The organism is Pseudomonas sp. A39, from assembly GCF_058145955.1.
In genome coordinates this window covers 1-56,719 of the sequence record NZ_JBYVMD010000037.1, presented here as the reverse complement: position 1 = coordinate 56,719, position 56,719 = coordinate 1, and the positions used below count along the sequence as shown (strand labels likewise).

Here is a 56,719-nt window from a genome sequence, read left to right as displayed (position 1 = left end):
GTGATGGAACGCGAAGTCAGCGCCGCTCGCGTCGGCTACTCCGGCATCCTCGCGCGCCTGGCCGATGTGGTGGCCGCGATGATCGTGCGCGGCTGGGTGGAATGCGCCTGCGGCAGTGCGTCGGGGCTGGTGGCGGCGCTGCGCGACGCACGGTTGGCCGGTGCCCTGCTCGCCCTGCACCAGCAACCCGGCCGCGCTTGGAGCGTGGCCGAGCTGGCCGCGCACTGTCACACCTCCCGTTCGGTGTTCGCCGAGCGCTTCCAGGCCACCCTGGGTATCCCGCCCTTGCGCTACGTGACGGAACTGCGCATGCGCCTGGCCAGCCAATGGCTGACCCTGGAGCGGTTGCCCATCGAAGACGTCGCACTGCGCCTGGGCTACACCTCCCAGGCGGCGTTCAGCCGTGCATTCAAGCGCATCACCGGCCAGCCACCGGGGGCCAGCCGCCACACCCTGCGGAGCCCGGCATGAACGCTCGCCTCGACGACATCCTGGCCGACCGCCTGGACGTGGTGTTCTGCGGCATCAACCCCGGCAAGGGCTCCGCCGCCCTGGGCCTGCACTTTGCCAATCGCAGCAATCGCTTCTGGCGCACCTTGCACCGGGCGGGCTTCACGCCCCAAGAAATCCGCCCGGAGGACGGCCGTACGTTACTGGACTATCACTGCGGCTTGACCACCGTGGTCGAGCGCCCTACCGCGAGCGCGGGCGAGCTGGCACGGCATGAATTCACCGACGCGGCGGCAGCGTTTGAACAGAAAATCCACCGCCACGCACCGCGTTTCTTGGCATTTCTCGGCAAGGCCGGCTACAGCGCGCTGTCCGGTCAACGCGAGATCGGCTGGGGGTTGCAGCCGCATCGGCTGGGCGGTGCGTCGGTGTGGGTGTTGCCTAATCCGAGCGGACGCAACCTGGCGTTCAGCCTGGAGCAATTGGTGGAGGCGTATCAGTCCCTGCGCGAGGCCATTGCGCCCGTCGACCCCGCGCCCTTAATCTCTTGAGCCCATCACCTTGTGAGCAATGGAGGCTTCATGAAACTGATCGGTATGCTGGACTCGCCCTACGTACGCCGCGTGGCCATTTCCCTGGAGTTATACGGGGTGGATTTTGTGCATGAGCCGCTGTCGGTGTTCCGCACGTTCACCGAGTTTTCCCAGATCAACCCGGTGGTCAAGGCGCCGACGCTGGTGCTGGACGATGGCACGGTGCTGATGGACTCCAGCCTGATCCTGGACTACCTGGAAACCCTGGCCCCGGCGGATAAAAAGCTGCTCCCGTCGCAACCCGCCGCGCGTGCCCGCGACCTGCAAACACTCGGGCTGGCCCTGGCGGCCTGTGAGAAAAGCGTGCAGATCGTCTATGAACACAACCTGCGCCCGGCCGAGAAGCTGCATGCGCCCTGGCTCGACCGCGTCAGCGGGCAGTTGCTGGCCGCTTATTCGTTATTGGAAAAACAGCTGAGCGACAGTGAAGCACTGAGCCAGGCCTCGATTACCGCGGCAGTGGCCTGGTCGTTCAGCCAATTCACCGTGGCGTCGGTGGTCAAGGCGGATGCGTTTCCCAACCTCAAGCACCATGCCGAGCGCCTCGAACAGCACCCGGCTTTCAAGAAGTACCCGATCGAATAACCCCACCTATCCAATGTGGGAGGGGGCTTGCCCTAATGCCAGTCAGTTAAGGGTGAGCACCGTACCTGTGGCGAGGGAGCTTGCTCCCGCTGGGTCGCGAAGCGGCCCCAGCTCTTTGTTTCAAAAGACTGGGACTGCTGCGCAGTCCAGCGGGAGCAAGCTCCCTCGCCACGGGGTACTTTTCGCTCTTGCTGCTTCTTAACTGACTGGCATTAGGGCAGGCCCCCTCCCACATTCGGCCTGTGCAGCCCGGCTCAGACCCAGCCGCCATCCACAATAAAGTTCTGCGCCGAACACATCGCCGAGGCGTCAGAGGCGAGAAACAGCGCCATATTGGCGATGTGCTCCGGCAGCACACTGCCCGGCAGGCACTGGCTGCGGCTGATCAGTTCCTTGGCCGCATCATCGACCCACATCGCCAGTTGTTTCTCGGTCATCACCCAACCCGGCACCAGCGTGTTCACACGGATGCGGCTCGGCCCCAGTTCCCGGGCCAGGGCGCGGGTCATGCCGTGGGCGGCGGCTTTGCTGGCGGCGTACACAGGGTAGCCGGCGGAGGCCATCATCCAGCCGACCGAGCCGAGGTTGATGATCGCCCCGCCGCCCGCGCCTTTCATCATCGGCACCACGGCCTTGGCGGCCAAGAAGGCGTGCTTGAGGTTGACGGAGATCAGCCGGTCGAACATCTCCGAGTCGACTTCTTCCAGGGTGTGGCGCACGTCATTGGCGGCGTTGTTTACCAGCACGGTGATCGGCCCCAGGGAGTGTTCGAAACGCCCGATGGCCGCCTTGTAGGCGATTTCATCGGTGATGTCGCAGTTCACGAACTCCACGGTGTGCCCGCGCGAACTGAGCAGCGCCGCCAGGCGTTCGCCCTGGCTTTGCGCGCGGTCCACAAACCCGACTTTGGCGCCTTGCGCAGCGAAGGCGCGCACCATGAATTCACCAATGCCCGAGGCGCCTCCGGAAATCAGGACGGTCTTGCCTTCAAGGTCGGGGTAAACGGCGTGTTGAGTGCTCATAGAACAGGTGCCTCGCTCAATTAGTCTTATTTTATTTTGCAAATACGGCGTTAAAGGCTATAAATTCGCTGTCTTATCGACAAAATATCGCACATTAGTAGAACTATTCCACTCAAAACAACAAAAGGAAGTTCGATCATGAAGCACCCTCGATACCTGCTCTCGGGCCTGGCCATGTCCTTGCTGATCGCCAGTGGCGGCGCCCAGGCTGCAGGGCTCACCAGCGAACACAAACCGTTTGGTAAAACCAACGACGGCACCGCCGTCGAACAGTACATCTTGCGCAACAGCCACGGCATGCAAGCCACGGTGATCACCTACGGCGGCGTGCTGCAGTCGCTGAAAGTGCCGGATAAAAACGGCAAGGTCGACGACGTGGTACTCGGCTTCGACGACGTGCAGGGCTACCAGGCTGGCACCGCGTTTTTCGGTGCGACCATCGGGCGTTTCGGCAATCGCCTCGCGGGCGGTGCCTTTGAGCTCGACGGCAAGCGCTACCAAGTGCCACTCAACGACGGCCCCAACTCGCTGCACGGCGGCGCACAAGGCTTCGACAAGCATGTCTGGAAGGCCTCCCCCGTCAAATCCAAGGACTCGGTCGGCGTTACCCTTACCTACCTGTCCAAGGACGGTGAAATGGGCTTCCCCGGCAACCTGAAAACCGAAGTCACCTACCGCCTCAACGATAAAAACGAACTGCACATCGACTACAAAGCCACCACCGACAAACCCACGGTGCTCAACCTCACCAACCACAGCTACTTCAACCTCGCCGGCGCGGGGAATGGCGACATTCTCAAGCAGGTCGCCACCTTGCATGCCAGCCATTACACCCCGGTGAACGCCACCTTGATTCCGACCGGCGAACTGGCCCCCGTCAAGGGCACGCCGATGGACTTCCTCAAACCGACGCCGATCGGCCAGCACATCAAGGAGGATCATCCGCAGCTCAAATTTGCCGAGCCGAAACAAGGCGGGTTTGACTTCAACTGGGCGCTGGACACCAAAGGCGACGTCAAGCAATTGGCCGCCGAGGTGCATGATCCTGAGTCAGGTCGGCGCTTGCAGCTGTACACCAGCGAGCCAGGGGTGCAGTTCTATACCAGTAACTTCCTCGACGGTTCGGTGAAGGGCAAGGCTGGGAAGACCTACCTGCACTGGAGTGGTTTCACCTTGGAGACCCAGCACTTTCCGGATGCGCCTAACCAACCGACATTTGCCTCCACCCGCCTGAACCCAGGGCAAACCTACACCCAGAGCACCGTCTTCAAATTCTCCGCAAACTAAACATGTGGGAGGGGCTAAGCCCCCTCCCACATTTAATCCTCACATGGCATGACTCAGCGTTGTTTCATGCGGTCGATGACCACGGCCAGCAGCAGGATCGAGCCACGGATCACGTACTGGTAGAAGGTGTCGATGTTCTTCAGGTTCATCGCATTCTCGATGATCGCCAAAATCAACACCCCGGCGATCACATGACGGATCATCCCGACCCCACCGCTCAACGACACCCCGCCCAGCACGCAGGCCGAGATCACGGTCAGTTCAAAACCCTGCCCGATCATCGGCTGGCCCGAGGTCATGCGTGACGCCAGGATCACCCCGGCCAATGCGCCGATCACACCGTGTACGGCAAAGATCAGGATCTTGGTACGGTCGACGTTCACCCCCGCGAGCAGCGCCGCTTCCGGGTTGCCGCCGATGGCCATGGTGTTGCGCCCGTAGGTGGTGTAGTTGAGCAACCAGCCGAAAAACATGAAGCACAGGATCGTGATGATGATCGGCACCGGCACGCCCAGCAGTTGGCCGTTGCCGAAGATAAAGAACTGATCCTGGGACACCCCCACCGCCTTGCCGTTGGCAAAGATGTACGCCAGGCCGCGCACGATCTGCATGGTCGCCAAGGTAGTGATCAACGCGTTGACCCGCAGCTTGGCGATCACGATGCCGTTGATCAGCCCCACGACCAGGCCCATCAGCAGCGCGGCGCCAATGCCCAGCATGACGCTGTCGGTATCGCGCATCACAATCGCCGCGACCACCCCGGCGCAGGCAATCACCGAGCCCACCGACAAGTCGAAGTGCCCCGACGCCAGGCAGAACAGCATGGTGCAGGCGGCAATGCCCACGGTGGAAATCGCCAGGCCCAGCCCGCGCATGTTCAGCGGGGAGAGGAAGTTGTCGATGAGCAAGGCGCAGAGCAAAAAGATGCTCACCGCCGCCAGCAGCATGGCCCAGTTGTCCAGCAGTGCACGCACGTCCAGGGGTTTGCGCGCGGTCGGCAGCGCATTGTTTTGGATTGTCATGATCGTCTCTCAGTTCGCCAGGCTACGCGGCAAAGCCAGCTGCAGCAGGTTGGATTCAGTGGCGTGTTCGCGGGTTTGTTCGCCGCGCATCGCGCCTTCGCACAGCACCAGGATGCGGTCGGAGATACCCATCACTTCCATCAGGTCGCTGGACACTACGATGACCGCAATGCCTTGGGCCGCGAGGTTATGGATGATCTGGTAGATCTCGGCCTTGGCGCCGATATCGATGCCACGCGTGGGTTCGTCCAGCAGCAGGACTTTCATCGGCATCGACAGCCAGCGTCCCAGGATCGCTTTCTGCTGATTGCCGCCGGACAGGTACATGATTTTCTGCGCCGCATTCGGCGTTTTGACTTTCATCGCCTGGATCTGCTGATCGGCGTTGCGTTTTTCCCAGCCGTCGCGCAACAGCCAGCCAAACGCCGAATGGGCGCCGCGCGCGCTGATATTGATGTTCTCCGCCACGCTGGACAGCGGGATGATGCCCTCCTTCTTGCGGTCTTCCGGGCACAGCAACACACCGGCGGCGATGGCATCGCGCGGTGAGCGCAGTTGCAAGGCTTGCCCGCAGAGTTCCAGTTGACCGGCGCTGGCACGTTCCAGGCCGCTGAGCAGGCGGAACAACTCGGTACGCCCGGCGCCCACCAGCCCGAACAGGCCGAGGATCTCGCCTTTGCGCACATTGAAACTGATCGGCTCACGCAGGCCTGGGCCGAGCAAACCGTCGACCTTGAGCGCCACTTCGCCCTGTTCACGCGGACGGTAGTCGTAGATGTCCTGGATATCGCGGCCGACCATGCAGGTGACCAACTGGTCGTGGGTCAGCGCACTCATGTCATCGAAGGTGCGCACGTAGCGGCCGTCCTTGAACACCGTCACGGCGTTGCAGATGCGGAACACCTCTTCCATGCGGTGGGACACGTAGAGCACCACTTTGCCCTCGTCGCGCAGGCGCGTGATGATCGCCATCAAGCGGTCGATCTCGCGCGCCGAGAGGCTGCTGGTGGGTTCGTCAAAGGCAATCACATGGGCACCACGGGACAGCGCCTTGGCGATTTCCACCAGTTGACGCTGGCCCAGGGACAGGCGGCCGAGCTTTTCCTCCGGATCAATTTCATCCGCCAACCCCTTGAGGCAGGCCAGAGCCTGCTTACGCAACAGGCTGCGATTGACCACACCGAAACGCGACGGTAAATGCCCGAGGAACAGGTTCTCGGCCACGGTCATTTCCGGCACCAGGTGCAGTTCCTGGTGAATCACCGCCACGCCGCTGGCAATGCTGTCGGCGGCGTTTTTGAAGGCCATGGTCTGCTCGCCGATCTGCAGCGTGCCACTGCTGGGGATATAGGCGCCGCCGAGGATTTTCAGCAGCGTCGACTTGCCCGCGCCGTTTTCGCCCATCAAGGCGTGCACTTGCCCTGGGTAGGCGGTGAAGCTGATGCCATCCAGCGCCTTGACCCCAGGAAAGGTTTTGCCGATGCCGTTGAAGCTCAACTGGGCAGCAGCGTTGTGTGTCTGTAATTGCGCGTGCATAACCACCTCGTCACACCAAACCGGCGGCCCCGTTGTGGGGGCCGCCATGCCAAACACTCAGTTCCACAACCCGATCTTGGTCAGTTCTTCCTTGAAGTTCTCGCGGGTGATCAGGGTCACTTCGTCCATGGCGGTGTACTTCGGTGGTTCGGTGCCTTTGGTGACCCACTCGTACATCATCAGCGCCGTGTTGTAGCCCTCGATATGTGGGCTAGGCAGCATGGAGCCGAAGAAGCCGCTGTTGGGTTTCTTCAGTTCGCCGATGGCATCGGTGCCATTGATGCCGATACCGATCACGTTGGCGGCTTTGAAGCCGGCGCTTTCGGTGGCGCGCACGCCGCCGAGTACGGTGTTGTCGTTCATGCCGCCGATGATCAGGTTTTTCGCGCCGCTGGGCAGCTTGACCAGGGCCGAGTTGGTGGCGTCCATGCTGCCCGGTACATCCAGGGTCTTGGCGGCGGTGAACAGGATGTGATCCTTGGGAATGCCGGCTTCCTCCAGGGACTTGACCGAGCCGTCGGTGCGTTTCTTGCCGGTGTCGAGTTCGTTGAAGGTGTTGATCACGGCGTAGGTGTCTTTCCAGTCCCAGCCACGTTTTTTCGCTTCAGCCGCCATGGCCGCGCCCTGCTTCTGGCCCACTTCGAAGGCGGCCATGCCCAGGTACGGCACGTCTTCCATGAAGGCGCCCTTGGCGTCGACGAAGCGGTCGTCCACGGCGATGACTTTCAGCCCATTGGCTTTGGCCTTGGCGACGATGGCCGGGCCGAGGGACACGTCCGGCGGGCAGATCACAAAACCCTTGGCGCCGTTGGCCGCCAGGCTGTCGATGGCCGAGAGGGTTTTCTCGCCATCGGGCACGGCGATCTTGATCACGGTGAAGCCATGTTCCTTGCCGGCTTTTTCGGCAAACGCCCACTCGGTCTGGAACCACGGCTCTTCAGCCTGCTTGACCAGAAAACCGATCTTCACTTCTTCAGCGGCCAGCAACAGCCCGCTCAGGCTCATGGCTGAGACCGCCACAGCGGCGCAACACAGGGAACGGATACCACGACGACGATTCATACGGGTGACTCCTTGTTGTTGTTTTTAGGTAGAACTCTAGAAGCGGGCTGGCAAGGAACCCACTCCCATTAGGGTTATCCGGCAAAGCGGTGACAGGGTTTGCCTGGCACGTCGACCTCGATGGCCAATACCGCACCATCCAGGGGGTGATCCAATGGGCTGGCAGCGCTGGTGATATACAGAGTGGTGAGGTTGGGGCCACCGAATACGCAACTGGTGGGACGGCTGACGGGCAGTTCGATGATGCGGTCCACCTCTCCTGCGGGCGTGAGGCGCAGCAGGCAACTGCCGTCCCAGCGCGCGTTCCAGAGGTAGCCTTCAACGTCCATCGCCGAGCCGTCCGGCCCGCCGCGCTCGTGTGGACCAAACCACGTTTGCGCCGGACCGAGCTGGCCGTCCGCGTGGATCGCATGCCGGTACAGCGTGCCATCCAGGCTGTCGCCGAAATGCACCTGGCAGCCGTCATCACTCCACAGCAAGGTGTTGGGAATGCCCAGCCCGCTCAGCAACGGCGTCACCTGTGCATCGGCATCGATGCGAAACAGGCCGCCGGAACGTCGGGTGATCGGCACGTCTTCACCGTGTTCGCCGATGTTGTTCTGCATGGTGCCCAGCCACAGCCGGCCCTGGGCATCGCAGCGTGCTTCATTGCCACGGTTGCCCGCGTGCGGGTCGGCCACGCACAGCAAGGTCAGGGCCTCGGTGGCCAGGTCCAGCCGGTACACGCCGCTGCTCAAGGTCACCAACGCATCGCCGCTTTCACACGGGATAAAGGCCGAGACATGCTCGGGCAACTGCCAGATCTGCAACTGCCCGTCCATCAGGCGCAGCGCCTGTTTGCCGGCAATGTTGACCCAATACAGGGCCTGGGTGGGCGCGTCCCAGAACGGGCCCTCCCCCAGTTGCGCGCGGTGCGCGGTGACGGCGGTACACGACATGACGCCTCCTGGTTTTTTACAGCGAATCGCGCGATGGCGTGCCATCCACCAGCCGCTGGATCCGCAACGGGTTAGCGTTTTTCAACGCGTCGGGCAGCAGGCTGTCCGGGTAGTTCTGGAAGCACACCGGGCGCAGGAAACGGTCGATGGCCAGGGTGCCCACCGAAGTGCCACGGGCATCCGACGTCGCCGGGTACGGCCCGCCGTGAACCATCGAGTCGCAGACTTCCACACCGGTCGGGTAACCGTTGAGCAGGATGCGCCCGACTTTCTGTTCGAGCAGTGGCGTGAGTTCGGCGAACTGCTGAAAGTCGCCCGGCTCGCCAATGATCGTGGCGGTGAGTTGGCCGTGCAGGCCGTGCAAGGCAGCGCTGAGTTGCGCCTGGTCAGCCACTTCGACAAACACGGTGGTGGGGCCGAAGACTTCTTCCTGCAGCACGTCATCGCCGTCGATCAACAAGCCCACATTCGCCTTGAACAGCTGCGGCTGCGCCTGGTTGCCTGCCTGGGCATTGCCAGCCAGGTGCTGGATACCGGGGTGCGCCAGAAGTTTTTCCAGGCCTTTGCCGTAGCTGCTCAGGGTGCCGGCATTGAGCATGGTTTGCGCCGGTTGCTCACCGATCAGTTGCGCCACCTGCTGGGTGAACGCGGTGAAGGCTGGCGAAGCAATCCCGATCACCAAGCCAGGGTTGGTGCAGAACTGGCCACAGCCTTGCACCACCGAGGCGGTGAGGTCGCGGGCAACAGTGTCGGCCCTGGCCTGCAACGCCTGGGGCAATACGATCACCGGGTTGATGCTCGACATCTCGGCAAATACCGGGATCGGTTGCGGGCGCGCCGCGGCCATATCGCACAACGCACGACCGCCCTTGAGCGAACCGGTGAAGCCGACCGCCTGGATCGCCGGGTGCTTGACCAGCGCTTCACCGACGCCACCGCCGAAGATCATATTGAATACGCCGGCCGGCATCTCGGTGGCCTCGGCGGCACGGATGATCGCATTGGCGACCTGTTCCGCCGTGGCCATGTGGCCGCTGTGAGCCTTGAACACGACCGGGCAACCCGCGGCCAGCGCTGCGGCGGTGTCGCCGCCCGCTGTAGAAAACGCCAGGGGGAAATTGCTCGCGCCAAACACCGCGACCGGGCCCAGGCCGATGCGGTATTGGCGCAGGTCCGGACGTGGCAGCGGTTGGCGATCGGGCAACGCTTTGTCGATGCGCGCGCCGTAGAAATCACCGCGACGCAACACGGTGGCAAACAGGCGCATCTGACCGCTGGTACGCCCGCGCTCGCCCTTGATACGCGCGGCCGGCAATGCGGTTTCGCGGCAGACCAATTCAATGAAGTTGTCGCTCAGGGCATCCAGTTCGTCTGCGATCGCGTCCAGAAACTGCGCGCGACGCGCCGCACTCAAGGCGCGGTACGCGGGATAGGCCTGCGCGGCGGCCTTGGCGGCGGCGTCGACTTCCTGCGGGGTGGCCTGGTAGAAGTCCTGGGGCAAGGCTTCGCCGGTGGCTGCGTCGACGCTTTGCAGCTTGACGCTGCCGTTGGCGCTGCGCTGGCCGCCGATGTAGTTGTGGCCGAGGAACTGGGTCATGGGGGTCTCCTTCAAAGGGTGATGACGTTACCGGGTTCAAAGGCCGCATCGGCACTGCCGACACGGTTGACCAGCGGCGCGCCGAACTCGGCTTGGCTGATCTCGAACACATCGCCCGGTTGAGTACGTATACCGTCGGCGAATGACAGCGTGGCGGTGCCGAAGAAATGAATATGCACATCGCCGGGCTTGAGGAACTGACGGTATTTGAAGTGGTGGTATTCGAGGTTTTCCAGGCTGTGGCACATATTGGCCTCGCCACTGAGGAATTCGTTCCGCCAGATTTCCTCGCCGTTACGCAGGATACGGCTGGTGCCGGCCAGGTGTTGGGGCAATTCGCCCACGCGCAACTCGGGACCGTAGCTGCAGCTGCGCAGTTTGGAGTGGGCCAGGTACAGGTAGTTCTTGCGCTCCATGATGTGGTCGGAGAACTCGTTGCCTACCGCAAAGCCCAGGCGATAGGGCTTGCTGTCCGGGCCGATGACGTAAAGGCCGCCAATTTCCGGCTCTTCACCGGCGTCTTCGGCAAACGGCGGCACCGGGAAGGCTTCGCCAGGGCGCACGACGATACTGCCATCGCCCTTGTAGAACCACTCCGGCTGCACACCGGCTTGGCCGGCTGCGGGCTTGCCGCCCTCGACGCCCCATTTGAAGATGCGCATGGTGTCGGTCAGTGCGGTCTCGTCACCGGCCTGGTGCATTTTGTCGCGTGCCGAGGCACTGCCCAGGTGAGTCAGGCCGGTGCCGCTGATCAGCATATGGGCCGGGTCCGGGTGATCCAGCGGCGGCAGGACTTTCAGGTCGGCCAGCAGTGTGGCGTAGTCATGGCTGTCGCCCAGGCCGAGGGTCTCGACCTGCTGCTGCAACTTGATACCGGCCTCGATGGCGGCCAGGGCCAGTTCGCGTACGCTGCGCGCCGTGTTCACTTCGCGCAATGTGCTGCCTTCCACCACGCCGACGCGGCGCTCACCGTTGTGCAATTCGAACTGAACTAAACGCATGAAACTTCTCCCAGATTAAGTACGTGTGGCGCCACGGGCGCTGGCGGCGAACTGGTCGGCAGGCAATACGTGCTTGCGCTCAAGCACACGGTAGACCACGAAGGTCAGCAGCAGCCCGAACACCATCACCCCGGACAGGAAGTACAAGCCCGAAGCCAGGTTGCCGGTGTATTCCTTGAGCGCGCCGATCACGAACGGGCCAATGTAGCCGCCGAGGTTGCCCACCGAGTTGATCAAGGCAATGCCCGCCGCCGCACTGGCGCCGGCAAAGAAGCGCCCCGGCAGGGTCCAGAACACCGCCGTGCAGGAAAACATCGCGAACGCCGCCAGGCACAGCGCCGCCATTTGCAGCACCGGCACACTCAGCCAGGCACTGAAGAACAGGCCGATGGCACCGAGCACATAGAGCACGGCGAGGTGGCCGTAGCGGTCATTCAAACGGTCGGAACTGCGCGGGATGATCAGCAGGCCGATGATGCCGAAGATATACGGCACGGCCGAGATAAAGCCGGTGGTGAGGTCGCTGCCGCCGAATTGCTTGATCAGGGTCGGCAGCCACAGGCCCAGGCCGTAGATGCTCAGGGTCACCGGCAGGTAGAACAGCGCCAACAGCAGCACGCGCTTGTCTTTGAGGGCATGCAGCGGGTTGCCGTGACGGGTCTGGCCGTAGGCTTGCAGGTCTTTAGCCAGTTCGCCGGTGAGCCAAGCCTTTTCGTCATCGCTCATCCAGTTGACCTGCTTGGGGCCGTCCGGCAAGTAGCGCAGCACCGGCCAGGTCAGCAGGATCGCCGGGGTGCCGATGACGATGAACAGCCACTGCCAGCCGTGCAGGCCAAGGATGCCGTCCATGCCCAGCAAACCGCCGGACACCGGGCCGGTGATCATCATCGCGATGGGTTGCGACAGGATGAACAGCCCGAGGATCTTGCCGCGATGACGCACCGGGAACCACTGGGTGATGTAGTACAGAACGCCCGGAAAGAACCCCGCCTCCGCCGCGCCGAGCAGAAAGCGCATCACGTAGAAGCTGTGCGGCCCTTGCACAAACGCCATGCCGATGGTGATGGCGCCCCAGGTGATCATGATCCGCGCAAACCAGCGCCGCGCGCCGAAGCGGTCGAGCATCAGGTTGCTGGGGATCTCGAACAGGAAGTAGCCAATGAAGAACAACCCCGCGCCCAAACCATAGGCGGCGTCACCGATACCCACGTCGGCGCCCATGTGCAATTTGGCGAAGCCCACGGCGGAGCGGTCCACGTAGGCGATCAGGTACAGCAGGATCAGGAAGGGAATCAGTTTCAGCGTGATGCGCCGAATAAGCCGCAGTTCCTGGCTCATGGGGGTCGATCTCCGATTGTTGTTTTTATAGAAGCTCGGGGGACGCCTCTCGCGAAAATCCGCCAGGGTCATACCTCAGTTGAGACCGACTATATAGTAGGACTATTTGCAAAACAACTCTTCCAAAGCATCGATTTTGCGCTTATGTTTAAGCACGCATAGAACATATAGTCATACAATAAGAGAATCGATCATGTCTGATAAAAAGCCCGGCCTACGCTCCGCCCAGTGGTTTGGTACCGCCGACAAAAACGGTTTCATGTACCGCAGCTGGATGAAGAACCAGGGCATTGCCGACCATCAGTTCCATGGCAAGCCGATCATCGGCATCTGCAACACCTGGTCGGAGCTGACCCCGTGCAACGCGCATTTCCGCCAGATCGCCGAGCACGTCAAGCGTGGCGTGATCGAGGCCGGCGGCTTCCCGGTGGAGTTCCCGGTGTTCTCCAACGGCGAATCCAACCTGCGGCCCACTGCGATGCTCACGCGCAACCTGGCGAGCATGGACGTGGAAGAAGCCATTCGCGGCAACCCGATTGACGGTGTGGTGCTGCTGACCGGCTGCGACAAGACCACCCCCGCCCTGCTGATGGGCGCCGCCAGTTGCGACGTGCCGGCCATCGTCGTGACCGGTGGGCCGATGCTCAACGGCAAGCACAAGGGCCAGGACATCGGCTCCGGCACCGTGGTGTGGCAATTAAGTGAACAGGTCAAGGCCGGCACCATCACCCTGGACGACTTCCTCGCGGCCGAGGGCGGCATGTCGCGTTCGGCGGGCACCTGCAACACCATGGGCACCGCGTCGACCATGGCCTGCATGGCCGAGGCATTGGGCACCTCCCTGCCCCACAACGCGGCGATCCCGGCAGTGGATGCACGGCGTTATGTGCTGGCGCATATGTCCGGCATGCGTGCGGTAGAGATGGTGCGCGAAGACTTGAAACTGTCGAAGATCCTCACCAAAGAAGCGTTTGAAAACGCGATCCGCGTGAATGCGGCCATCGGCGGCTCGACCAACGCCGTGATTCACTTGAAAGCCATCGCCGGGCGCATCGGCGTCGAACTGGACCTGGACGACTGGACCCGCATCGGCCGTGGCATGCCGACCATCGTCGACCTGCAACCGTCAGGGCGTTTCCTCATGGAAGAGTTCTACTATGCCGGCGGCCTGCCTGCCGTGCTGCGTCGCCTCGGTGAGGCCAACCTGATCCCGCACCCGAATGCCCTGACCGTCAACGGCAAATCGTTGGGTGAGAACACCAAGGACTCGCCGATCTACGGCCAGGACGAAGTGATCCGCACCCTCGACAACCCGATCCGCGCCGACGGCGGCATTTGCGTGTTGCGCGGTAACCTCGCCCCGTTGGGCGCGGTGCTCAAGCCGTCCGCCGCCAGCGCGGAGCTGATGCAGCATCGTGGCCGTGCGGTGGTGTTCGAGAATTTCGACATGTACAAGGCGCGCATCAACGACCCGGAGCTGGACGTGGACGCCAACTCGATCCTGGTGATGAAAAACTGCGGGCCGAAGGGTTACCCAGGCATGGCCGAAGTCGGCAACATGGGCTTGCCGGCCAAGCTGCTGGCCCAGGGCGTAACGGATATGGTGCGGATTTCCGATGCGCGCATGAGCGGCACCGCCTACGGCACGGTGGTGTTGCACGTGGCGCCCGAAGCCGCTGCCGGCGGGCCGTTGGCCACGGTGAAGGAAGGTGATTGGATCGAACTGGACTGTGCCAACGGCCGCCTGCACCTGGACATCCCCGACGCAGAGCTGGCGGCGCGCATGGCCGACCTGAAACCGCCACAAAACCTGATCGTCGGCGGCTATCGCCAGCTGTATATCGACCATGTGCTGCAGGCCGACCAGGGCTGTGACTTTGACTTCCTGGTAGGGTGCCGTGGGGCCGAAGTCCCCCGGCATTCCCACTAATTGGGATGCTATGATGCCGCGAATTTAAGTCAGAGCCTCCCTGTCGTTATGGATCAACAGCCGTCCAAGCCGCGCAAGAGCCAGCATGCCCAGATCGTTCAGGACTTGGGCATGCACATCGTTTCCGGTCGCTTCAAGCCTGAAGAGCGGCTGCCCATGGAGGCCACGCTCTGCGAGGAGTACAAGGTCAGCCGTTCGGTGCTGCGTGAAGCCACGCGGGTGCTCAGCGCCAAGGGCCTGGTGTATTCCAAGCCTCGGGTGGGCGCGGTGGTGCGGCCCCGGTTGAAATGGCACCTGCTCGACCCGGACGTGTTGTCCTGGTTGATGCAGTCCACGCCCCACAGTGAGTTCTTCAATACCTTGGCGGGTGTGCGGCGCATCCTCGAACCGGAAATCGCCGCCATGGCCGCGACTACCGCCACCGATGAAGACATCGCCACCATCGAACAGGCCTACCGGGGCATGGAAACCGCGAAGACCCACGAAGACCTGTTGCAGGCCGACCTGGATTTTCACCGCGCGATTGCCGATGCCACCCGCAACGACCTGCTCGCTTATATGTGCAACATGCTGTCGTTGCCGTTGCGCGAGTCGATCAACATCACCAACCGCCGCCCGGATATCCAGGGCCTGAGCCTGCCCCGGCACAAGGCAATCCTCACCGCGATCCAGAACCGTGACGCCCTCGGGGCGCGGCATGCGTCGCTGGTGCAGTTGGATGACACGCGAGTGGCGTTGGATACGGTGATGAATGTGCTCACGCCGCTCTGACTCCAAGGCATACCCAGGACCCCATGTGGGAGGGGGCTTGCTCCCGATGGCAGTAGACCGGTCAATGTTGCGTTGACTGATCCACCGCTATCGGGAGCAAGCCCCCTCCCACATTGAAGCGGTGTACGCCGTTATAGCGTGTAGGCGATTCCGACCTGCACGGTGCGCGGCTCGCCTGGGTAGGCGTAGACGTTGCCGAACGCGCCTTCTTCATACTCGCGGTTGAACAGGTTCTTCACGTCGAGGTTCAGGCGCACTTTGTCGTTGACCTTGTAGTAGCTGAGCAAGTCCACCACGGTGTAGGCATCCATCGAGAACGCGGTGTTGGACGTCTGCCCGGCGCGCTCATCCACGTATTTGCCGCCCGCCCCCAGGCCCAGGCCTTTGAGGGCGCCGTCCTGGAATTCGTAGACGTTAAGCAAGCTGAAGCTGTTGCGCGGGATGTTCAGCAAACGGGTGCCGGTGCGCAGGGTGTTGTCCTTGGTGACTTCGGCGTCCACATAGGCATAGCCGCCGATCACGCGCCACTCGGGGGTGATATTGCCCGTCACATTCAGGTCGAAACCTCGGCTGCGCACTTGGCCGGCGGCGACGCTGAAGGTCGAGTCCTGGGGGTCGGTGGTGAGCACGTTTTTCTTCTCGATCTGGTAGATCGCAGCGTCGACGCTCAACTGGCGATCCAGGGCTTCCCACTTGACGCCCATCTCGTAGGATTTGCCTTTTTCCGGCGCAAAACCGCCGCCCTGGCGGCTGGCGCCGGTGTTGGGCTTGAACGAGCGCGCGGCGTCGGCGTACACCGCGACGGTATCGGTGAGGTCGTAGATCACACCGACGCGTGGGGTGACGGCGTTATCAGCGGCTTGCCAGCTTTTAGTGCCTGGCACGTAACTCTCGTAATCGTGCTCAAACCGTTCGAAACGCGCACCGGCCAACACTTTCAAACGCTCGGTCAGTGCCACTTGGTCTTGGACAAACGCCGCGTAGGTTTTGAGGTTTTCCTTGTCATGTGTCGGCGTGCGGGTCAGCGGTGGACGCGCCTGGCCGTAGACCGGGTCGAAGATATCAATCGGGTAAGTACCCACGGCAGCGCTGGAACGTTGGATGATCGACTTGTAGTCGTAGTCCTCGTACTCGATACCGGTCAGCAACGTGTGATCAAAACCGCCGGTAGAGAAGTGCCCGGTCAAGTTGAGCTGGTAGTCCTTGTCGGTCCATTCCAGCTTACGGTAATTGAAGTTGCGTTGCAGCGTGCGGCCGTCAGCGTTGAGGCTGGTCGTACCATTGGCCTCAATCGCGTTGCCTTGCAGCGTGCCATCCAACCATTGCATACCGCCGCCCAGGGTCCAGTTGTCGTTGAGCATATGTTCGAAACGCAACTGAGCCATGTTGTTGTCGTTGTGCAATTTACCGACATCTTTATCCCCCCAGAAAGTGTCGCGCGAAGGCGTACCTTTTTGGTTCGGGTACCGCGTCAAGCCACGGTCCAACGGGTGGTTGTTACGCATGAAGTCGCCTTCGAAGATCACCTTGGTGTCGTCGGTGGCTTGCCAGGTGATGACCGGGGTCACGCCGTAGCGCTCGGTCTCGACATGATCACGGAAGGTATCGCCGCCCTCGCCCACCACGTTCAGGCGATAGGCCAGGCGACCTTGCTCGTCCAGTGGGCCCGATGCGTCAAGCGTGGCGCGCTGCATGCCCTGGTCATCCAACTGGCTGCCTAGGGTGACGGTGGGTTCGGCCAGCGGTTGCTTGGACACCACGTTGAAGGTGCCGCCGGGATCACCACGGCCGTAGAGCATGGTCGCCGGGCCGCGCAGCACTTCCAGGCGCTCGATGGTGTTGGCGTCCGGCATGTTCGGGTAACCGCGGTTGATCGGGAAACCGTTGCGGTAGAACTCGCCGGTGGTAAAGCCGCGCACGGTGAACGTGGTCAGCCCCTGGCCGCCAAAGTTGTTCGCACGCCCGACACCGCCGGCGTAATCCAGCGCGTCCTGCAGGCGAGTGGCGCCGATGTCGTCGACCACGGCCTTGGACACCACGGTGATGGACTGCGGGGTTTCATGAATGGAGGTGTCGGTGCGCGTCGCACTGGCTGAACGTGTCGCGTGGTAGCCCTTGACCGGCCCTTGAGCCGTCTCGTAGTCCGCCTCGCCCGTGACATTGGTGGCTTGCAGCTCAAGACTGGCTTTGTCGGCAGGGACAACCTCAGCCCAAGTAAAAGGCGAAAATGCCTGAAGCACACAGAGGGAAATCAAGGTACGACGCATGGATGTTGAACCTAGTGAATGAGCCAGAAGGGGCGGCAAACCTGCCAAAAATTCGCGGGGATGGTATACCAATCCATTCGCGTTTGACATCTATTCTCATTCACTATTTTTCAGGTAACAGCTTTGTATCGATAAGCAGCAAGTTTGATGCGAACTCAATGTGGAAGGGGGCTTGCGCCCGATAGCAGTGTGCCAGACACCGATGTTGTGACTGCCACACTGCTATCGGGAGCAAGCCCCCTCCCACAGTTGGATTGCTATACGACGTCAGGATCCGATCAGCGATAGCGCTCCAGCCAATGGGCGTAAGGCGCAGGCAAGGTCCAGGAGGATTTCTCCACGCCCAGTTCCTTGGCCGCAAAGTACGCCCAATGCGGGTCAGCCAGGTGCGCACGACCGACCGAGACCAGGTCCAGATGCCCGGCCTGCAATGCGCCTTCTGCCAGTTGCGGTGTGCCAAAGCCCCAGGCCGACGTCACCGGAATACCGGCTTCACGACGTACACGTTCAGCGATCGGGCCCATGAAAGCCGGGCCCCACGGGATATTGGTGTCGGGAATGGTAAAACCGACGCTGACGCTCAGCAGGTCCAGGCCACCGGCTTTGAAGTTGCGGGCCAGTTCGATGGATTCGGTGAGGGTCTGCTCGTCACGGCCGTCGTATTCGATCACGCCAAAACGCGCGGTCAGCGGCAGGTTCTCCGGCCAGACTTCGCGCACGGCGGCCAGGGTTTCCAGGAGGAAACGGCTGCGGTTGTCGAAGCTGCCACCGTAGCCGTCGGTGCGCTGGTTGGAATGCTCGGAGAAGAAGCTCTGGCCCAGGTAACCGTGGGCGAAGTGCAGTTCGATCCACTCAAAGCCGGCGTCACGGGCACGGCGGGCAGCATCGACGAAGTCCTGGCGCACACGGGCGATGTCGTCCAGGGTCATGGCGCGTGGCACTTGCGGCAGGTTGGCACCAAAGGCGATGGCCGACGGTGCGATGGTTTCCCAGCTGCGAGCATCGGAGGCAGGCATATGGTCGTCCCCTTCCCACGGGCGGTTGGCGCTGGCCTTGCGACCGGCATGGCCGATCTGGATGCCTGGCACCGAGCCGGCGGCCTTGATGGCCTTGACCATGGGCACGAAGGCCTCGGCGTGGGCGTCGCTCCAGAGACCGGCGCAACCGGGGGTGATACGCCCCTCGGGCGCTACAGCGGTGGCTTCAACCACCAGCAAACCGGCGCCGCCACGCGCCATACTGGCCAGGTGCACGAGGTGCCAGTCGTTGACGATGCCGTCATCCGCCATGTATTGGCACATTGGCGGTATGGCGATGCGATTGCGCAGGGTGACGTCTTTGAGTTTGAACGGTTCGAACAAAGCGGACATTGAGAACTCCGGGAGCGAGTGGATGATTCGATAGTTCGATGGTAATCGAACTATGGTATTCGATGATACCCCCCTGTTATGATTCGTTTCATGCGAGCCTTTAAACATCCCCCTTTGGAAGACCTGACCCTCGAGCGCCTGCTATATGCGCTGAGTGACCCGGTGCGCCTGGAAATCGTGCGTTGCCTGGCCGGTGTGCCCGAAGCCACCTGCGGCGAACTGGATGGCGGGCGGCCCAAGTCGAGCATGTCCCATCACTTTCGCGTGTTGCGCGACGCCGGGTTGGTGCACACCCGCAGCGTGGGGACCACTCATCTGAATTCGTTGCGCGGTGATGTGCTGGAGGAACGGTTCCCGGGGTTACTGCACTGCATTCTTGCCCAGCGGTAAACCCTGTCAGTCCAGCAGCGCGATAAGGCTCGGCTCGATCGACGTCTCCAGCACCTCCAGCACCACCAACGTCACCGGCAACTTGAAGCGCCGCCGCCCTGCACTGCCGGGGTTCACATACAGCGTTGCGCCGCGCCATTCGATCAGGGGCTTGTGCGAATGGCCGGTGATCACCAGCCGAGTAGACGTGTCGAGTAAGGCGGGTACGTCGGCGATGTCATGCACCACCAACGTCCGCCATCCGTCCACATCCAGCAGCAGATGGTCAGGCACCTGCTCTGCCCACGGCGCGTCCTGGTCATTGTTGCCGCGCACTACGTGCAGGGGCGCGATCTGCGCCAATTGCTGAAGAATCTCAGGGCTGCCGATATCGCCGGCATGAATGATCTGCTCACATCCCTGCAAAGCCACCACGGCTTCAGGTCGCAGCAGGCCATGGGTATCGGAAATCACGCCAACTTTCATAGGGCCTCCGGGGTGGAAATCGAACCGTGAGACACCCGCGCGCCATCTAGGTACACGCGGTCCTTGCCGTTGCCCTTGGCGGTGTAGAGGTTGCGGTCGGCACGCTTGAGAACCGCCGACATATCGGCCCCGAGCGTAAAATGCGTCATGCCCGCACTGCAGGTGTAGTCATGGGGCGGCGCGACACTGCTGCGGATCGCTTGCAGCAGGCGCAGCGCGTAATCGGTGGCGAGACCAGGGTCATCGCCCACCAGCAACACTCCGAATTCTTCGCCGCCAATCCTGCCGAAACTGTGGCTGCCTGGGGTGGATTTAAGGCACGCGGCCATGGCGCAGAGAATCCTGTCGCCGACGTCATGACCGAACTGGTCATTCTTTAATTTGAAACTGTCGATATCCAGCATCATGAAGTAGCCGGTATCACCGGCCGCAATCAGTTTGGAAAAGCTCTCCATAAAGGCCCGCCGGTTCAGGATGGAGGTCAAGTAATCGGTCTCGGCCAACTCCCTAAACTCACTCTCCACCATTAACACCGAACGCAGGTTCTTCAGGTAGTAGACATTCAAGATAAAGCCGATCGCCACCGACGCGGCACAAAAGATAAACACGTAGATATCGACGCCTTCGTAAAGGCTCATCTGAATGCTGGGCCACGTCAGTAACCAGACCAAGGCGGCGCAGACCAGAAAATCCTGAACCACGATAAACAGGATTGCACTGCTCAGCACCAAGGTCACGGCCAGCGGCAAGGCAAACACCTGCAGCGCGGGATGGACGTGAACCACATAGGCAAAACCCGCAGACAGCAGCACCATGTAGGCCACACCCAGCGCCCGCCACAGCACATAATGAGTCACCACTCGGTGAACCCCATACACCCCGCACAGCCCGATCGTGACCAGCGCGACCGGCCAGCCAAACATCGCCCAGCGGTCCACCAGCAACACCGCCAGCCAGGCGAAAATCCCGATCAGTTCAGCCTTGGCGATCGCGGGCGACAACAGTCTTTGCATCCGTGGCCTGAGCTTCACATTAGCCGGCATCCCGTCACTCCCTGTGAATGAGTGGCCGGTGTGCTATCGGCATGACTCAGTTGAAGACTGTGGAGGCCGGTCGCAAACGAGTAAGCCATAAACCGCCTGACCAAAACCATAAAAGGTGGCAGGACTTCAAGCAATGTCTTGGAATGAATCTTGAAATAGCCCCGGTCGGCCCCCTCTTGAACCAGACGAATAACGTGGGTCTTGGATACCGAGAGTTGCTCAGCGATGGAAAGGTAGGACGAAGACCTGAAACTTGCCCCTTGATTATCGAGCGCACACGCATCGTTATAGATCGCCAGCATCAACATATGCCCGGCATCGCGTTTTACCAGCCAATAACAATCAGGCATCAACAGGTCGATGGTCACGTTATGGGAGAGAAGGACCGAAAATCCTTTGAAATAACGTGCCAGATAGGCGCGATCATCCAACCCGCCCATTGACCCGCACACCGCCGTTCCCGAGCACATCACACCCAGCGGCTCGACCACGGAGGTGAGCATCCGCCGGATCTCCTCGCAGGCTTGGGATGACGGGCTGAATACCCGCAAACGGCTGTCATCCGGATGCCTGGACACTGTCATGAACCCCAGCGCCCTGAACAGCAGGAAGATCGACTCCAGGCTGTTTCTGGAACAGAACCCGCGCGCCACACAAAACGCTTTCACCTCGGACAGTAAGGGAACGGGCTTGGAGAAATACGTGCTCAATAAGGTAAAGGACACCATCAAGCGACTGAACTTGAGTGCGGTCTTATAGAAAAACGGTCTTTTTGAATAGCACTCCAACAAAATCGAATAATGGGAACGAATACACGCTTCAAAATCCACATGACGCTCAAGCGCCCGCGCCGACTGTTCTATCGCCAACTTCAACGAACCACTGCACATGAGAAAGAGCCCTGATCAAACAACTTGGATTCACTGATCTCAATTGCAGCACCGATAATGGCGTTTTGCCTTGAGCGCAATCTATCGTGATTAGCGTAGAGGACACCGTCGCTACCAAAATTGTTCCAAAAAGACCTCGATGGCTTAACCGTTTCAGTCGCCGCAGCGAACCTTCCCCGCAAGCCGACGTCCGAGCTAAGGCACTGTTGCTTACTGCTCGCCGCGAGGGCCTCGTTTGAAAGCCGCCATCATCAAAAAATACCGTTTGATCATCAAGACCATGGGCTACGTGGGCTGGGCGCTGTTCTGGCTGTTGCTGTGGGACGTCGCCGTCACCGTGGACTTCATGCTGTTTCTCACCGCCAAGATCAATCTGCCGCTGATGCCGCTCACCCTGCTGGGTTCGGCGCTGGTGGTGCTGATCAGTTTCCGTAACAGCAGCGCCTATAACCGCTGGTGGGAAGCCCGTACCCTGTGGGGTGCGATGGTCAACAACTCGCGCAGCTTTGCCCGCCAGGTACTGACCCTGCTGGACGACCCCGACGGCGAAGTGAACCCAGTCAAGGCCACCCTGCTGCGCCGCCATGTGGCCTACGTGAATTGCCTGGCCGCCCACCTTAAAGGCGAGCCATGCCCCGAAGAAGTGCGGGCGTTTATCCCGGCCGAGGAATTTGCGCGCAACGGTGCCACCAATAACTTTGCCAATGACATACTCACCGGGTCGGCGGCGTTGCTGGCCAAGGAATACAAGGCCGGGCACCTGGACAGCATCCGCCTGGCGCGGCTGGAGTCGACCCTGGTGGATCTGTCCAACGCCCAGGGCGGCATGGAGCGCATCGCCAACACGCCACTGCCCTACCCTTACGTGTACTTCCCACGGCTGTTTATCTCGCTGTTCTGCCTGATCGTGCCGGTGGGCCTGGTGGAATCCCTGGGTTGGTTTACCCCGCTGGCGTCGACGGTGGTCGGTTTTATGCTGCTCGCCATCGAACGCATCGGCACCGACCTGCAAAGCCCGTTCAACTCCAGCGAACACCAGATCCAGATGGAAACCATCTGCGAAACCATCGAGAAAAACCTGCAGTCGATGCAGCGTGACGCTCTCGGTGGCGAGCGCATCGGTTAAACCTGCCCTCGGTCCTCAAGTGCTTGCCCCCGCGGTCGATATACAGGGGGTACGCATGGGCCATATCCCCCTCACAACAACACATGCGACGCTCGACACTACTGTTTTCTCCTTGCCAAAAATATAAATACCCGCGGGTGAAGTCATGAATATCAAGCAAAAGCTGACCTGGGCGTTTGCCGCCATCGCGTGCGTCCCGGTTATTTTGGTCGCTGTGTTAGTTGTACTGAATGTGCGCGAGGGGGCCGTGGCCAATTTCCTCGACAGCAGCGGCCGCGAAATCCGTCAGATCGACAATGGCATGAAACAGTTCTTCGACGGCATCAGCCAGAACGTCGACTTCGTCGCCAAGGACCCGCGCGTTGTCGCGGCCAAGGACCTCAAGAGTTACGCCGGCGCCGACGCCGCGCAAATCCCCCTGACCCAGACCAACAAAGACCTGCTGGCGATTTTCGACCAGTTCGCCAAAAGCCACCCGAGCACCGCCTACTTGTCTTTGGGCCTCGCCGACGGCGGTTATGCCAGCTGGCCTGATGACACCAAACTGAACAACTACGACCCGCGCGTACGCCCCTGGTATCAGGCGGCCATCGCCGCGCCGGGTAAAACCGTGCGCACCGGCGCCTACTATTGGGCGCCGGACGATGTGACGCTGATCGGCACCGTACACACCGTCGCCGACGGCAGCGGGAATATCCTCGGCGTGGTTGGCCTGGACGTGTCGCTCAAGCAGCTCACCGAGCTGGTGCGCAACATCAAGCTGGGCGACAGCGGCTACCTGATGCTGGTGGAAGGCAACGGCAACGTGCTGGTCGACCCCAGGGATGCCAAGCACAACTTCAAGCCCCTGGCCGACCTGGGCCCCAACTACGCCGAACTGGCCAAGCGCGGCGACGGCGTGAGCCAGATCGACATTGATGGCGTGGCCTACATGGCCAACATGGTCAGTTCCAAGGACCTCGGCTGGCGGTTTATCGGCCTGATCAAGCGCGACGAAGTGATGGCCGGCGCTACCCGCCTGACCTGGTTGATCGCGGCCATCGCAGCAGTATTGGCGTTGGTGTTCGCGATTGTCGGCGCCAGTTTTGCCAGCGTCATCGTGCGCCCGATTCGCGGCGTGGCCGACGGCCTGCAAGAGATCGCCGAAGGCGAAGGCGACCTGACGCGCCAACTCAAGGTGCAAGGCAAGGACGAAACCGCCAGCCTGGCCGGCTGGTTCAACCAGTTCCTGAGCATGATCGCGCAGCTGGTGCAGCGCATCGGCAACGCCTCTTCCGACCTGCAAACCGCCGCCGCCGACACCAGCGAAGTCGCCCACAACATGAACCAGGCCGCCGGCCGCCAGCGTGAAGCGGTGGAGCTGGTCAGCACCGCGTTCAACGAAATGGTGGCCACCGCCAACGAAGTCGCCCGTTCCTGCAGCGCCGCCGCCACCAGTGCCGACGAAGGCTACCGCGACGTGCACGACGGCCAGCAGCACATCGGCGAAGCCACCGGCAGCGTGCTCAAGCTCAGCGAGGACCTGCAGAAGTCGACCCAGACCATGCAACTGCTGGAGCAGGACAGCAAAAACATCAACACCATCCTCGACACCATCCGTTCGATTGCCGAACAGACCAACCTGCTGGCGCTCAACGCCGCGATTGAAGCCGCGCGCGCCGGTGACCAGGGCCGAGGCTTCGCCGTGGTCGCCGACGAAGTCCGCGCCCTGGCGCGCCGCACCGCCGACTCCACCGGTGAAATCGACAGCCTGCTCGGCAACCTCGCCCGCCGCACCCAGGAAGTCACGCAGCAGATGCAAGGCAGCCTGCAGGTGTCCCACACCAGCGTGGAACGCATCCAGCAGGCCCGCGACAGCTTCGACAAGATCCGTGGCTCGGTGGACTCGATCCGCGACCAGAATACCCAGATCGCCACGGCCGCCGAGGAACAACACCAAGTGGCCGAAGAGATCAACCGGCACATCGCGCAGATCCATGCCGATGCGCAATTGGTTGAAGAATTCGCCCACTCGGCGCAGACCGGGTCAGGTCGGTTGACGGATATTTCGGGTCAGCTCAAGGGCTTGGTGGGGCGGTTCAAGTTCTAACCGCCGTCACACCGGGGTCGCTTGCGGGGGCGTGTATTGGCTACTATAGCCACGCACTCCCCCGCACCTTACCTTTGGAGCCTTAATGCCCACCCCCAAGGACACGGCCGCCGACAGCAGCACCCCGATGATCCCCGAGCAGCGTCGCGAACAAATCCTGCGGCAGTTGCGCAAGCATCAGGTGATGAGCGTGCACCAGTTGATGGAGATGTTCGACTGCTCGCACATGACCGTGCGCCGTGATATTGCACTGCTGGAGCAGGAAGGCCGGGCGTACTCCGTCACCGGAGGGGTCAGGATCGCCAGCCAGCTGCACAGCGAGCCCAGCCATCAATCCAAAGCCGTGGTGGAATTGCCGCAAAAGCAGGCGATGGCACGACTGGCCGCGCGGTTGCTGCACGCGGACATGACGGTGTACCTGGATGCAGGCACCAGCACCTTGGAGATCGTCCCTTACATCAAGGCGCTGTCGGGGATGACGGTGGTCACCAACGACTTCGGGATCGTACAGGCCTTGATGGATGCGACGCAGGTCACGGTGATCCACACCGGCGGCCAACTGGACCATGACAACCATTCTTCGGTCGGCGGGCTGGCGGTGGCGACCTTGCGCCAGATAGTCACGGACATCGCCTTTGTGTCCACCAGCTCCTGGGACTTGCACCGAGGCATCACCACGCCCTCGGCGCTGAAAGTCGAGGTCAAGCAAGTGGCAATGCAATCGGCGTCCCAGGTCGTACTGGTGGCGAGCAGTTCCAAGTACGGCACCTTCAGCATGTACCGCATCGCCGGGCTGGAACCGTTCGACGTGATCATCAGCGACGATGGCCTGGCGCCGGCGGCGGCGGATGGCATCCGCAAGCGCGGGATTGAATTGATGCTACCGGGCGATCCATTGCCGGCGTGATCGCCTTCCTTTGTGGGAGAGGTCGAGCGTTAGCGAGGCTTCGATGGCGGTGCCAGGGTTGGCAGGTGTGTTGGCTGACACACAGCTATCGGGGGCAAGCCCCCTCCCACATTTGAGTTCGGTTGGCAGGTGGAAAGTTGGTCACCGCTGGTCCCCTGTGGGAGAGGTCGAGCTTTAACGAGGCTTCGATGGCGGTGCCAGGGTTGGCAGGTGTGTTGGCTGACACACAGCTATCGGGGGCAAGCCCCCTCCCACATTTGAGTTCGGTTGGCAGGTGGAAAGTTGGTCACCGCTGGTCCCCTGTGGGAGAGGTCGAGCTTTAACGAGGCTTCGATGGCGGTGCCAGGGTTGGCAGGTGTGTTGGCTGACACACAGCTATCGGGGGCAAGCCCCCTCCCACATTTGAGTTCGGTTGGCAGGTGGGAAGTGGGTCACCGCTGGTCCCCTGTGGGAGATGTCGAGCGTTAGCGAGGCTTCGATGGCGGCGGCATTGCGGGTAGAGGTGTCGGCTGACACACCGCTATCAGGGGCAAGTCGAATCGTCGCACCGCCCCTTCCCCTTTGAACCAAAGCGACGCACAGGCTCGTCGACTATCGAGCCCCTTTCCAGTCCCGCAACCATTGCAGGCCCGCCGAGGTGTCGCCCTTTGGCCGGTACTCGCAGCCGACCCAGCCGTCATAGCCCAACTGGTCCATCAGTTCGAACAGGTACGCGTAGTTCAGCTCGCCCAGGTCAGGCTCGTGACGGTCCGGTACCCCGGCGATCTGGATATGACCAATGCCGTCGAAGTCGCGGCGCAGCTTGGTGGCCAAGTCGCCTTCGACGATCTGGCAGTGGTAGCAGTCAAACTGCACCTTGAGGTTGCGCGCGCCGACTTCACGGCAGATGGCGTGGGCCTGGTCCTGGCGGTTGAGGAAAAAGCCCGGCATGTCGCGGGTGTTGATCGGCTCCAGCAACACGGTGACGCCGACCTCAGCCGCCGCCGCACTGGCGTAGGCGAGGTTTTCCAGGTACACGGCCTGATGGCGCTGGCGCAGGTTTTCCGAGGGCAGCAAACCGGCCATGACGTGCACGCGGTCATTGCCGAGCACGGCGGCGTATTCCAACGCGCGGTCGAAGCCGCTGCGAAACTCGGCCTCACGCCCCGGCAGGCTCGCGATGCCCCGCTCCCCTGCAGCCCAGTCACCGGGCGGTGCGTTGAACAACGCCTGCACCAGGCCGTTATCACTCAGGCGCTGCTTGAGCACCTGCGCGTCGTACTCGTAAGGAAACAGGTACTCCACCGCGTCAAACCCATCGGCCTTCGCGGCACTGAAGCGCTCGAGAAAGTCATATTGCGGGTAAAGCATGCTCAGGTTGGCAGCAAAACGAGGCATAGGAACTCCTGGAAATCAGACAAAAGGCCAGATCAGCAATGTAATCACGAAACCCAAGGTGCCGAGCAAGGTGGTGATCACCGTCCACGTGCGCAGACCATCGGCCACGTTGAGCCCGGCAAGCTTGGTGAAGATCCAGTAGCCGGCATCGTTGATATGCGACATGGCCAGCCCGCCACCGCCCATGGCCAGGCACAGCAGCGCCAGGTGGTTGGGCGTCAGGTTGAGGGTGGCGATCAGCGGGCTGATGATACCGGCGGTGGTCACCAGCGCCACTGTGGTGGAACCCTGCACCGCCCGCAACAGCATGGTCAGCAAGAAGCCCAGGGCCAGCACCGGCAGGCCGGTGGTGCGCAGCATGTCGGAGACCACCGCGCCGATCCCGGTGTCCACCAGCACTTTACCGAACACCCCACCGGCACCGGCAATCAGGATCACCATGGCCACGCCCGGCAACGCCGAGCCGATCACGTCGGAGACCTGGCTGCGGCTCCAGCCACGGCGCGAGCCGAGCAGCCAGGCGCACAGCAAGGTGTCGATCAGCAGCGCCACCAACGGCGCGCCCAGCACGGTCATCACCCCACGCAACGTCGATTCGATCGGCAGCAGCGAGGTGGCCAGGGTACCCAGCAGAATCAAGACAATCGGCAGCAGGATCAGGCCGACGATCAGCCCGAACCCCGGCGCAGGCGCCGCCGGCAACTTGGCGGCGATGGCGCTGGTGGACTCTTCCAGGCCCATAGGGGACTCGGCCACAGCGCTCGGTTGCACCGCCTGGTGGTTGCCGTTGGTCCAGGCCCGCAGGTCTTCATTGGTCACGTGGGGGCCATAGACTTCGGCACGGATGTCATCGGTCATCGGATAGAAGCGCCGCGTCATGCGCCCCGCCACGCGGTAGCCGACGTAGCACAGCAACGCGGTGATCGGCAGGCCGAACATCAGCACCCGGCCCAGGTCGGCACCCAGTTGGCTGGCGGCGGCCACGGCGCCCGGATGCGGCGGCAGAAACGCATGCACCGTGAGCAGCGCCGCACACATCGGCAACGCGAACATCAGCAGCGGCTTGCGGGCCCGGCGTGCCACGCCGTAGGCCAACGGCATGAGGATAATCACCCCGACTTCAAAGAACACCGGCACGCCGATGATGAACCCGGCGATGGTCAGCGCCAGCGGCGTACGGCTGTTGCCAAACCGCTCGATCAGCGACTTGGCCAAGGCTTCGGCACCGCCGGACAGCTCGATGATCCGCCCGATCATCGCCCCCAGGGCAATGATGATTGCGATGTGGCCAAGGGTCTTGCCCATGCCGCCTTCGATCGTCGCCACCAGGTCAGCCGGTTTCACCCCGGCCACCAGCGCCACCACGATACTCACCAGCATCAGCGCGACAAACGGCTGGAATTTGTACTTGAGGACCAGAAACAGTAGCAGCGCGATACCCGCGCCGGCGGTCAACATCAAAATCAGTGGGCTCATTCGAGAATGTCCTGTTGTTATTGTTTTTTGGCGCAAGCCGCTCCCGTCACGCTCCGCAGGCGGGTCTCGCGGGGGGCTTGCAGTGTCGGTCTACGGCATTACCAATGCGCGCCGAACGTCTCGCGCAGTTCATCCAAGGCGGCCTGGCTCAGCGGCTCGGGCCGGGGGTTGCTCATCAGCCAGAGCCGGGCGGTTTCTTCCAACTCTTCCAGGGCGTAGCTGGCCTTGGCCACCGAGCTTTCCCAGACCACCGGCCCCAGGCGCTCGAGCATCACCCCTCGCACGCTGTTGGCCAGTTGCGCCACTTGCTCGGCGACGTCGGGCGAGCCCGGACGCTGGTAACCGATCAGGGGGATGTGCCCGACCTTCATCACCTGATAGGGCGTGAGCGGCGGCAGAATATCGTCCGCCCGCCACACCCCGGCCAGGGTCAACGCCACCAGGTGGGTGGAATGGGTGTGCACCACCCCGCCCACCGTAGGGTTGCGGTCATACACCTGACGGTGCAGGGCCAGGGTCTTCGAGGGTTTGTCGCCGGACACCCACTCGCCTTTCAGGTTGACCTTGGCAATCGCCCCAGGCGCCAGGCGACCCAGGCAGACATCGGTGGGCGTAATCAACCAGCCATCGTCCAGGCGCGCACTGATATTGCCGGCGCTGCCGACGGTGTAGCCACGTTGATACAGGCTGTGGCCGACGTCGCAGATTTCTTCGCGCAGGGCCTGTTCGTCAATGCCGCTCATTGGGCACCTCCGGCCAGGTGCGCAAGGGCCTTGGCAAAGAACTCGCGCCCCCCGAAGTTGCCCGATTTCAGCGCCAGTGCCAGCGGCTCGGTGGAACTGCTGACCGTGGCCGGCACGCCGGGGTCGATCTGTGCACCAATCTGCAACAGGTTGACGCCGAGGGCCTTGACCACCGCGCCGGAGGTCTCCCCGCCCGCCACCACAAAGCGCCGCACACCCTGCTCGCGCAAGCCGGCAGCGATCTCGCCCAAGGCGTTCTCCACCAGGGCGCCGGCGCGTTCGACACCCAGCTGTTGCTGCACCGCCTTGACCTCGGCCGGGGTGCTGGTGGCGTAGATCAATACGGTGTGTGCACTGTCGCGGGCAAAGGCCAGCGCCTGCGCCACCACCGGCTCACCGGCGGCCAGGGCGATGGGATCGATGCGCAACGCCGGGCGGCCCGCCTCGCACCAGGCCGCGACCTGGCCGAGGGTCGCCACCGACGCACTGCCGGCCAGCACCACTTCGCCACCGCTGACCGTGGGCAACGTGTTCACATCGAAGTCGCGCAATTTACCCGCGCGGCGGAAATTGCCCGGCAGCCCCAGGGCCAGGCCCGAGCCACCGGTGAGCAGCGGCAAGTCGGCGCAGGCGCTGCCCAGGGTGTAGAGGTCCTGGTCCGACAGCGCGTCGGCGATGGCAATGCCCACGCCTTGCGCGCGCAGTTCGGCGATCTTCGTGCGGGTCGCGTCCACCCCCGCGGCAACCGCGTCGTAACGCAGCAGCCCGACCGGCAATGCAGTCTGACGTTGCAGCACGCGCACCAAGTTGGCGTCGCCCATCGGCGTCAGTGGGTGATGCTGCATGCCCGACTCATTGAGCAACTGGTCCTGCACAAACAGGTGGCCACGGAAAATCGTCCGGCCGTTTTCCGGGAACGCCGGGCAGGCCAAGGTGAAATCACTGCCCAGCGCCTTGAGCAAGGCCTCGCTGACCTGGCCGATATTGCCGGCGGCGGTGGAGTCGAATGTGGAGCAGTACTTGAAGAAAATCTGTTCGCAGCCCTGCTCGCGCAGCCAGTCCAGCGCGGCCAGGGATTCCTCGACAGCCTCTGCCACCGGCGTGGTGCGCGACTTGAGGGCGATGACGATGGCGTCTGCATCCAGCCCGTCCGCGACTTCGCGACTGGGGATGCCAATGCTCTGCACTGTACGCATGCCGCCGCGTACCAACATGTTGGCCAGGTCGGTGGCGCCGGTGAAATCGTCGGCGATGCAGCCCAGCAACGGGCGCGTGGTGGGGTTAGTCATAAAGCGTTCCTTACACCGGCTCGGGCTTGGCAGTCGGCAGGTCGATGCCGGGGAAAATCTTGATCACCGCCGAGTCGTCCTCACGGCCAAAACCGGCGCTGGAGGCCTGCATGAACATCTGGTGCGCGGTGGCGGACAACGGCAGCGGGAATTTGCTCGCACGCGCGGTATCCAGCACCAGGCCGAGGTCCTTGACGAAAATATCCACCGCCGACAGTGGCGTGTAGTCGGCCTTGAGAATGTGCGGCACGCGGTTCTCGAACATCCACGAATTACCGGCGCTGTGGGTGATCACCTCGTACAAGGCCTCGGCGTCCACCCCTTCGCGCAGGCCCAGAGCCATGGCCTCGGCGGACGCCGCGATGTGCACACCAGCGAGCAGTTGGTTGATGATCTTGACCTTGGAACCCAGGCCGTGGACGTCGCCCAGGCGATACACCTTACCGGCCATGCCTGCCAGCACCGCATCGGCCTTGGCATAGGCGGCCTGCGGGCCCGAGGTCATCATGGTCATTTCACCGGCGGCGGCCTTGGCCGCACCGCCGGAAATCGGCGCATCCAGGTACAGCAGGCCGTGGTCGGCCAAGCGCTGGCCGAGGTCGACGGCGTAGGTCGGGGCCACGGTGGCACAACCGATCACCAGGCTCGCAGGGCGCAATGCAGCCACTGCACCGCCTTCGCCGAACAATACGGTTTCGGTCTGTTCGGCGTTGACCACCACGGTGATGAGCACATCACAGGCCTCGGCCATCTGCGCCGGTGACGCGCACGCCACTCCGCCTTCGCCAGCGAACTGCTGGGTGACCGCCTCGCGTACATCACAGGCATGCACATTGAAACCTGCGCGCAACAGCGAACGGGCAATGCCTAGCCCCATCGCGCCCAAACCGATCACACCGACATTCTTATTATTCATGGGGTACTCCAGGGGAAAACGGCGGCTGACACCACACCGGCGAGCCGCGTTGGAATTGGAATCGATCATCCACCAATGAACAGATTATGTGAAGTATTTTTTCGATCTAACATTTTTTAACATCGCCAGCGAAAGAATTTCACACATCACCCTTTATCGCCTCACCCCACGCAAACTCATTTGCGACGCTTGTGCTTTGCGTATTATGGTATACCATCATACGCAAACCACTCCCCCACACCTGATGGAGCCGCTCATGAGTTTCGAAATCCGCAAGATCGTCAGTTATGTAGAAGAAACCTTTATCGAAGGCGGCAAGGCCGCAGACACCCCGGTAAAAATGGTCGGCCTCGCGGTGGTGCTGAAGAACCCATGGCTGGGTCGTGGTTTCGTCGAAGACCTCAAGCCGGAAATCCGCGCCAATTGCTCCGACCTCGGCGCGCAGATGGTCGAACGTCTGGTAGCCATCATTGGCGGCGCCGAAAACATCGAGGCGTACGGCAAGGCAGCGGTGGTCGGTGCCGATGGCGAGATCGAACACGCCAGCGCGATCATCCACACCCTGCGCTTCGGCAATCACTACCGTGAAGCGGTCAAGGCCAAGAGCTACCTGAGCTTCACCAACAAGCGCGGCGGCCCGGGCACTTCGATCCAGATCCCGATGATGCACAAGGACGACGAAGGCCTGCGTTCGCACTACATCACCCTGGAAATGCACATCGAAGATTCGCCGCGTGCCGACGAAATCGTCGTGGTCCTGGGTTGCGCCGACGGTGGCCGCCTGCACCCACGGATCGGTAACCGTTACATCGACCTGGAAGAGCTGGCGGCCGAAAAAGCCCAGTAAGCACGGCCGGCCACCACAACAAAAAACATGCAGGAGCGCTCCATGATTCGGCTCACCGCTGAACGCACCCCGGCTGGCACCAGTTATCTGGCGACCGGCCAAGGCCAGCCTGTGGTTTTGATCCACGGCGTGGGCCTGAATAAAGAAATGTGGGGCGGGCAAGTCGTTGGCCTGGCCACGAACTACCGCGTGATCAGCTATGACATGCTCGGCCATGGCGCCAGCCCGCGCCCGGCCGCCGGCACGCCGCTGCTGGGGTATGCCGACCAGTTGCTGGAGCTGCTCGACCACCTGCAACTGCCCCAGGCCACAGTGATCGGTTTTTCCATGGGTGGCCTGGTCGCCCGGGCGTTTGCCCTGCACTACCCCGAGCGCCTCACCTCCTTGGTGGTGCTCAACAGCGTGTTCAACCGCAGCCCCGAACAGCGTGCCGGCGTGATCGCACGCACCGCCCAGGCCGCCGAACACGGCCCGGATGCGAATGCCGAAGCTGCGCTGTCGCGCTGGTTCAGCCGTGAATACCAGGCCGCCAACCCGGCGCAGATCGCCGCCCTGCGTGAAACCCTGGCGGGCAACGACCCCCAGGGCTACCTGACCACCTACGAACTGTTTGCGACCCAGGACATGTACCGCGCCGACGACCTCAAGGGTTTGCGCGTCCCCACCCTGGTCGCCACCGGCGAACTCGACCCCGGTTCAACCCCGGAAATGGCCCGGCAACTGGCCGATCGTATTCCCGGCGCCACCGTTGCGGTGCTGGCCGAGCAACGGCATATGATGCCGGTAGAATCGCCACGCCTGGTCAACCAGCTGCTGCTGGGCTTCCTCGACACGGTGTACGCCCAAAACAATCCAATCAAGGGGATCGTTGCATGACACTCGCACGCTTCCAGATGTGCATCGGCGGTGAATGGGTCGATGCCCTGTCCGGCAAGACTTTCGACAGCCTCAACCCGGCCCTGGCCGAACCCTGGGCGCAACTGCCCGACGCCGATGAAGCCGATGTGGAGCGCGCTGTACAGGCCGCCCAAAGCGCCTTCGACAGCCCGGCCTGGCGTGGCCTCACCGCCACCGCACGGGGCAAATTGCTGCGCCGCCTGGGCGACCTGATCGCCGACAACAAGGAACAACTGGCCCAGCTGGAAAGCCGCGACAACGGCAAGTTGATCCGCGAAACCCGTGGCCAGGTCAGCTACCTGCCGGAGTTCTTCCACTACACCGCCGGCCTGGCCGACAAGCTCGAAGGCGGCACCCTGCCGCTGGACAAGCCGGACCTGTTCGCCTACACCGTGCACGAAGCCATGGGCGTGGTGGCGGCGATCATTCCGTGGAACAGCCCGCTGTACCTGACCGCGATCAAACTCGCGCCGGCCCTGGCGGCGGGCAATACCATCGTGATCAAGCCGTCGGAACACGCCTCGGCGACCATCCTCGAACTGGCGCGCCTGGCCCTTGAAGCCGGGATCCCGCCGGGCGTGGTCAACGTGGTCACCGGCTACGGTCCCAGCACCGGCGCCGCCCTCACCCGCCACCCGCTGGTGCGCAAGATCGCCTTTACCGGCGGCGCGGCCACGGCCCGCCATGTGGTGCGCAGCAGCGCGGAGAACTTCGCCAAGCTGTCCCTGGAGCTGGGCGGCAAATCGCCGAATATCATCTTTGCCGACGCCGACCTCGACAGCGCCATCAATGGCGCGATTGCCGGGATCTATGCGGCGTCCGGGCAGAGCTGCGTGTCCGGTTCGCGCCTGCTGGTGCAGGATGAGATCTACGACGAATTCGTCGAGCGCCTGGTGGCACGCGCCCAGCGCATCCGCATCGGTAACCCGCAGGACGACGCCAGCGAAATGGGGCCCATGGCCACCGCACAGCAACTGGCCGTGGTCGAAGGCCTGGTCGCGGATGCCATCGCCGAAGGCGCGCGCCTGCGCACCGGCGGCAAACGCCCGCAGAACCTCGGCGAGGGCTGGTTCTATGAGCCGACGCTGTTCGAATGCGACCGCAATTCGATGAAGATCATGCAGGAAGAAGTGTTCGGCCCGGTGGCCTCGGTCATCCGTTTCAAGGACGAAGCCGAAGCGCTGGCCATCGCCAACGACTCGCAATTCGGCCTCGCCGCCGGCATCTGGACCCGCGACCTCGGCCGCGCCCACCGCCTGGCGCGGGACGTGCGCTCGGGAATCATCTGGGTCAACACCTACCGTGCCGTGTCGGCAATGGCGCCCATCGGCGGCTTCAAGAACAGCGGCTACGGACGTGAAAGCGGCATCGATTCGGTACTCGCCTACACCGAGCTTAAGACAGTGTGGATCAACCTCTCCCAGGCGCCCATGCCTGATCCCTTCGTGATGCGTTAAGAGACCCCGACCATGATCGAACCCGGCATTTACAAAGACGTCATGAGCTCGTTCCCTTCGGGCGTCACGGTGGTCACCACCCTCGACCCGGACGGCGGCATCGTCGGCATTACCGCCAGTGCGTTCAGCGCGCTGTCGATCGACCCGGCGCTGGTGCTGTTCTGCCCCAACTATGCGTCGGACACCTACCCGATCCTGCGCGACAGCAAGCGCTTCGCGATCCACCTGCTGTCCGCCGACCAGACCGCCGAGGCCTATGCGTTCGCCAGCAAAGGCAAGGAAAAGGCCAAGGGCATCGAGTGGCACCTGAGCGAGCTGGGCAACCCCCTGCTGGCCAAGGCCACGGCGATCATCGAGTGCGAACTGTGGCGCGAATACGACGGCGGCGATCACGCGATCATCGTCGGCGCGGTGAAGAACCTGATCCTGCCCAAGGAACCGGTCACGCCGATGATCTACCACAAGGGCAAGCTGGGCCCGCTGCCGACCCTGGCCTGAGGCGCACCGGGGGCAGAGGGAGCGCGCCATGAGGGTTTGTCGCTTAAAGAACGCAGCATGATAAACTTGGGCACGATTTTCGGCCCTCAATCGGCCCCGGCCGGCCGAGGCCTCCAGTTAACCGCTAAATTCAGAGCAGACCCCATGAAACGCGCGCCCCTCGACGACAGCTTCAAGGTCAATCACAACCCGGTCACCCTGCGCGAAATCGTGCTGGAAAAACTGCGCAGCGCCATCATGAACTTCCAACTGCTGCCCGGTGACCGCCTGGTGGAGCGCGACCTGTGCGACCGCCTCGGGGTCAGCCGCACCTCGGTGCGCGAAGCCTTGCGTCACCTGGAGTCCGAAGGCCTGGTGGAATTCGCCGACGCCAAGGGCCCGCAGGTAGCGATCATTACCCTGGCCGACGCCGTCGACATCTATGAACTGCGTTGCGTGCTCGAAGGCTTGATCGTGCAATTGTTCACCCTGCGCGCCAAGGCGAAGGACATCAAGGCCCTGGAAAAAGCCCTCGAAGAAAACCGCAAGGCCCTCAAGGACGGCGAGCTGCAACAGGTCATCGACTCGGTGCAGGGCTTCTACGACGTGCTGCTCGAAGGTTCGGGCAACCATGTGGCGGCCACCCAGCTGCGCCAGTTGCAGGCCCGCATCAGCTACCTGCGCGCCACCTCGGTGTCCCAGGAAAACCGTCGCGGCACCAGCAACCAGGAAATGGAACGCATGGTCCAGGCGATCAAGAGCGGCGACCCGCTGGCCGCCCACCAGGCGTGCGTCGATCACGTGCGCGCCGCCGCCGCCGTGGCCCTGGACTACCTCAAGCGCAAACAGGAAGAAACCGGCAAGCTTCCGGAAATCACCCTGCCCATCGCGCTGAAAGAACCGCGCATAGGTCACTGACCTTGGCCAGCCCCAGCTTTTGCCCGACATGCGGCGGCAGTGACCTCGGTCACCAGCTGCCACCGGGCGATACCCATGAGCGCCTGATGTGCCGGGGCTGCGGCTATATCCACTACATCAACCCCAAGATCATCGCCGGCTGCATCATCGAGCAGGACGGCAAATACCTGCTGTGCCAACGCGCGATCCCGCCCCGCCCCGGCACCTGGACATTGCCTGCCGGTTTCATGGAAGGTGGCGAAACCACCGAACAGGCCGCGCTGCGTGAAGTGTGGGAAGAAAGCGGCGTACGTGCCGAGATCGTATCGCCCTACTCGATCTTCAGCGTGCCCAGGATCAGCGAGGTCTACATCATCTTCCGCGCCATCGCGCTGGAGATCACCGGCCAGTTCGGGCCGGAGACCATGGACTATAAGTTCTTCGCGCCTGAGGATATTCCCTGGGACAGCATCTACTACCCGGCGATCCGGCAGATCCTCGAGCGTTATATCGAGGAACGCCAGGCTGGGGTGTATGGCATCTATATCGGGAACGATGACAGCGGCAAGATTCATTTCATCCGCTGACCGCACGGCCAAACACGGATCAAAATGTGGGAGGGGGCTTGCTCCCGATAGCAGTGTGTCAGTCAATACATGAAGTGACTGAACTACCGCTATCGGGAGCAAGCCCCCTCCCACATTTGGCCCACATTTGGCCTGATGACCTAGGGTGCCAGCCCTTCCACAATAATAATCTGCGCCACCCCTGCCCCCTCGCGGTGTCCCTTCGCCTCCTGATACTCCCTGGATTCATAACAGGCCACCGCCTGCTCATAGCTCTCAAACTCAATCACCACATTACGCTGCCGTGACGGCCCGCCTTCCATCGCCTCGCTGCGCCCGCCCCTGGCCAGGAACCGCCCGCCAAACTTTGCAAACGCCGCCGGCGCACGCTGGGTGTACTGGGTGTACTGCTCTGCATCAGACACATCCACATGGGCAATCCAGTAGGCCTTCATCGTGACATCCTCTTGTTGAATTTTTGTGGTATACCATAATACATACAACCAACAAATCGAGCACTCTCCATGTCCTTCAACAGCATCGCAGACATCATCGAAGACTACCGCCAAGGCAAGATGGTGCTCCTGGTGGACGACGAAGACCGGGAAAACGAAGGCGACCTGCTGCTGCCTGCGGCCTGCTGCACCGCCGAGACTATCAGTTTCATGGCCCGCGAAGCCCGTGGCCTGATCTGCCTGACCCTCACCGACGAACACTGCCAGCGCCTGGGCCTGGAACAGATGGTGCCAAGCAATGGCAGCGTGTTCAGCACCGCGTTTACCGTGTCCATCGAAGCCGCCAGCGGGGTCACCACCGGCATCTCCGCCGCCGACCGCGCGCGTACCGTGGCAGCGGCCGTCGATGTCAATGCCGGGCCGGCCGACATCGTGCAGCCGGGGCATATCTTCCCGCTGCGCGCCAAGGACGGCGGCGTGTTGACCCGCGCCGGCCACACCGAGGCCGGCTGCGACCTGGCGCGCCTGGCCGGGCACACCCCGGCGTCGGTGATCGTCGAAGTGATGAACGACGACGGCACCATGGCCCGCCGCCCGGAACTGGAAATCTTCGCGCGCAAGCATGGCATCAAGATCGGCACCATCGCCGACCTGATCCACTACCGCCTCAGCACCGAACGCACCGTGGTGCGCATCGGTGAACGCGACCTGCCGACGGTGCACGGCACGTTCCGCCTGATCACCTTTGAAGACCGCATCGACGGCGGCGTCCACATGGCCATGGTCATGGGCCAGTTGCGCCGCGATACCCCTGCGCTGGTACGCGTGCACGTGATCGACCCGCTGCGCGACCTGGTCGGTGCCGACTACAGCGGCCCGTCCAACTGGACGCTGTGGGCGGCCTTGCAACGTGTCGCCGCTGAAGGCAGCGGCGTGGTGGTGGTGCTGGCTAACCATGAGTCGTCCCAGGCGCTGCTGGAACGCGTGCCGCAACTGACCCAGGCGCCGCGCCAGTTCAACCGTTCGCAGTCGCGCATCTATTCTGAAGTGGGCACCGGGGCGCAGATCTTGCAGGACCTCGGCGTCGGCAAGCTGCGTCACCTCGGCCCGCCCCTCAAATACGCCGGGCTGACCGGCTACGACTTGGAGGTGATCGAGAGCATTCCCTTCACCGAATGACGGATAACCGGTAAGGCAAAATGCTTGCACAAAGTTTGGAATACCATAATATGATATTCCATAGACCGAACGCTTCTGCCAAGTGCGCCCGCCAGGGAGAGCACCAATAAAAGCCCTTGGCACGGTCGCCTTTTGGGGTCTCGATTAGAGGCTCCCGATGGACCTACTGCTCCCGATAGGCGGGCATTACCAAGCCCGCTCAATAACAAAACAAATGAGGGCGTGAAAATGGTGTTGAACAAACGTGCAACCGCGGTGCTGTTCGCGGGTTTATTGGCTACGGCCACTCACGCGGCCCTGGCAGCCGAAAGCGTCAATTTCGTGAGCTGGGGCGGTAGCACCCAGGATGCGCAGAAGCAGGCCTGGGCCGACCCGTTCAGCAAGGCCAGCGGCATTACCGTGGTCCAGGATGGCCCCACCGACTACGGCAAACTCAAGGCCATGGTCGAAAGCGGCAACGTGCAGTGGGACGTGGTGGATGTGGAGGCCGACTTCGCCTTGCGCGCCGCCGCCGAAGGCCTGCTCGAACCCCTCGATTTCTCAGTGATCCAGCGCGACAAGATCGACCCGCGCTTCGTCTCCGACCATGGTGTGGGCTCGTTCTTCTTCTCCTTCGTGCTCGGCTACAACGAAGGCAAGCTCGGCGCCGGTAAGCCTCAGGACTGGACCGCGCTGTTCGACACCAAGACCTACCCCGGCAAACGTGCCCTCTACAAATGGCCAAGCCCCGGCGTGCTCGAACTGGCGCTGCTGGCCGACGGCGTCCCCGCCGACAAACTCTACCCCCTGGACCTGGATCGCGCCTTCAAGAAACTCGACACCATCAAGAAAGACATCGTCTGGTGGGGCGGCGGCGCGCAGTCGCAACAGTTGCTGGCCTCCGGCGAAGTCAGCATGGGCCAGTTCTGGAACGGTCGCATCCACGCCCTGCAGGAAGACGGCGCGCCCGTGGGCGTGAGCTGGAAGCAGAACCTGGTGATGGCCGACATCCTCGTCGTGCCTAAAGGTTCGAAAAACAAGGCCGCCGCGATGAAATTCCTGGCCAACGCCAGCAGCGCCAAGGGCCAGGCTGACTTCTCCAACCTGACCGCCTATGCACCGGTGAATATCGACAGCGTGCAGCGCCTGGATTCGGTGCTCGCGCCGAACCTGCCGACCGCCTACGTCAAGGACCAGATCACCCTCGATTTCGCCTACTGGGCCAAGAACGGCCCGGCCATTGCGACACGGTGGAATGAATGGCTAGTCAAATGAAAATGACGGCAACCACACCGACCGGGAGCGCCCTTGGCGCTGCCGGCGCGGTTTCGGCCAAGGCCGGGGCCCCGTCCCTGGCGCAGCGCTGGCGGGGGTCGAGCAACCTGATCCCGGCCCTGCTGTTCCTCGGCCTGTTCTTCCTGGCGCCGCTGATCGGCCTGTTGCTGCGCGGCGTGCTGGAGCCGGTGCCGGGCCTGGGCAACTATGAACAGCTGTTCGCCAACTCGGCCTATGCCCGCGTGCTGCTCAACACGTTCTCGGTGGCGGGCCTGGTGACCCTGTTCAGCCTGCTGCTGGGCTTTCCGCTGGCCTGGGCGATCACTCTGGTGCCACGCGGCTGGGGACGCTGGATCCTCAACATCGTGCTGCTGTCGATGTGGACCAGCCTGCTCGCCCGCACCTACTCCTGGCTGGTCTTGCTGCAAGCCTCCGGGGTGATCAACAAGGCGCTGATGGCCATGGGCATCATCGATGTGCCCCTGGAGATGGTGCACAACCTCACGGGCGTGGTGATCGGCATGAGCTACATCATGATCCCGTTCATCGTGCTGCCGTTGCAGGCGACCATGCAGGCCATCGACCCGATGATCCTGCAGGCCGGCTCGATCTGCGGCGCCAGCCCGTGGACCAACTTCTTCCGCGTCTTCTTGCCGCTGTGCCGGCCGGGCTTGTTTTCCGGCGGCCTGATGGTGTTCGTGATGTCCCTCGGTTACTACGTCACCCCGGCGCTGCTCGGCGGTGCACAGAACATGATGCTGCCCGAGTTCATCATCCAGCAGGTGCAATCGTTCCTTAATTGGGGCCTGGCCAGTGCCGGCGCCGCGTTGCTGATCTTCATCACGCTGGTGCTGTTCTACTTCTACCTGAAGCTCCAGCCGGAATCCCCGGTTGGCGCCAGCAACGCGAGGTAAGCCGTCATGCTCCTGACCCCCAATGCCATGAGCCGCAGGATGCGCTTGGGCCTCTACACCACCACCGGGTTGATTGGCCTTTTCCTGCTGCTGCCGATTGTGTTTATCGTGCTGCTGTCGTTCGGCTCGTCGCAATGGCTGGTGTTCCCACCGCCCGGCTGGACGCTGAAATGGTACGGCCAGTTCTTCTCCAACGCCGATTGGATGAACGCGGCCATGGCCAGCCTCAAGGTGGCCGTGTTGACCACCGTGTTCGCCGTCGCCCTGGGCCTGCCTACCGCGTTTGCCCTGGTGCGCGGGCGCTTCCCCGGCCGCGAATTGCTCTACGGCCTATTCACCCTGCCGATGATCGTGCCCTTGGTGATCATCGCCGTGGCGGTGTACGCGCTGTTCCTCAAGCTCGGCTACACCGGCACGATGTTCGCGTTTGTGGTCAGCCATGTGATCGTTGCGCTGCCGTTCACCATCATCTCGATCATCAACTCGCTGAAGCTGTTCGACCAGTCGATTGAAGACGCGGCGGTGATCTGCGGCGCCTCGCGCTTGCAGGCAGTGTTCAAGGTGACCTTCCCGGCGATTCGCCCGGGGATGGTAGCCGGCGCACTGTTCGCCTTTCTGGTCTCGTGGGACGAAGTGGTGCTCAGCGTGATGATGGCCAGCCCTACCCTGCAAACCCTTCCCGTAAAAATGTGGACCACCCTGCGCCAGGACCTGACGCCTGTGATCGCCGTCGCGTCGACGCTGCTGATCGGCCTCTCGGTGCTGGTCATGGTGATTGCCGCCGCCGTTCGCCGGCGTACCGAAACCCGCGCCTGAGCGCCGAGGAGAAGAACATGAGTGCAGTGATCAACGATGTCGCACAGAGCCACGGCCAACCCCTGGTCAGCCTGCGCAACCTGAACAAGCACTACGGTGAATTCGCTGCCGTGGACAACATCTCGCTGGACATCCAGGACGGCGAATTCCTCACCTTCCTCGGCTCCAGCGGCTCGGGCAAAAGCACCACGCTGTCGATGCTGGCCGGCTTCGAAACGCCAAGCAGCGGCGAGATCCTGGTCAGCGGTCAATCCCTGGTCAACGTGCCGCCGCACAAGCGCGACATCGGCATGGTGTTCCAGCGTTACTCGCTGTTCCCGCATTTGTCGGTACGCGACAACATCGCCTTCCCCCTGGCGATTCGCAAACTGGCCAGCGCCGAACGCGAAAAGCGCGTCGACGCCATGCTCAAGCTGGTGCAGTTGGAACAGTTCGCCCATCGCCGCCCTTCGCAATTATCTGGCGGCCAACAGCAACGGGTCGCCATCGCCCGCGCGCTGGTGTACGAGCCACGCATCCTGTTGATGGACGAACCCCTCGGCGCCCTCGACAAGAAGCTGCGTGAAGACCTGCAAGACGAACTGCGCCAGCTGCACCGGCGCTTGGGCATCACCATCGTCTACGTGACCCACGACCAGGAAGAAGCCATGCGCCTGTCCCAGCGCATCGCGATTTTCAGCCACGGCAAGATCGTCGGCCTGGGCAGCGGCTTCGACCTCTACCAGAACCCGCCGAACGCGTTTGTCGCCTCGTTCCTCGGCAACTCCAATTTCCTCAAGCTCAAGGCCCAGGGCAACGCAGTGGCGTCGTTCGAAGGCCAGGCGCTGTCGATCCGCCTGACCACCGGGCTGCACACCGAGCAGGATGTGCTGCTGATGGTACGCCCGGAAAAAGCCTTGGCGCTGAGCGTCGAACAGGCCGCCGAACAACCGCTGGCGGCGGGCTGGAATGAAGTGTCGGCGATTGTCGGTGAAGTGCTGTTCCTCGGCGAAAGCCAGACCTGCACCGTGAAAACCCTGGGCGGCACGTCGATGACGGTCAAGGCGCTGTCCGCTGCCGGCATGCCGCTCAAGGCCGGCGACCCGGTGCGTGTGCGCTGGGCGACGGCGGATGCGTGTGTGTATACGGAGTGGGCTGAAAGCGACCTGAACAAGGCCGCAGGCGCGCATTGAATCCCATGTGGGAGGGGGCTTGCCCCCGATAGCGTTGTGTCAGTTAAAGATGCATTCACTGACACTCCCTCATCGGGGGCAAGCCCCCTCCCACATTTGAAGTGCGTTTACCCGTTAAAGCTTGCGCTCGAAAATCGCCCCCTCGATCCCCAGCACCTCACGGGTATCGGCATAGATCCCCACGCCCTTCTCCCACACCTGCTTGATCGACTGATCCGCGCAGCGAATCTGGTAATTGAGTTCGAACGGCTCCTGCCGTGACAGCGCATATTGCACCTCGCGCCACACATAGTCGGCATCCTGCGCCAGGATCAGGCTGTTGTAGGTGAACTCATGGTTGTCCACCAGGCGCTCGGCGGGGTAGCCGGTGAGTTGCAGGCAGCCCGCGCTGACGAATTCCATGGTCCAGTCGCGGTTGTTGCGGCCGCGATAGATCAGGCCCGGCATGCTGTCGAGCAAGCTCATGCTGCTGCGCTGGCTGGCCTGCAAGGCGATTTCGCGGCGTTTGTGGGCCGTAACGTCACCGGCCACCAGGTAGAAGCCTTGGGGGCCGCGCTTGAGGCTGATGTCAAACCAGCGCAATTCACCGCTGGGGTGCACAAAACGCAGGCGCTGGTTGAATGAGGTGTCGGGGCGGCGGCGCAGTTCATTCAAGGCCTGGCGCCATAGCGGGCGGTCTTCCTGGTGCACGTAGTCCATCAGGTTACGCTCCGCGCCGTGCGGGCCCATCAACGCGGCCCAGGCCAGGTTGGAGTGGGCGATCTGGCCGTTGTCGCGCAGTTGCACTAAGGCGGCGGGAAAGCAATCCATCACGTCCATGGGCGGCGGCGCAAATGCTTCGGGGCTGTCCCTCATCTAGTGGCGCTCCTCGTGTTTCATCAAGGCGCCGCTGTGCACCCAGGCCGCCAGCTCCAGGCGCGAATGCAGGCCGAGTTTCTGCAACAGGCTGCGCACGTAGATTTTCACCGTGCCGTCGCTGATCCCCAGTTCGCGACCGATCTGTTTATTGCTCATGCCGGCGGCGATCAGCGCCAGGGTCTGGCCTTCGCGCTCGGTGAGGTTGCCGCTGTCGATGGGGTCGCACGACGGCGACGGCTCAGCCTGGTCGGCGAGCAAGGCAATCAGGGTCGAGTCCAGTACGATCGCGCCCTTGTGACAGTTGCGCATATACGCCAGCAACGCATCCGGCTCGGTTTCCTTGAGCACATAACCGCTGGCACCCAGGCGCAAGGCCGTGAGCAACTCGGCGCGGTCCATGGAGGCGGTGAGCACCACCACCTGGCAATCCAGGCGCAACTGGCGCAGTTCGTCCAGTACCTGCAAACCGCTGAGGCCAGGCATGTGCAAATCCAGCAGCACCTGTTGCGGCGTCAGGCTCACGGCCAGGTTGATGCCCTCGCGGCCGCTGGCCGCCTGCCCCACCACTTCGAAGTCGCCGCTGGCATCGAACAACTGCGCCAGGCCCTTGCGAAACAACGGGTGATCATCGATCAGTAATAAGGTCGTGCAGTCCATCGAGACTCCCCTGTGGCAGATCGTGGTGGCGACGCAGGCCAAGGTGCACACGCACCCCGTGCGGGCGGATCGCCTCTATGCTCAGCCGTGCACCGATGCTGGCGGCGCGCTCGCGGATAATCGCCAGGCCGAAATGGTTGTGCTCGTCGCAGGCCGGGATCAAGCCGATACCATCGTCTTCCACCGACACCGAGGCGTCGCCCTCCTGGGTCTGGCGCAGTTCGATCCGCACGTGGCGCGCGTGGGAATGCCGCACTGCGTTGGTCAGGGCCTCGCGGATGATCTGCAGGATCTGCAATTCGGTTTCCGGGCTCAGGGCGTCGTCGGCCAGGCGGTTGTCGAGTTCGAAGACAATGATGCAACGCCGCGAGAACTCCGCGACCGAATCGGCCAGGGCCTGGCGCAGCGAGCGCCCGTCCATGGTCAGGCGCGCACTGGTGATCAGCTCGCGCACCTGGCGTTGCAGTTGGCTCAGGCCGGTGCACAGGTCCTGCAGGGCCGGCTCGCCCAGTTGCGACTGCAAGCCATGGGCCTGGAACGACAGGTAGCCCAACTGCTGCGCCACCGAATCGTGCAGCTCACGGGCCAGGGCGCCGTGTCGGGAAGTCGCCTGTTTGCGCTGCTGCTCACGGTTGTGGCAGCGCAGGCGTACGGTCACGCCCACCGCCTGCGCCGCCTCTTCCAGTATCCGGCGCCAACTGGTACCGGCCCGCCGAGGGGTGTCGAGCAGCAATGCGCCCTTTTCACCCTCGGGCAAGGCGCACACCAGACGGTGCACGCCCCTTTGCCGGCAAGGTCCGCAGGCTTGGGGAGCGTCCGTCACGCTGGCGTCGCGCCAGGGGCAGCGCGCGACGGCCTGGCAACCGTCGACCGCCCCTCGCCGCGTCGGGCCCAGGTCTTCGCCGCCGAGGATCAGGTTAAGCCTGGCAGGCGGCAGCAGTGCGTCGAAACGGTCCAGGAAACCCGACAAGGCACCGTCAGCGTGCAGGGGCAACCCGGCCAACAACCTGCGCACGCTGCGCGCCTGTTCGGGGCGTACAGGCCCCAACCAGAGCGGCCAGCCTTTTGGTCGTGTCAGCACTCTTTGATAACTCCCCGTCCGGTTGCTCTGCGTGGTCAAGAAGCCCAGCAACTTCCATGCCCCGAATGGCCGGCGCACAAGGCTTATCTCCAAAGGCATAGCCCTTTTTCCAGATTGAGAAGATTTTCCCCATAGGAAAGTATCTCTCCCAACAGGAAACAAAAACGCACCGTGGAGAGCCCGCATGACGCCTACCCGCAGCCGCCCCATCGTGGTGATGCAATCCGCCGCCGCCCGCGCAGCGTTCATCAGCGAACTGCACATGCCCGTGCTGTTGAACGGCGAACACCCTGACTTTGCGCGGCGCCTGCAACACGCGTTGGCCAGCGCCACCGTGGGTTGCCGGCTTTACCTGCTGGGCGACGAAGCCTTTATCTGGCGTGTGCACGGCGAGGCCCGTGCCGCGGGCCTGGAAGACGACGAGATCGACATGACCTGCACCACGCCGGGCCTGCGCCAGGTGTATTGCGCGCACTGCGGCCTGACCCAGGCGGCCGGGCCGGCGCCGCTGTTGAACTGCATCGGCTGCCACGTCGGGCTGGAGGTCCGCACGCATTTTTCCCGGCGCCTGGGGGCGTACCTCGGCGTGTGCATCAACCCTGACCAGCCCTACGCGGGGTTCCAGCCATGAGCGCGGCCCTCAACGTCCAGGTCAGCGCAGCACGCATGCTCACGCCCGTCGTTCGCGAATTCACCCTGACGCCCGCCACGGGCAGCCTGCCCGGCTTCTCGCCCGGCAGCCATGTGCAGGTGCACCTGCCGCTGGCCGAAGGCACGGTGCGCAACGCCTATTCACTCACCAGCGACCCGGCGCACCCCCAGCACTATCGCATCGCCGTGCGCCTGCAAGACGCCTCGCGCGGTGGCTCGCAGTACCTGCACAGGCAGGTGCAGGTCGGCGACACCTTGCAGATTTCGCCGCCGGCCAATCTGTTCGCGCCCCATGGCACCGCGCGCCTGCACATCCTCATCGCCGCCGGGATCGGGATCACGCCGTTCATGGCCTATATCGCCGCAATGGAACAACAGCAGGCCGACTTCGAACTGCATTACCTGTTCCGCCGGGGCCTCAGCGACGCGTATCTGGACGAGCTGCAACACCGCCTCGGCCCGCGCCTGCACGCCTACGAACGGCGCCCGGACCTGAACCCAATCCTCGGCAACCGGCCGCTGGGCAGCCACGTCTACACCTGTGGTCCGCAGCCCTTGCTCGAGGCGGTTGAGCAACACGCCACACGCCTCGGCTGGCCGCTCAAGCGCGTGCATTCGGAAGCCTTCAAGGGCGCACAACCCGGCCAGCCGTTCGACCTGCACCTGCTGCGCAGCGGCCGACGCCTGCGGGTCGAGGCCGAGCAAAGCCTGCTCGAAGCCCTGGAACAGGCCGGCCTGCAAGTGCCCAACCTGTGCCGTGGCGGGGTCTGCGGGCAATGCATCACGCGCCACCAAGGCGGCACCATCGAACACCGTGACAGCTTCCTCAGCCCGGCCGAGCAGGCCGACTTTCTGATGCCCTGCGTCTCGCGCGGCAGCGGCCCCTGCGTTTCGCTGGACCTATAGGAGTGAGTGCCATGCCCCTGCAAACGAGCCCCGTGCTGAGCTATCGCGACGATTTCAGTTTTCGCAACAGCCCGGCAGCGATCCGCCGTTTTCCCTTTCCCTTTACCGAGGACAGCTACCTGTACTCGGTGAACATCGAACCGGCCATCTCCCGCGACCCCGGCTCGATCTATGAGCACGCCTTCGACATCGACGAGCACTACCGCTCGGAAATGGCCGAGCGCGCCCTGGTGTTGGACAAGGACCCGCGCCGCTACCTGGTGATGCCACACATGCAAGTGGCCGCCTGGGATGCACTGCAGATGATCATGGAGCACCTGGCTACCGACTACCCGCAGTGGTTCAGCCTGGTGCAAGACGGCGAGCGCTGGCAGTGGCGCAACCACCTGCTGGACATCGACCAGCCCTTCATCTTCGGCGATGCCACCAGCCTGCCCTGCGCGCCGCTGGAGTACATCGGCCGCCAGGTGCAGGGGGATTTCGCCCTGCTCGACCAGCGCGACGGCGACCTGTACATGGACGCCGGCCTGGTCACCAGCCCGGCCGACTGGTCGTTGGCGTTCGACGCCGGCATGAGTTTCAAGCAATGGCACGCACCGGTGCCCATGGCCCATCAGATGGGCGTGTTCGAGCGCGCACTGAAGTACCTGCTCAACGTGCAGGTCGGCCAGCCGGTACGGCGCTTGAACTGGACCCTGACCATCAACCCGCGCCTGGATTCGTCGCCGGAAACCTTCCATGAATGGGGCGCCGATCGCGGCCAGATCACCGCCGAGAACGTCGGGCAGCAGGTACACCTGCGGGTCGAGCTGCAAGTGATGGCGCGCCTGCCGCGCAGCCACGCGGTGATGTTCAGCATCCGTACCTACCTGATCAGCCTGGACGAGCTGGTCACGCAACCCGGCTGGGGCTGTCGCCTGCACCGCGTGCTGCGCGACCTGCCCGACCCCATCGCCGACTACAAGGGCATGACCCGCTACCGCCACACGCTGGTCGAGTGGTTGAGCCAGTTCGACCCACAGGCCTGACGCCCCCTCTTCTACGACAAGGAACCTCACATGACCCACTCATGGCGTATTTCTGCATTGGCCGAACGGCACCGCGCCCTCGGCTCGAATCTCGAAGACTGGAACGGCATGGGCACTGCCTGGACCTACAGCAGTGACCTCGCCGACCACCACCAGGCGATCCGTACCCACGCCGGGTTGATGGACGTGTCGGGGCTGAAAAAAGTCCACTACGTGGGACCCCACGCCGAGAGCCTGTTGCAGTGGGCCACCACCCGCGACATCGCCAAGCTCTACCCCGGCAAATCGGTCTACGCCTCGATGCTCGATGAGGACGGCAAGTTCGTCGATGACTGCATCGTCTATCGCACCGGTCCGAATGCGTTCATGGTGGTGCATGGCGCCGGCACCGGGCATGAAATGCTCGTGCGCTCGGCCCAGGGCCGGCAAGTGGCGGTGCTGTTCGATGACGACCTGCACGACCTGTCGCTGCAAGGGCCGTTGGCGGTGGATTTCCTCGCCGAACACGTGCCCGGCATCCGCCAACTGGCGTACTTCCATCACCTGCAAACCCGCCTGTTCGACCGCCCGGTGATGATCTCCCGCACCGGCTACACCGGCGAGCGCGGCTACGAGATTTTCTGCAAGGCCGCCGATGCGCCGTTCCTGTGGGACAGCATCCTTGAACAAGGGGCGAGCCTGGGGATCGTCCCCTGCGCCTTCACCGCCCTGGACTGGTTGCGGGTGGAAAGCTCGCTGATGTTCTTCCCCTACGACAACTCGCAGATGTACCCCTTCGCCGACCAGAAGGCCGGCGACACCCTCTGGGAAATGGGCCTGGACTTCACCGTCTCGCCCGGCAAGCACGCCTTCCGTGGCGCCGAAGAACACCTGCGCCTGCGCGGCCAGGAGCGTTTCAAGATCACCGGCGTGCTGCTTGAGGGCGTTCGCGCCGCCGAGGCTGGCGACGCCTTATGGCAAGGCAACCAGCAAGTCGGCGTGATCACCTGCGGCATGTATTCGCGCCTGAGCAAACGCTCGATGGCCATCGCGCGCATGAGCGTCGCCTGCTCAGAACCCGGTATTGCCTTGCAGGTACGCGGCAGCCTTGAGGCCAGCGCCAGCACCCACGCCCTGCCCTTCGACGACCCGCAAAAAACCAAGCGCACGGCCAAGGGCTAAGCCTTCCTTCACTGAATTCAGGAGCCTTCGATGGACGCCTCCCGCGAACATTACATCCTCAAGATCACCTGCCCGGCGGCGTCCGGGATTGTCGCCGCGATCAGCGCGTGCCTGGCCCAACAGCAGTGCTACATCAGCGAGCTGGCGCAGTTCGACGACGAGTTCACCGGGCAGTTTTTCATGCGCGCGGTGTTCCGTTTCAACACCGGCGTGAGCGGCGACATCGGTGCCCTGCGCAACGGCCTCGGCGACCTCGCCGGTGGCTTCGACATGCACTGGCAGTTGTTCAGCTCACGCCAACCGACCCGCGTGCTGCTGATGGTCAGCAAGTTCGACCACTGCCTCACCGACCTGCTCTACCGCCACCGCAAGGGCGAGATGGACATGCACATCACCGCCGTGGTCTCCAACCACCTGGACCTGCGGGCGATGGCCGAGCGCGAAGGCATTCGTTTCATCTATCTGCCGATCACCCAGGACACCAAGGCCCGCCAGGAAGCCGAGCTGATGCGCATCGTCGAAGACACCCAGACCGACCTGGTGGTGCTCGCACGCTACATGCAGATCCTGTCCGACGGCCTGTGCCAGCAACTGTCGGGCCGGGCGATCAATATCCACCACTCGTTCCTGCCCGGTTTCAAGGGCGCCAAGCCCTACCACCAGGCCTATGACCGTGGCGTCAAGCTGATCGGCGCCACCGCCCACTACGTCACCAGCGACCTGGATGAGGGCCCGATCATCGAGCAGGAAATCCAGCGCGTCGACCATACCCACTTGCCCGACTCGCTGGTTGCCATCGGCCGTGACACCGAAACCGTGGCCCTTTCCAAAGCCCTGAAATACCACCTGGAACACCGGGTGTTCATCAACCAGGACAAGACAGTGATCTTTCGCTGAACCCTTCAGGAGGCACGCTCATGACCCTACGTGTTGCAATCATCGGCGCCGGCCCGTGTGGCCTGGCGCAACTTCGCGCGTTCCAGTCGGCCCGCGACAAAGGTGCCGCCATCCCCGAACTGGTGTGCTTCGAGAAACAGCAGGACTGGGGCGGCATGTGGAACTACACCTGGCGCACCGGCCTCGACGAGAACGGCGAGCCGGTGCACGGCAGCATGTACCGCTACCTGTGGTCCAACGGCCCCAAGGAATGCCTGGAGTTCGCCGACTACACCTTCGAAGAACACTTCGGCCGGCCCATCGGTTCCTACCCGCCGCGTGAAGTGCTGTGGGACTACATCAAGGGCCGCGTGGAAAAGGCCGGCGTGCGCGACTACATCCGCTTCAACAATGTGGTGCGCCAAGTCACCTTCGACGCACAGAGCCAGCGCTTCACCCTCTATGCCCACGACTACACCAGCGACACCTTGACCAGCGAAGCATTCGACTATGTGATCAACGCCTGCGGCCACTTCTCCACGCCCAAGGTGCCGTACTTCGAAGGCTTCGAACAGTTTGCCGGGCGCATCCTGCATGCCCACGATTTTCGCGAGGCGCTGGAGTTCAAGGACAAGGACCTGCTGATTATCGGCAGCAGCTATTCGGCCGAGGACATCGGCTCGCAATGCTACAAATACGGCGCGCGCAGCATCACCAGTTGCTACCGCAGCGCGCCCATGGGCTATGCCTGGCCGGATAACTGGGAAGAAAAACCGCTGCTCCAGCGCCTGGAAAACAACCGCGCGTACTTTGTCGACGGCAGCAGCAAGCACATCGACGCGGTGATCCTGTGCACCGGCTACAAGCACCACTTCCCGTTCCTGCCCGATGAACTGAGCCTCAAGACCGACAACCGCCTGTGGCCGATGAACCTCTACAAGGGCGTGTTCTGGGAACCCAACCCCCGCCTGATCTACCTGGGCATGCAGGACCAGTGGTACTCCTTCAACATGTTCGACGCCCAGGCCTGGTATGCCCGCGATGTGATCCTCGGGCGCATACCACTACCCGGCCACGCTGACATGGTCGCCGACAGCCAAGCGTGGCACGCACGGGAACAGGCCCTGGAAACCAACCAGCAGATGTTCGAGTACCAGGGCGCCTACATTCAGCAACTGGTGGACGCCACCGACTACCCGAATTTCGACATCGCCGCCGTCAACGAAACCTTTCTGCACTGGAAGCACGACAAGGCGGAAAACATCATGGGCTATCGCGACAAGTCCTATCGCTCGCTGATGACCGGCACCCAGTCGCCGCCGCACCACACGCCGTGGTTGCAGGCCCTGGATGACTCGATGGCGGCCTACTTGGGAGAGCCCACGACCCCCATCAAGTCGGTCGGCTGATGATGAATGCACCCCGTGTTTCCCATCCCCGAGAGCCCGGGCTGTTTGCCCGCGCGCCGAACCTGGAACGCTACCGCGTGGCCGCCGGCGGTGTGACCCTGGTCGACTTGCAACCCGGCGACAGCCTGCACGTGATCGACGTCGAAGGCCGGCAAACCTGCACACTGCTGGCCCTCGACGCTGGCGGTCGCAGCGCGCTGGCAAGCTGGGGGCTGAACGCGTCAACGGCTTGCCGTGTGCCTGGGCGGATCGGCCAGGCGCTCCAGCGGCGTGGCATCGACGCACAGGCATTGCCGCTGGCCGCCTCGCTATGGGACGCCGACAGCCCGCCCGGCCACAGCCGGCAGTTTGTCGCCGAGGACGCGCTGCTGGTGATTGTCGCCGCACCCGCCGAGGCTACGGCCGTCGACCGGCAATACCGGCCCAGCGAGCTGCGCCTGATAGTGACGCGGGCCAACCCGTCGCCGCTGCTGGTGCCCGCCCTCCCCGAGCCGTTGGGCGATGTACTCGACGAATTCACCCTGCGCGCGGGCACGGCCCACAGCTACACCGTCGCCAAGGGGCAGTACATCCAGGTGCTGGACGTCGCGGGCCGCCAGTGTTCGGACTTCGTCGCCCTCGACCGGCGAGCCCTGGATCGCGGCGTGGAACTGGACCTGGACCAGACCGTCACGCGCACGCTGAACGGCAGCGCGTATCCGGCACCGGGGCTGTTCTCAAAGTTTTTCGACCGCCATATGCAACCGATGCTGGAGGTGGTGCAAGACACGGTCGGGCGCCACGATTCATTCGCCCTGGCCTGCGCGGCGCGCTACTACGAAACCCATGGCTATTTCGGGCACGACAACTGCAGCGACAACCTCAGCCGCGTCCTTGCGCCCCATGGCGTGCAGGCGCGCAACGGCTGGCCGGCGATCAATTTCTTCTTCAACACCGGCATCGATGCGCACCAGCAGATGACCCTGGATGAACCCTGGTCGCGACCCGGCGATTACGTGCTGCTGCGGGCCATGAACGACCTGCTGTGCGGCAGTACCTCGTGCCCGGATGACATTGACCCGGCCAACGGCTGGAACCCGACCGATATCCATGTCCGCATCTACAGCGAGAAGGAGCGTTTTTCCATCGCCATGAGCACTCGAACCACGGCAGATGCCGACCCGATCCTCACCCGTGAGTCCGCGTTCCACTCACGCACCCGCGCCCTCACCGGCAGCTTCACCGACTACCGCAATTGGTGGCTGCCACTGCGCTACGACGGTTACGGCGTGACTGAGGAATACCTCGGTTGCCGCGAACGGGTGGCGGTGATGGACCTGACCGCCCTGCGCAAATTCGAAATCATCGGCCCCGACGCCGAAGCCCTGTTGCAGTACTGCCTGACCCGCGACGTACGGCGCCTGGCGGTGGGCCAGGTGGTGTATTCGGCAATGTGTCACGCCCACGGCGGCATGCTCGACGACGGCACCCTGCTGCGCCTGGGCCCGGACAACTTCCGCTGGATCTGCGGCGAAGACTACGCCGGCGTGTGGTTGCGCGAGCAGGCACAGAAACTGGGCATGAAGGTGTGGGTCAAGTCGGCCAGTGAGCAGATTCACAACCTGGCGGTGCAAGGGCCGCTGAGTCGCGAGCTGCTCAAGCAGATGGTCTGGACCCCGCCCACGCAACCGAGTGTGGAAACCCTCGGCTGGTTTCGCTTCCTGGTCGGTCGGCTGGACGGTTTCGACGGCTGCCCGTTGATGATTTCGCGCACCGGCTACACCGGCGAACTGGGCTTTGAGGTGTGGTGCCAGCCCGAAGACGCCGTACAGGTCTGGGACCGCATCTGGCAACTCGGCCAACCCTTGGGCCTGGTGCCCCTGGGCCTTGAAGCCTTGGACCTGCTGCGCATCGAAGCCGGGCTGATTTTCGCCGGCTACGAGTTCAGCGACCAGACCGATCCGTTCGAGGCCGGTATCGGTTTCAGCGTGCCGCTCAAGAGCAAGACGGATGACTTTATCGGTCGCGACGCCCTGCTACGGCGCAGCGCCCACCCCAGCCACAAACTGGTCGGCCTGCACCTGAGCGGCAACGAGGTCGCCCACCACGGCGACCCGGTATACCAGGGCCGCGCCCAGGTCGGGGTGATCACCAGTGCCTGCCGCTCACCGCTGCTGGCCAGCAATATCGCGCTGTGCCGGGTCGACGTGAGCTGCGCCGAGCCCGGCACTGAACTTGAGATCGGCAAAGTCGATGGCCTGCAGAAGCGCATCAGCGCCACGGTCAGCGCCGCGATTTTCTACGACCCGGACAAAAGCCGGGTGCGCAGCTGATCGTCCCGAAACGGGAGTGCCAGCGCATTTTGACTGCCCCAACCTAACCGCTATTCAGACATGGGAATACGAAGATGGAAGCGACGACGTTCGAGGCTGTACCGCAGGCTGCCGGCTCGGTGGGCAGCCTGCACCGCAAGATCGATTGGCGCGGGGCATTCTGGGTCGCCAGTGGCGTACCCGCGCTGGTGCTGTTCTCCATCGGTGCGATTGCCGCCACGGTGGGCAAACCGGCGTGGATCGTGTGGATCGTGTCGATCCTGTTCGGGTTTATCCAGGCCTTTACCTACGCCGAGATCGCGGGGCTGTTCCCGCACAAATCCGGCGGTGCCTCGGTGTACGGCGCGGTGGCCTGGGTGCGCTACAGCAAACTGATCGCACCGGTGTCGGTGTGGTGCAACTGGCTGGCTTGGTCACCGGTGCTGTCCATCGGTTCGGGGCTGGCGGCGGGGTATATCCTCACGGCGCTGTTTCCCGCCGATGCGTTGATCAACACCTGGCAACTGACCCTGCTGGACCTGGGCTGGGTGAAAAGCGGCCTGTCGTTGCGCATCAACGCGACGTTCGCCATTGGTTTGTTGATTTTGCTCACGGTGTTTGCCGTGCAGCACGGCGGCATCCTGCGCTCGGCACGGCTGACCCTGGTGCTCGGCGTCACCTCGTTGATTCCGCTGCTGCTGGTGGGCGTGGTGCCGTTGTTCACCGGGGATGCGACCCAGGCCAACTTCCTGCCGCTGTACCCCTTGGCCCATGACGCAGCCGGGCAAGTCATCGATGGGCCATGGGATATGTCCGGCTGGTCATTGATGGCCGGCGGGCTGTTCATGGCGGCGTGGTCCACCTACGGCTTTGAAACGGCGGTGTGCTACACCCGCGAATTCAAGGACCCCAAGCGCGACACCTTCAAGGCGATCTTCTACGCCGGCCTGCTGTGCATCCTGGTGTTCACCCTGGTGCCGCTGGCGTTTCAAGGCAGCCTCGGGCTGGGGCAACTGGTGACGCCAGCGGTGCTCGATGCCAGCGGCGCAGTCGTCACGCCCGCGGTGTACAGCGGCCTGCTCTCGCCGGCGATCTACAGCGGCATGGGCGTTGGCCAGGTGATGGCCGACAGCATCGGCGGCGGCAAGGTGGTGGCCAATATCGTATTGATCATGCTGGTGCTGGCGACGTTGCTGGCGATCATGACCTCGATGTCCGGCTCGTCGCGAACGTTGTACCAGGCGTCGGTGGACGGTTGGCTGCCCAAGTACCTGGGGCGCACCAACGAACATGGCGCGCCGACGGCGGCGATGTGGACCGACCTGTCGTTCAACCTGCTGCTGTTGCTGATGTCGGACTATGTATTCGTGCTTGCGGCTTCAAACGTCAGCTACATCATTTTCAACTTCCTCAACCTCAATGCCGGCTGGATCCACCGCCTTGACCGCCCCGACTGGGTGCGCCCGTACAAAGCCCCCACCGTACTGCTGGCGGCCGGCGGCGTGCTGAGTTTCGTCAACCTGGCCTGTATGGGCCTGGGCGCGGACATCTGGGGCGCGGGCACGCTGGTCACCGGTTTGTTGCTGGCGCTGCTGATCCTGCCGGTGTTCTGCTACCGCCACTATGTGCAGGATAAGGGCCACTTCCCCGCCGCCATGCTCACTGACCTGTATATCCAGGCCGATGACGGCCAACGCCGCGCCGGCTGGCTGCCCTATGCCACGCTGGTCGCCGGTGTGCTGGTGGTGTATGCCTGCCATCAACTGGTAGCCTGAGCCTTCTGGCCTGCCTATGGCTGAGGGATTCTTATCCCTCAGCGCCTTGATTTCCCCAGACAACGGTGACGCTTTTGACCAGTTCTCTCCCCCCGCTTGCCCGCGATATTGACGGCAAGGCCATCTCTGCGCGGGTGCTCGATGAGGTTCGCGAAGAGGTCCTGCTGCTTGCCTCACAGCAGATCTACCCGGCCCTGGCAGTAATGCTGGTGGGCGACGACCCGGCCAGCCACGTCTACGTGCGCAATAAACTGCTGCGGGCCAAGGACGTCGGGATTCGCTCCCTGGAATACCGGCTGCCGGAGGATGCCAGCCAGACGCAGGTGCTCGACCTGCTTGACCAGTTGAATGCCGACACATCGGTCAACGGCATCCTGGTGCAATTGCCGCTGCCGGCGCATATCGACGAAGCGGCGGTTATCCACGCGATCGACCCGATCAAGGATGTGGATGGCTTCCACCGCGAAAACGTCGGCGGCCTGGTGCAAGGCATCGAGGTGCTCACGCCCTGCACACCCAGCGGCTGCATGCGCCTGCTGCACGAAACCTGCGGCGACTTAAGCGGCTTGCACGCGGTGGTGATCGGTCGTTCGAACATTGTCGGCAAACCCATGGCGACCTTGCTGTTGCAAGCCCACTGCTCGGTCAGCGTGGTGCACTCGCGCAGCGTCGATGCACCGGCGTTGTGCCGCTTGGCCGACATCGTCGTCGCCGCCGTGGGCCGACCCCAGTTGATCGATGCCCGTTGGCTCAAGCCCGGCGCAGTGGTGATCGATGTGGGCATCAACCGCATCACGACCGAGACCGGCACGCGGTTGGTGGGGGATGTGGATTACGCCAGCGCACGCACCGTGGCCAGCGCGATCACGCCGGTACCCGGCGGTGTGGGGCCGATGACGATAGCTTACTTGCTGAAGAACACCCTGGTGGCGAGCCAGCTGCAACGCAGCAAGGCAAATGAGGGAGGGAGCTTGCCCCCGATGGTCGTGGCTCAGCTACAACCAAGCTGACTGACAGATCCTGTCGGCGCATAAGCTTTTCTACAATGGTAACCACGATGCGAAGCGAGCCGCCCTTGATCTTGCTTTAGCTCTTGATCTCAGGCGCCCCGTCAACCACGCTGGCCGGAATTCGATAGTGATTTGGGGGGTAAACCGGCAGGGATGCCGGTTTAGCCGCCCCGCGCCATGGATGGCGCGTGGCGGCGGCCCCCCAAATCAATGTCGGATTACGGGCACACCGAGCCTGGGCGAGGTGCCGAGTGGTGGGGCGAAGGCTTTTTGCTTACTTTTGGGCCTCTCCAAAAGTGAGTCGCTGTAAGAGCGAAACCATAAGCAGCCGTTACCGCAGCAACGGATATGTACTCATTCCACTCCAGCATCCTGGTCGGCTGTCAGGCCGCCAGCGGGAGCAAGCTCCCTCGCCACAAGTTCAGCGCCATACCCAGGGTGGTGTAGATACCGATGCCTCGATGGCGCTGAATCAGTCACCTGATTAATCGACTGACACACCGCTATCGGGGGCAAGCCCCCTACCACATTTGGATCGCGGTCTAACCGTTAGATGCCGCTCGGCTGTCAGGCCGCCGGCGGGAGCAAGCTCCCTCGCCACAGGT

General features: G+C 63.0%; 51 protein-coding genes and 2 pseudogenes (1 of these 53 cut by a window edge). 31 read left to right on the top strand and 22 right to left on the bottom strand.

The window, feature by feature from the left end:
- The 3 genes in view from AC3ZU9_RS23920 to AC3ZU9_RS23910 are tightly spaced (at most 30 nt apart) and all read left to right on the top strand, a layout consistent with a single transcriptional unit that may run on beyond the window.
- A protein-coding gene (locus AC3ZU9_RS23920) for an AraC family transcriptional regulator (RefSeq protein ID WP_490091440.1) crosses the window boundary here: on the top strand, positions 1-471 show its 3' portion. The gene continues 528 nt to the left of window position 1, outside the view; only the last 471 of its 999 coding nucleotides appear in the window; its start codon lies beyond the left edge, outside the window; the stop codon is at positions 469-471.
- Positions 468-1,001, top strand: coding sequence for a G/U mismatch-specific DNA glycosylase (gene mug, locus AC3ZU9_RS23915; RefSeq protein WP_490091435.1), 534 nt, complete (start codon positions 468-470; stop codon positions 999-1,001). Before AC3ZU9_RS23920 ends, mug begins: the two co-directional genes overlap by 4 nt.
- Positions 1,002-1,031: 30 nt before the next feature.
- Complete coding sequence (locus AC3ZU9_RS23910) at positions 1,032-1,628, top strand: glutathione S-transferase family protein (RefSeq protein ID WP_093546705.1); 597 nt, start codon at positions 1,032-1,034, stop codon at positions 1,626-1,628.
- 254 nt (positions 1,629-1,882) lie between these two features.
- Here AC3ZU9_RS23910 and AC3ZU9_RS23905 read toward each other — a convergent pair whose 3' ends face one another.
- Entirely contained in the window at positions 1,883-2,650 is a 768-nt protein-coding gene (locus AC3ZU9_RS23905) for an SDR family NAD(P)-dependent oxidoreductase (RefSeq protein ID WP_012723601.1), read from the bottom strand.
- 138 nt (positions 2,651-2,788) lie between these two features.
- Here AC3ZU9_RS23905 and AC3ZU9_RS23900 point away from each other — a divergent pair, with 138 nt between their 5' ends.
- Positions 2,789-3,937 (top strand): aldose epimerase family protein, encoded by a 1,149-nt coding sequence (locus AC3ZU9_RS23900; RefSeq protein ID WP_012723600.1) that lies wholly within the window; start codon positions 2,789-2,791, stop codon positions 3,935-3,937.
- A 53-nt stretch (positions 3,938-3,990) separates the two neighbouring features.
- Here the strand turns inward: AC3ZU9_RS23900 and araH are convergent, their stop codons facing one another.
- From araH to AC3ZU9_RS23865, 7 genes are all read right to left on the bottom strand, one after another.
- Positions 3,991-4,959: an L-arabinose ABC transporter permease AraH gene (gene araH / locus AC3ZU9_RS23895; protein WP_064052942.1), complete on the bottom strand. Its 969-nt coding sequence runs from the start codon at positions 4,957-4,959 to the stop codon at positions 3,991-3,993.
- A 9-nt stretch (positions 4,960-4,968) separates the two neighbouring features.
- Positions 4,969-6,495, bottom strand: a complete 1,527-nt coding sequence (araG, locus tag AC3ZU9_RS23890) for an L-arabinose ABC transporter ATP-binding protein AraG (RefSeq protein WP_489097095.1) — start codon at positions 6,493-6,495, stop codon at positions 4,969-4,971.
- Positions 6,496-6,552: 57 nt separating this feature from the next.
- Positions 6,553-7,557, bottom strand: coding sequence for a substrate-binding domain-containing protein (locus tag AC3ZU9_RS23885; RefSeq protein WP_012723597.1), 1,005 nt, complete (start codon positions 7,555-7,557; stop codon positions 6,553-6,555).
- A 74-nt stretch (positions 7,558-7,631) separates the two neighbouring features.
- The gene (locus tag AC3ZU9_RS23880; protein WP_102060627.1) at positions 7,632-8,495 is read right to left on the bottom strand and encodes an SMP-30/gluconolactonase/LRE family protein; all 864 of its coding nucleotides are present in this window, start codon (positions 8,493-8,495) and stop codon (positions 7,632-7,634) included.
- Positions 8,496-8,511: 16 nt separating this feature from the next.
- On the bottom strand, positions 8,512-10,092 hold the full coding sequence (locus AC3ZU9_RS23875; RefSeq protein ID WP_012723595.1) for an aldehyde dehydrogenase (NADP(+)): 1,581 nt from the start codon (positions 10,090-10,092) through the stop codon (positions 8,512-8,514).
- Positions 10,093-10,103: 11 nt separating this feature from the next.
- A complete protein-coding gene (araD1, locus tag AC3ZU9_RS23870) occupies positions 10,104-11,093 on the bottom strand; it encodes an AraD1 family protein (protein ID WP_046035744.1) in 990 nt (329 codons plus the stop codon).
- 15 nt (positions 11,094-11,108) lie between these two features.
- A complete protein-coding gene (locus tag AC3ZU9_RS23865) occupies positions 11,109-12,431 on the bottom strand; it encodes an MFS transporter (RefSeq protein ID WP_012723593.1) in 1,323 nt (440 codons plus the stop codon).
- A gap of 193 nt (positions 12,432-12,624) precedes the next feature.
- On the opposite strand from AC3ZU9_RS23865, the gene AC3ZU9_RS23860 reads away from it, so the two are divergent.
- Both AC3ZU9_RS23860 and AC3ZU9_RS23855 read left to right on the top strand, forming a co-directional pair.
- A complete protein-coding gene (locus AC3ZU9_RS23860) occupies positions 12,625-14,361 on the top strand; it encodes an IlvD/Edd family dehydratase (RefSeq protein WP_012723592.1) in 1,737 nt (578 codons plus the stop codon).
- A 48-nt stretch (positions 14,362-14,409) separates the two neighbouring features.
- Positions 14,410-15,132 carry a FadR/GntR family transcriptional regulator gene (locus tag AC3ZU9_RS23855; RefSeq protein WP_046035745.1) on the top strand — a complete coding sequence of 241 codons (723 nt, stop codon included), beginning with the start codon at positions 14,410-14,412 and terminating at the stop codon, positions 15,130-15,132.
- 131 nt (positions 15,133-15,263) lie between these two features.
- Here the strand turns inward: AC3ZU9_RS23855 and AC3ZU9_RS23850 are convergent, their stop codons facing one another.
- Together AC3ZU9_RS23850 and AC3ZU9_RS23845 are read right to left on the bottom strand one after the other, a co-directional pair.
- Positions 15,264-17,399, bottom strand: a complete 2,136-nt coding sequence (locus tag AC3ZU9_RS23850; protein WP_093546719.1) for a TonB-dependent siderophore receptor — start codon at positions 17,397-17,399, stop codon at positions 15,264-15,266.
- Positions 17,400-17,677: 278 nt separating this feature from the next.
- Complete coding sequence (locus tag AC3ZU9_RS23845) at positions 17,678-18,769, bottom strand: NADH:flavin oxidoreductase/NADH oxidase (RefSeq protein WP_490091434.1); 1,092 nt, start codon at positions 18,767-18,769, stop codon at positions 17,678-17,680.
- A gap of 90 nt (positions 18,770-18,859) precedes the next feature.
- Here AC3ZU9_RS23845 and AC3ZU9_RS23840 point away from each other — a divergent pair, with 90 nt between their 5' ends.
- Complete coding sequence (locus AC3ZU9_RS23840; protein WP_012723588.1) at positions 18,860-19,159, top strand: ArsR/SmtB family transcription factor; 300 nt, start codon at positions 18,860-18,862, stop codon at positions 19,157-19,159.
- A 6-nt stretch (positions 19,160-19,165) separates the two neighbouring features.
- On the opposite strand, the gene AC3ZU9_RS23835 is transcribed toward AC3ZU9_RS23840, so the two are convergent.
- The 3 genes from AC3ZU9_RS23835 to AC3ZU9_RS23825 are packed head-to-tail and all read right to left on the bottom strand — an operon-like array spanning position 19,166 to position 21,557.
- Positions 19,166-19,624 carry a metallophosphoesterase family protein gene (locus AC3ZU9_RS23835; RefSeq protein WP_012723587.1) on the bottom strand — a complete coding sequence of 153 codons (459 nt, stop codon included), beginning with the start codon at positions 19,622-19,624 and terminating at the stop codon, positions 19,166-19,168.
- Positions 19,621-20,667 carry a GGDEF domain-containing protein gene (locus tag AC3ZU9_RS23830; protein ID WP_012723586.1) on the bottom strand — a complete coding sequence of 349 codons (1,047 nt, stop codon included), beginning with the start codon at positions 20,665-20,667 and terminating at the stop codon, positions 19,621-19,623. Before AC3ZU9_RS23830 ends, AC3ZU9_RS23835 begins: the two co-directional genes overlap by 4 nt.
- Positions 20,652-21,557 carry a hypothetical protein gene (locus tag AC3ZU9_RS23825; protein WP_490091433.1) on the bottom strand — a complete coding sequence of 302 codons (906 nt, stop codon included), beginning with the start codon at positions 21,555-21,557 and terminating at the stop codon, positions 20,652-20,654. The genes AC3ZU9_RS23830 and AC3ZU9_RS23825 overlap by 16 nt, the downstream gene beginning before the upstream one ends.
- Positions 21,558-21,792: 235 nt before the next feature.
- Here AC3ZU9_RS23825 and AC3ZU9_RS23820 point away from each other — a divergent pair, with 235 nt between their 5' ends.
- The 4 genes and pseudogenes from AC3ZU9_RS23820 (at position 21,793) to AC3ZU9_RS23805 (ending at position 25,679) form a co-directional block, all read left to right on the top strand.
- The gene (locus AC3ZU9_RS23820; protein ID WP_012723584.1) at positions 21,793-22,683 is read left to right on the top strand and encodes a bestrophin family protein; all 891 of its coding nucleotides are present in this window, start codon (positions 21,793-21,795) and stop codon (positions 22,681-22,683) included.
- 145 nt (positions 22,684-22,828) lie between these two features.
- Positions 22,829-23,908: pseudogene (locus AC3ZU9_RS23815) on the top strand (cache domain-containing protein); the annotation flags it as partial.
- A 327-nt stretch (positions 23,909-24,235) separates the two neighbouring features.
- Positions 24,236-24,772 (top strand): annotated as a pseudogene (locus AC3ZU9_RS23810) (methyl-accepting chemotaxis protein); the annotation flags it as partial.
- Between the two features lie 85 nt (positions 24,773-24,857).
- Entirely contained in the window at positions 24,858-25,679 is an 822-nt protein-coding gene (locus AC3ZU9_RS23805) for a DeoR/GlpR family DNA-binding transcription regulator (protein ID WP_043205175.1), read from the top strand.
- 591 nt (positions 25,680-26,270) lie between these two features.
- Here the strand turns inward: AC3ZU9_RS23805 and otnI are convergent.
- The 5 genes from otnI to ltnD form a co-directional block, all read right to left on the bottom strand.
- The gene (gene otnI / locus AC3ZU9_RS23800; RefSeq protein ID WP_012723581.1) at positions 26,271-27,056 is read right to left on the bottom strand and encodes a 2-oxo-tetronate isomerase; all 786 of its coding nucleotides are present in this window, start codon (positions 27,054-27,056) and stop codon (positions 26,271-26,273) included.
- A gap of 15 nt (positions 27,057-27,071) precedes the next feature.
- Positions 27,072-28,532, bottom strand: a complete 1,461-nt coding sequence (locus tag AC3ZU9_RS23795; protein ID WP_012723580.1) for a GntP family transporter — start codon at positions 28,530-28,532, stop codon at positions 27,072-27,074.
- A gap of 98 nt (positions 28,533-28,630) precedes the next feature.
- Positions 28,631-29,275 carry a 3-oxo-tetronate 4-phosphate decarboxylase gene (gene otnC, locus AC3ZU9_RS23790; protein WP_012723579.1) on the bottom strand — a complete coding sequence of 215 codons (645 nt, stop codon included), beginning with the start codon at positions 29,273-29,275 and terminating at the stop codon, positions 28,631-28,633.
- Positions 29,272-30,564, bottom strand: coding sequence for a 3-oxo-tetronate kinase (gene otnK, locus AC3ZU9_RS23785; RefSeq protein ID WP_012723578.1), 1,293 nt, complete (start codon positions 30,562-30,564; stop codon positions 29,272-29,274). The genes otnC and otnK overlap by 4 nt, the downstream gene beginning before the upstream one ends.
- Before the next feature lie 10 nt (positions 30,565-30,574).
- Complete coding sequence (gene ltnD, locus AC3ZU9_RS23780) at positions 30,575-31,549, bottom strand: L-threonate dehydrogenase (protein ID WP_224265963.1); 975 nt, start codon at positions 31,547-31,549, stop codon at positions 30,575-30,577.
- Positions 31,550-31,736: 187 nt separating this feature from the next.
- On the opposite strand from ltnD, the gene AC3ZU9_RS23775 reads away from it, so the two are divergent.
- The 6 genes from AC3ZU9_RS23775 to AC3ZU9_RS23750 all read left to right on the top strand — a co-directional run bounded on the left by AC3ZU9_RS23775 (position 31,737) and on the right by AC3ZU9_RS23750 (position 36,642).
- Positions 31,737-32,327: an amino acid synthesis family protein gene (locus tag AC3ZU9_RS23775; RefSeq protein WP_012723576.1), complete on the top strand. Its 591-nt coding sequence runs from the start codon at positions 31,737-31,739 to the stop codon at positions 32,325-32,327.
- 42 nt (positions 32,328-32,369) lie between these two features.
- The gene (locus AC3ZU9_RS23770; protein WP_043205174.1) at positions 32,370-33,203 is read left to right on the top strand and encodes an alpha/beta fold hydrolase; all 834 of its coding nucleotides are present in this window, start codon (positions 32,370-32,372) and stop codon (positions 33,201-33,203) included.
- Entirely contained in the window at positions 33,200-34,681 is a 1,482-nt protein-coding gene (locus tag AC3ZU9_RS23765) for an aldehyde dehydrogenase (protein WP_012723574.1), read from the top strand. The genes AC3ZU9_RS23770 and AC3ZU9_RS23765 overlap by 4 nt, the downstream gene beginning before the upstream one ends.
- Before the next feature lie 12 nt (positions 34,682-34,693).
- The gene (locus AC3ZU9_RS23760) at positions 34,694-35,179 is read left to right on the top strand and encodes a flavin reductase family protein (RefSeq protein ID WP_012723573.1); all 486 of its coding nucleotides are present in this window, start codon (positions 34,694-34,696) and stop codon (positions 35,177-35,179) included.
- Positions 35,180-35,323: 144 nt separating this feature from the next.
- Complete coding sequence (locus AC3ZU9_RS23755) at positions 35,324-36,076, top strand: GntR family transcriptional regulator (protein WP_012723572.1); 753 nt, start codon at positions 35,324-35,326, stop codon at positions 36,074-36,076.
- A 2-nt stretch (positions 36,077-36,078) separates the two neighbouring features.
- Entirely contained in the window at positions 36,079-36,642 is a 564-nt protein-coding gene (locus AC3ZU9_RS23750; protein WP_490091432.1) for an NUDIX hydrolase, read from the top strand.
- A gap of 140 nt (positions 36,643-36,782) precedes the next feature.
- Here AC3ZU9_RS23750 and AC3ZU9_RS23745 read toward each other — a convergent pair whose 3' ends face one another.
- The gene (locus AC3ZU9_RS23745; protein WP_490091431.1) at positions 36,783-37,076 is read right to left on the bottom strand and encodes a DUF1330 domain-containing protein; all 294 of its coding nucleotides are present in this window, start codon (positions 37,074-37,076) and stop codon (positions 36,783-36,785) included.
- A 69-nt stretch (positions 37,077-37,145) separates the two neighbouring features.
- Here AC3ZU9_RS23745 and ribBA point away from each other — a divergent pair, with 69 nt between their 5' ends.
- From ribBA to AC3ZU9_RS23720, 5 genes are all read left to right on the top strand, one after another.
- Positions 37,146-38,255: a bifunctional 3,4-dihydroxy-2-butanone-4-phosphate synthase/GTP cyclohydrolase II gene (gene ribBA, locus AC3ZU9_RS23740; RefSeq protein ID WP_046035754.1), complete on the top strand. Its 1,110-nt coding sequence runs from the start codon at positions 37,146-37,148 to the stop codon at positions 38,253-38,255.
- Positions 38,256-38,483: 228 nt separating this feature from the next.
- Entirely contained in the window at positions 38,484-39,509 is a 1,026-nt protein-coding gene (locus AC3ZU9_RS23735) for an ABC transporter substrate-binding protein (RefSeq protein ID WP_012723568.1), read from the top strand.
- Positions 39,506-40,423 (top strand): ABC transporter permease, encoded by a 918-nt coding sequence (locus AC3ZU9_RS23730; RefSeq protein WP_064052598.1) that lies wholly within the window; start codon positions 39,506-39,508, stop codon positions 40,421-40,423. The genes AC3ZU9_RS23735 and AC3ZU9_RS23730 overlap by 4 nt, the downstream gene beginning before the upstream one ends.
- Before the next feature lie 6 nt (positions 40,424-40,429).
- On the top strand, positions 40,430-41,239 hold the full coding sequence (locus AC3ZU9_RS23725; protein ID WP_010567348.1) for an ABC transporter permease: 810 nt from the start codon (positions 40,430-40,432) through the stop codon (positions 41,237-41,239).
- 17 nt (positions 41,240-41,256) lie between these two features.
- Positions 41,257-42,411 (top strand): ABC transporter ATP-binding protein, encoded by a 1,155-nt coding sequence (locus AC3ZU9_RS23720; protein ID WP_012723566.1) that lies wholly within the window; start codon positions 41,257-41,259, stop codon positions 42,409-42,411.
- A 114-nt stretch (positions 42,412-42,525) separates the two neighbouring features.
- Here AC3ZU9_RS23720 and AC3ZU9_RS23715 read toward each other — a convergent pair whose 3' ends face one another.
- From AC3ZU9_RS23715 to AC3ZU9_RS23705, 3 genes are read right to left on the bottom strand one after another with little or no spacing between them, the layout of a single operon-like run.
- Positions 42,526-43,266, bottom strand: a complete 741-nt coding sequence (locus AC3ZU9_RS23715) for a PAS domain-containing protein (RefSeq protein WP_320400551.1) — start codon at positions 43,264-43,266, stop codon at positions 42,526-42,528.
- Positions 43,267-43,926: a response regulator gene (locus tag AC3ZU9_RS23710; RefSeq protein WP_046035758.1), complete on the bottom strand. Its 660-nt coding sequence runs from the start codon at positions 43,924-43,926 to the stop codon at positions 43,267-43,269.
- Positions 43,895-44,941 (bottom strand): ATP-binding protein, encoded by a 1,047-nt coding sequence (locus AC3ZU9_RS23705; RefSeq protein WP_043206208.1) that lies wholly within the window; start codon positions 44,939-44,941, stop codon positions 43,895-43,897. Before AC3ZU9_RS23705 ends, AC3ZU9_RS23710 begins: the two co-directional genes overlap by 32 nt.
- Positions 44,942-45,191: 250 nt before the next feature.
- Here AC3ZU9_RS23705 and AC3ZU9_RS23700 point away from each other — a divergent pair, with 250 nt between their 5' ends.
- The 9 genes from AC3ZU9_RS23700 (at position 45,192) to AC3ZU9_RS23660 (ending at position 56,114) form a co-directional block, all read left to right on the top strand.
- Entirely contained in the window at positions 45,192-45,638 is a 447-nt protein-coding gene (locus AC3ZU9_RS23700; RefSeq protein WP_012723562.1) for a dimethylamine monooxygenase subunit DmmA family protein, read from the top strand.
- Positions 45,635-46,564: a PDR/VanB family oxidoreductase gene (locus AC3ZU9_RS23695; RefSeq protein ID WP_102060639.1), complete on the top strand. Its 930-nt coding sequence runs from the start codon at positions 45,635-45,637 to the stop codon at positions 46,562-46,564. Before AC3ZU9_RS23700 ends, AC3ZU9_RS23695 begins: the two co-directional genes overlap by 4 nt.
- A gap of 11 nt (positions 46,565-46,575) precedes the next feature.
- Positions 46,576-47,592, top strand: a complete 1,017-nt coding sequence (locus AC3ZU9_RS23690; RefSeq protein WP_102060640.1) for a heme-dependent oxidative N-demethylase family protein — start codon at positions 46,576-46,578, stop codon at positions 47,590-47,592.
- Positions 47,593-47,622: 30 nt separating this feature from the next.
- Positions 47,623-48,753, top strand: a complete 1,131-nt coding sequence (locus AC3ZU9_RS23685) for an aminomethyl transferase family protein (RefSeq protein WP_490091430.1) — start codon at positions 47,623-47,625, stop codon at positions 48,751-48,753.
- A 30-nt stretch (positions 48,754-48,783) separates the two neighbouring features.
- Entirely contained in the window at positions 48,784-49,650 is an 867-nt protein-coding gene (gene purU, locus AC3ZU9_RS23680) for a formyltetrahydrofolate deformylase (RefSeq protein ID WP_012723558.1), read from the top strand.
- A 20-nt stretch (positions 49,651-49,670) separates the two neighbouring features.
- Positions 49,671-51,038, top strand: a complete 1,368-nt coding sequence (locus AC3ZU9_RS23675) for a trimethylamine monooxygenase (RefSeq protein ID WP_490091429.1) — start codon at positions 49,671-49,673, stop codon at positions 51,036-51,038.
- Between the two features lie 2 nt (positions 51,039-51,040).
- A complete protein-coding gene (locus tag AC3ZU9_RS23670; protein ID WP_490091439.1) occupies positions 51,041-53,350 on the top strand; it encodes a trimethylamine N-oxide demethylase in 2,310 nt (769 codons plus the stop codon).
- Between the two features lie 74 nt (positions 53,351-53,424).
- Positions 53,425-55,104, top strand: a complete 1,680-nt coding sequence (locus AC3ZU9_RS23665) for an APC family permease (protein WP_093546757.1) — start codon at positions 53,425-53,427, stop codon at positions 55,102-55,104.
- A 65-nt stretch (positions 55,105-55,169) separates the two neighbouring features.
- Positions 55,170-56,114: a bifunctional 5,10-methylenetetrahydrofolate dehydrogenase/5,10-methenyltetrahydrofolate cyclohydrolase gene (locus AC3ZU9_RS23660; RefSeq protein WP_490091428.1), complete on the top strand. Its 945-nt coding sequence runs from the start codon at positions 55,170-55,172 to the stop codon at positions 56,112-56,114.
- Positions 56,115-56,719: the final 605 nt, after the last annotated feature.

Bases quoted from the DNA above. Each gene is read 5' to 3' on its own strand.
- mug (WP_490091435.1), top strand. From the start codon at position 468: ATGAACGCTCGCCTCGACGACATCCTGGCCGACCGCCTGGACGTGGTG.
- AC3ZU9_RS23910 (WP_093546705.1), top strand. From the start codon at position 1,032: ATGAAACTGATCGGTATGCTGGACTCGCCCTACGTACGCCGCGTGGCC.
- AC3ZU9_RS23905 (WP_012723601.1), bottom strand. From the start codon at position 2,650: ATGAGCACTCAACACGCCGTTTACCCCGACCTTGAAGGCAAGACCGTC.
- AC3ZU9_RS23900 (WP_012723600.1), top strand. From the start codon at position 2,789: ATGAAGCACCCTCGATACCTGCTCTCGGGCCTGGCCATGTCCTTGCTG.
- araH (WP_064052942.1), bottom strand. From the start codon at position 4,959: ATGACAATCCAAAACAATGCGCTGCCGACCGCGCGCAAACCCCTGGAC.
- araG (WP_489097095.1), bottom strand. From the start codon at position 6,495: ATGCACGCGCAATTACAGACACACAACGCTGCTGCCCAGTTGAGCTTC.
- AC3ZU9_RS23885 (WP_012723597.1), bottom strand. From the start codon at position 7,557: ATGAATCGTCGTCGTGGTATCCGTTCCCTGTGTTGCGCCGCTGTGGCG.
- AC3ZU9_RS23880 (WP_102060627.1), bottom strand. From the start codon at position 8,495: ATGTCGTGTACCGCCGTCACCGCGCACCGCGCGCAACTGGGGGAGGGC.
- AC3ZU9_RS23875 (WP_012723595.1), bottom strand. From the start codon at position 10,092: ATGACCCAGTTCCTCGGCCACAACTACATCGGCGGCCAGCGCAGCGCC.
- araD1 (WP_046035744.1), bottom strand. From the start codon at position 11,093: ATGCGTTTAGTTCAGTTCGAATTGCACAACGGTGAGCGCCGCGTCGGC.
- AC3ZU9_RS23865 (WP_012723593.1), bottom strand. From the start codon at position 12,431: ATGAGCCAGGAACTGCGGCTTATTCGGCGCATCACGCTGAAACTGATT.
- AC3ZU9_RS23860 (WP_012723592.1), top strand. From the start codon at position 12,625: ATGTCTGATAAAAAGCCCGGCCTACGCTCCGCCCAGTGGTTTGGTACC.
- AC3ZU9_RS23855 (WP_046035745.1), top strand. From the start codon at position 14,410: ATGGATCAACAGCCGTCCAAGCCGCGCAAGAGCCAGCATGCCCAGATC.
- AC3ZU9_RS23850 (WP_093546719.1), bottom strand. From the start codon at position 17,399: ATGCGTCGTACCTTGATTTCCCTCTGTGTGCTTCAGGCATTTTCGCCT.
- AC3ZU9_RS23845 (WP_490091434.1), bottom strand. From the start codon at position 18,769: ATGTCCGCTTTGTTCGAACCGTTCAAACTCAAAGACGTCACCCTGCGC.
- AC3ZU9_RS23840 (WP_012723588.1), top strand. From the start codon at position 18,860: ATGCGAGCCTTTAAACATCCCCCTTTGGAAGACCTGACCCTCGAGCGC.
- AC3ZU9_RS23835 (WP_012723587.1), bottom strand. From the start codon at position 19,624: ATGAAAGTTGGCGTGATTTCCGATACCCATGGCCTGCTGCGACCTGAA.
- AC3ZU9_RS23830 (WP_012723586.1), bottom strand. From the start codon at position 20,667: ATGCCGGCTAATGTGAAGCTCAGGCCACGGATGCAAAGACTGTTGTCG.
- AC3ZU9_RS23825 (WP_490091433.1), bottom strand. From the start codon at position 21,557: ATGTGCAGTGGTTCGTTGAAGTTGGCGATAGAACAGTCGGCGCGGGCG.
- AC3ZU9_RS23805 (WP_043205175.1), top strand. From the start codon at position 24,858: ATGCCCACCCCCAAGGACACGGCCGCCGACAGCAGCACCCCGATGATC.
- otnI (WP_012723581.1), bottom strand. From the start codon at position 27,056: ATGCCTCGTTTTGCTGCCAACCTGAGCATGCTTTACCCGCAATATGAC.
- AC3ZU9_RS23795 (WP_012723580.1), bottom strand. From the start codon at position 28,532: ATGAGCCCACTGATTTTGATGTTGACCGCCGGCGCGGGTATCGCGCTG.
- otnC (WP_012723579.1), bottom strand. From the start codon at position 29,275: ATGAGCGGCATTGACGAACAGGCCCTGCGCGAAGAAATCTGCGACGTC.
- otnK (WP_012723578.1), bottom strand. From the start codon at position 30,564: ATGACTAACCCCACCACGCGCCCGTTGCTGGGCTGCATCGCCGACGAT.
- ltnD (WP_224265963.1), bottom strand. From the start codon at position 31,549: ATGATCGATTCCAATTCCAACGCGGCTCGCCGGTGTGGTGTCAGCCGC.
- AC3ZU9_RS23775 (WP_012723576.1), top strand. From the start codon at position 31,737: ATGAGTTTCGAAATCCGCAAGATCGTCAGTTATGTAGAAGAAACCTTT.
- AC3ZU9_RS23770 (WP_043205174.1), top strand. From the start codon at position 32,370: ATGATTCGGCTCACCGCTGAACGCACCCCGGCTGGCACCAGTTATCTG.
- AC3ZU9_RS23765 (WP_012723574.1), top strand. From the start codon at position 33,200: ATGACACTCGCACGCTTCCAGATGTGCATCGGCGGTGAATGGGTCGAT.
- AC3ZU9_RS23760 (WP_012723573.1), top strand. From the start codon at position 34,694: ATGATCGAACCCGGCATTTACAAAGACGTCATGAGCTCGTTCCCTTCG.
- AC3ZU9_RS23755 (WP_012723572.1), top strand. From the start codon at position 35,324: ATGAAACGCGCGCCCCTCGACGACAGCTTCAAGGTCAATCACAACCCG.
- AC3ZU9_RS23745 (WP_490091431.1), bottom strand. From the start codon at position 37,076: ATGAAGGCCTACTGGATTGCCCATGTGGATGTGTCTGATGCAGAGCAG.
- ribBA (WP_046035754.1), top strand. From the start codon at position 37,146: ATGTCCTTCAACAGCATCGCAGACATCATCGAAGACTACCGCCAAGGC.
- AC3ZU9_RS23735 (WP_012723568.1), top strand. From the start codon at position 38,484: ATGGTGTTGAACAAACGTGCAACCGCGGTGCTGTTCGCGGGTTTATTG.
- AC3ZU9_RS23730 (WP_064052598.1), top strand. From the start codon at position 39,506: ATGAAAATGACGGCAACCACACCGACCGGGAGCGCCCTTGGCGCTGCC.
- AC3ZU9_RS23725 (WP_010567348.1), top strand. From the start codon at position 40,430: ATGCTCCTGACCCCCAATGCCATGAGCCGCAGGATGCGCTTGGGCCTC.
- AC3ZU9_RS23720 (WP_012723566.1), top strand. From the start codon at position 41,257: ATGAGTGCAGTGATCAACGATGTCGCACAGAGCCACGGCCAACCCCTG.
- AC3ZU9_RS23715 (WP_320400551.1), bottom strand. From the start codon at position 43,266: ATGAGGGACAGCCCCGAAGCATTTGCGCCGCCGCCCATGGACGTGATG.
- AC3ZU9_RS23710 (WP_046035758.1), bottom strand. From the start codon at position 43,926: ATGGACTGCACGACCTTATTACTGATCGATGATCACCCGTTGTTTCGC.
- AC3ZU9_RS23700 (WP_012723562.1), top strand. From the start codon at position 45,192: ATGACGCCTACCCGCAGCCGCCCCATCGTGGTGATGCAATCCGCCGCC.
- AC3ZU9_RS23695 (WP_102060639.1), top strand. From the start codon at position 45,635: ATGAGCGCGGCCCTCAACGTCCAGGTCAGCGCAGCACGCATGCTCACG.
- AC3ZU9_RS23690 (WP_102060640.1), top strand. From the start codon at position 46,576: ATGCCCCTGCAAACGAGCCCCGTGCTGAGCTATCGCGACGATTTCAGT.
- AC3ZU9_RS23685 (WP_490091430.1), top strand. From the start codon at position 47,623: ATGACCCACTCATGGCGTATTTCTGCATTGGCCGAACGGCACCGCGCC.
- purU (WP_012723558.1), top strand. From the start codon at position 48,784: ATGGACGCCTCCCGCGAACATTACATCCTCAAGATCACCTGCCCGGCG.
- AC3ZU9_RS23675 (WP_490091429.1), top strand. From the start codon at position 49,671: ATGACCCTACGTGTTGCAATCATCGGCGCCGGCCCGTGTGGCCTGGCG.
- AC3ZU9_RS23670 (WP_490091439.1), top strand. From the start codon at position 51,041: ATGAATGCACCCCGTGTTTCCCATCCCCGAGAGCCCGGGCTGTTTGCC.
- AC3ZU9_RS23665 (WP_093546757.1), top strand. From the start codon at position 53,425: ATGGAAGCGACGACGTTCGAGGCTGTACCGCAGGCTGCCGGCTCGGTG.